The organism is Enterococcus sp. DIV1316a (assembly GCF_050536915.1).
Classification (GTDB): domain Bacteria; phylum Bacillota; class Bacilli; order Lactobacillales; family Enterococcaceae; genus Enterococcus; species Enterococcus faecalis.
The window spans coordinates 2420344-2478014 of sequence record NZ_CP172913.1 but is presented as its reverse complement, the minus strand read 5'-3'; the positions used below and the strand labels follow the sequence as shown (position 1 = coordinate 2478014).

At 38.5% G+C, this 57671-nt stretch carries 53 protein-coding genes and 1 other annotated feature (2 of these 54 only partly in view); of the genes, 42 read left to right on the top strand and 11 right to left on the bottom strand.

What is annotated here, in order from left to right; genetic code table 11:
• The 10 genes from IGL56_RS11795 to IGL56_RS11750 all read left to right on the top strand — a co-directional run.
• Positions 1–126 carry the final stretch of an iron chelate uptake ABC transporter family permease subunit gene (locus IGL56_RS11795; RefSeq protein WP_002354961.1) on the top strand. 840 nt of this gene lie to the left of the window's left edge, so only the last 126 of its 966 coding nucleotides appear in the window; its start codon lies beyond the left edge, outside the window; its stop codon occupies positions 124–126.
• Positions 123–878 carry an ABC transporter ATP-binding protein gene (locus IGL56_RS11790; RefSeq protein WP_002354962.1) on the top strand — a complete coding sequence of 252 codons (756 nt, stop codon included), beginning with the start codon at positions 123–125 and terminating at the stop codon, positions 876–878. Before IGL56_RS11795 ends, IGL56_RS11790 begins: the two co-directional genes overlap by 4 nt.
• 38 nt (positions 879–916) lie before the next feature.
• On the top strand, positions 917–1870 hold the full coding sequence (locus tag IGL56_RS11785) for a siderophore ABC transporter substrate-binding protein (protein ID WP_002354964.1): 954 nt from the start codon (positions 917–919) through the stop codon (positions 1868–1870).
• Positions 1871–2018: 148 nt separating this feature from the next.
• Positions 2019–2264 (top strand) — a binding site (T-box leader).
• Positions 2265–2313: 49 nt separating this feature from the next.
• Complete coding sequence (locus IGL56_RS11780) at positions 2314–3957, top strand: peptide ABC transporter substrate-binding protein (protein WP_002354966.1); 1644 nt, start codon at positions 2314–2316, stop codon at positions 3955–3957.
• Between the two features lie 21 nt (positions 3958–3978).
• Complete coding sequence (gene pepT / locus IGL56_RS11775; protein ID WP_002354968.1) at positions 3979–5199, top strand: peptidase T; 1221 nt, start codon at positions 3979–3981, stop codon at positions 5197–5199.
• 85 nt (positions 5200–5284) lie between these two features.
• Complete coding sequence (locus IGL56_RS11770; protein WP_002386268.1) at positions 5285–5842, top strand: GNAT family N-acetyltransferase; 558 nt, start codon at positions 5285–5287, stop codon at positions 5840–5842.
• A 34-nt stretch (positions 5843–5876) separates the two neighbouring features.
• On the top strand, positions 5877–6488 hold the full coding sequence (locus IGL56_RS11765) for a YktB family protein (RefSeq protein ID WP_002354970.1): 612 nt from the start codon (positions 5877–5879) through the stop codon (positions 6486–6488).
• A gap of 365 nt (positions 6489–6853) precedes the next feature.
• Positions 6854–7216 carry an LPXTG cell wall anchor domain-containing protein gene (locus tag IGL56_RS11760; protein WP_002354971.1) on the top strand — a complete coding sequence of 121 codons (363 nt, stop codon included), beginning with the start codon at positions 6854–6856 and terminating at the stop codon, positions 7214–7216.
• Positions 7203–12413, top strand: a complete 5211-nt coding sequence (locus tag IGL56_RS11755) for a WxL domain-containing protein (protein ID WP_010816053.1) — start codon at positions 7203–7205, stop codon at positions 12411–12413. The genes IGL56_RS11760 and IGL56_RS11755 overlap by 14 nt, the downstream gene beginning before the upstream one ends.
• 494 nt (positions 12414–12907) lie before the next feature.
• A complete protein-coding gene (locus IGL56_RS11750) occupies positions 12908–16810 on the top strand; it encodes a WxL domain-containing protein (protein ID WP_002354973.1) in 3903 nt (1300 codons plus the stop codon).
• Positions 16811–16864: 54 nt separating this feature from the next.
• Here IGL56_RS11750 and lepB read toward each other — a convergent pair whose 3' ends face one another.
• From lepB to rpsD, 3 genes are all read right to left on the bottom strand, one after another.
• Positions 16865–17401, bottom strand: coding sequence for a signal peptidase I (gene lepB, locus IGL56_RS11745; protein ID WP_002385230.1), 537 nt, complete (start codon positions 17399–17401; stop codon positions 16865–16867).
• Between the two features lie 61 nt (positions 17402–17462).
• Positions 17463–18011: a biotin transporter BioY gene (locus IGL56_RS11740; RefSeq protein WP_002354975.1), complete on the bottom strand. Its 549-nt coding sequence runs from the start codon at positions 18009–18011 to the stop codon at positions 17463–17465.
• Between the two features lie 159 nt (positions 18012–18170).
• Complete coding sequence (gene rpsD, locus IGL56_RS11735; RefSeq protein WP_002365342.1) at positions 18171–18782, bottom strand: 30S ribosomal protein S4; 612 nt, start codon at positions 18780–18782, stop codon at positions 18171–18173.
• A 323-nt stretch (positions 18783–19105) separates the two neighbouring features.
• On the opposite strand from rpsD, the gene IGL56_RS11730 reads away from it, so the two are divergent.
• The 3 genes from IGL56_RS11730 (at position 19106) to IGL56_RS11720 (ending at position 21420) form a co-directional block, all read left to right on the top strand.
• Positions 19106–19909, top strand: coding sequence for a formate/nitrite transporter family protein (locus IGL56_RS11730; RefSeq protein ID WP_002365340.1), 804 nt, complete (start codon positions 19106–19108; stop codon positions 19907–19909).
• A 71-nt stretch (positions 19910–19980) separates the two neighbouring features.
• Complete coding sequence (locus IGL56_RS11725; protein WP_002354978.1) at positions 19981–20634, top strand: DNA alkylation repair protein; 654 nt, start codon at positions 19981–19983, stop codon at positions 20632–20634.
• A gap of 9 nt (positions 20635–20643) precedes the next feature.
• Positions 20644–21420, top strand: a complete 777-nt coding sequence (locus IGL56_RS11720) for a Cof-type HAD-IIB family hydrolase (protein WP_002354979.1) — start codon at positions 20644–20646, stop codon at positions 21418–21420.
• 46 nt (positions 21421–21466) lie between these two features.
• Here IGL56_RS11720 and def read toward each other — a convergent pair whose 3' ends face one another.
• Positions 21467–22030 carry a peptide deformylase gene (def, locus tag IGL56_RS11715; protein WP_002354981.1) on the bottom strand — a complete coding sequence of 188 codons (564 nt, stop codon included), beginning with the start codon at positions 22028–22030 and terminating at the stop codon, positions 21467–21469.
• A 279-nt stretch (positions 22031–22309) separates the two neighbouring features.
• Here def and rpsO point away from each other — a divergent pair, with 279 nt between their 5' ends.
• The 8 genes from rpsO (at position 22310) to IGL56_RS11675 (ending at position 29755) form a co-directional block, all read left to right on the top strand.
• Positions 22310–22579: a 30S ribosomal protein S15 gene (rpsO, locus tag IGL56_RS11710; RefSeq protein WP_002354983.1), complete on the top strand. Its 270-nt coding sequence runs from the start codon at positions 22310–22312 to the stop codon at positions 22577–22579.
• Between the two features lie 186 nt (positions 22580–22765).
• Positions 22766–24880: a polyribonucleotide nucleotidyltransferase gene (gene pnp / locus IGL56_RS11705; RefSeq protein WP_002354984.1), complete on the top strand. Its 2115-nt coding sequence runs from the start codon at positions 22766–22768 to the stop codon at positions 24878–24880.
• Positions 24881–25061: 181 nt separating this feature from the next.
• Entirely contained in the window at positions 25062–25922 is an 861-nt protein-coding gene (gene mreC, locus IGL56_RS11700; protein ID WP_002383273.1) for a rod shape-determining protein MreC, read from the top strand.
• Complete coding sequence (gene mreD, locus IGL56_RS11695; protein ID WP_002354987.1) at positions 25919–26428, top strand: rod shape-determining protein MreD; 510 nt, start codon at positions 25919–25921, stop codon at positions 26426–26428. The genes mreC and mreD overlap by 4 nt, the downstream gene beginning before the upstream one ends.
• Before the next feature lie 331 nt (positions 26429–26759).
• Positions 26760–28178 carry a CHAP domain-containing protein gene (locus IGL56_RS11690; protein ID WP_002386276.1) on the top strand — a complete coding sequence of 473 codons (1419 nt, stop codon included), beginning with the start codon at positions 26760–26762 and terminating at the stop codon, positions 28176–28178.
• Positions 28179–28355: 177 nt separating this feature from the next.
• Positions 28356–28925, top strand: a complete 570-nt coding sequence (locus IGL56_RS11685) for a TetR/AcrR family transcriptional regulator (RefSeq protein ID WP_002354991.1) — start codon at positions 28356–28358, stop codon at positions 28923–28925.
• A 40-nt stretch (positions 28926–28965) separates the two neighbouring features.
• Complete coding sequence (locus IGL56_RS11680; protein WP_002378799.1) at positions 28966–29436, top strand: low molecular weight protein-tyrosine-phosphatase; 471 nt, start codon at positions 28966–28968, stop codon at positions 29434–29436.
• 88 nt (positions 29437–29524) lie between these two features.
• Positions 29525–29755, top strand: a complete 231-nt coding sequence (locus tag IGL56_RS11675) for a hypothetical protein (protein WP_002383277.1) — start codon at positions 29525–29527, stop codon at positions 29753–29755.
• A gap of 47 nt (positions 29756–29802) precedes the next feature.
• Here the strand turns inward: IGL56_RS11675 and IGL56_RS11670 are convergent, their stop codons facing one another.
• Complete coding sequence (locus tag IGL56_RS11670) at positions 29803–30537, bottom strand: class A sortase (RefSeq protein ID WP_002354994.1); 735 nt, start codon at positions 30535–30537, stop codon at positions 29803–29805.
• Between the two features lie 233 nt (positions 30538–30770).
• On the opposite strand from IGL56_RS11670, the gene IGL56_RS11665 reads away from it, so the two are divergent.
• From IGL56_RS11665 to thiT, 3 genes are all read left to right on the top strand, one after another.
• Entirely contained in the window at positions 30771–31556 is a 786-nt protein-coding gene (locus tag IGL56_RS11665) for a hypothetical protein (protein WP_002354996.1), read from the top strand.
• Between the two features lie 77 nt (positions 31557–31633).
• Positions 31634–32287, top strand: a complete 654-nt coding sequence (locus tag IGL56_RS11660) for a PepSY domain-containing protein (RefSeq protein ID WP_002392676.1) — start codon at positions 31634–31636, stop codon at positions 32285–32287.
• A 162-nt stretch (positions 32288–32449) separates the two neighbouring features.
• Positions 32450–33025 (top strand): energy-coupled thiamine transporter ThiT, encoded by a 576-nt coding sequence (gene thiT, locus IGL56_RS11655; RefSeq protein WP_002354998.1) that lies wholly within the window; start codon positions 32450–32452, stop codon positions 33023–33025.
• Between the two features lie 119 nt (positions 33026–33144).
• Here the strand turns inward: thiT and IGL56_RS11650 are convergent, their stop codons facing one another.
• Complete coding sequence (locus IGL56_RS11650) at positions 33145–33507, bottom strand: hypothetical protein (RefSeq protein WP_002354999.1); 363 nt, start codon at positions 33505–33507, stop codon at positions 33145–33147.
• A gap of 216 nt (positions 33508–33723) precedes the next feature.
• Here IGL56_RS11650 and IGL56_RS11645 point away from each other — a divergent pair, with 216 nt between their 5' ends.
• Both IGL56_RS11645 and IGL56_RS11640 read left to right on the top strand, forming a co-directional pair.
• Positions 33724–34500 (top strand): peptidase C39 family protein, encoded by a 777-nt coding sequence (locus IGL56_RS11645; protein ID WP_002355000.1) that lies wholly within the window; start codon positions 33724–33726, stop codon positions 34498–34500.
• Between the two features lie 76 nt (positions 34501–34576).
• Positions 34577–35128, top strand: a complete 552-nt coding sequence (locus IGL56_RS11640; RefSeq protein WP_002370077.1) for a DNA-3-methyladenine glycosylase I — start codon at positions 34577–34579, stop codon at positions 35126–35128.
• 68 nt (positions 35129–35196) lie between these two features.
• Here IGL56_RS11640 and IGL56_RS11635 read toward each other — a convergent pair whose 3' ends face one another.
• Entirely contained in the window at positions 35197–35949 is a 753-nt protein-coding gene (locus IGL56_RS11635) for a MurR/RpiR family transcriptional regulator (RefSeq protein ID WP_002365331.1), read from the bottom strand.
• Between the two features lie 144 nt (positions 35950–36093).
• On the opposite strand from IGL56_RS11635, the gene IGL56_RS11630 reads away from it, so the two are divergent.
• The 7 genes from IGL56_RS11630 to IGL56_RS11600 all read left to right on the top strand — a co-directional run bounded on the left by IGL56_RS11630 (position 36094) and on the right by IGL56_RS11600 (position 41980).
• Entirely contained in the window at positions 36094–36909 is an 816-nt protein-coding gene (locus IGL56_RS11630; RefSeq protein WP_002385244.1) for a carbohydrate deacetylase, read from the top strand.
• A gap of 86 nt (positions 36910–36995) precedes the next feature.
• On the top strand, positions 36996–38090 hold the full coding sequence (locus IGL56_RS11625) for an acyltransferase family protein (protein ID WP_002392675.1): 1095 nt from the start codon (positions 36996–36998) through the stop codon (positions 38088–38090).
• 146 nt (positions 38091–38236) lie between these two features.
• The gene (locus tag IGL56_RS11620) at positions 38237–38674 is read left to right on the top strand and encodes a PTS sugar transporter subunit IIA (protein WP_002355006.1); all 438 of its coding nucleotides are present in this window, start codon (positions 38237–38239) and stop codon (positions 38672–38674) included.
• Positions 38675–38700: 26 nt separating this feature from the next.
• Positions 38701–39177, top strand: a complete 477-nt coding sequence (gene agaV / locus IGL56_RS11615; RefSeq protein WP_002355007.1) for a PTS N-acetylgalactosamine transporter subunit IIB — start codon at positions 38701–38703, stop codon at positions 39175–39177.
• Positions 39178–39222: 45 nt separating this feature from the next.
• Positions 39223–40374 (top strand): N-acetylglucosamine-6-phosphate deacetylase, encoded by a 1152-nt coding sequence (gene nagA, locus IGL56_RS11610; protein ID WP_002403320.1) that lies wholly within the window; start codon positions 39223–39225, stop codon positions 40372–40374.
• A 24-nt stretch (positions 40375–40398) separates the two neighbouring features.
• Positions 40399–41172: a PTS N-acetylgalactosamine transporter subunit IIC gene (gene agaW, locus IGL56_RS11605; RefSeq protein WP_002355009.1), complete on the top strand. Its 774-nt coding sequence runs from the start codon at positions 40399–40401 to the stop codon at positions 41170–41172.
• Complete coding sequence (locus IGL56_RS11600; protein WP_002396861.1) at positions 41144–41980, top strand: PTS system mannose/fructose/sorbose family transporter subunit IID; 837 nt, start codon at positions 41144–41146, stop codon at positions 41978–41980. The genes agaW and IGL56_RS11600 overlap by 29 nt, the downstream gene beginning before the upstream one ends.
• Before the next feature lie 66 nt (positions 41981–42046).
• Here IGL56_RS11600 and IGL56_RS11595 read toward each other — a convergent pair whose 3' ends face one another.
• The gene (locus IGL56_RS11595; RefSeq protein WP_002355011.1) at positions 42047–43702 is read right to left on the bottom strand and encodes a peptide ABC transporter substrate-binding protein; all 1656 of its coding nucleotides are present in this window, start codon (positions 43700–43702) and stop codon (positions 42047–42049) included.
• A 318-nt stretch (positions 43703–44020) separates the two neighbouring features.
• Positions 44021–44362 (bottom strand): PepSY domain-containing protein, encoded by a 342-nt coding sequence (locus IGL56_RS11590; protein WP_002355012.1) that lies wholly within the window; start codon positions 44360–44362, stop codon positions 44021–44023.
• 306 nt (positions 44363–44668) lie between these two features.
• Here IGL56_RS11590 and pepA point away from each other — a divergent pair, with 306 nt between their 5' ends.
• The 4 genes from pepA (at position 44669) to ytpR (ending at position 47505) form a co-directional block, all read left to right on the top strand.
• Positions 44669–45745: a glutamyl aminopeptidase gene (pepA, locus tag IGL56_RS11585; RefSeq protein ID WP_002355013.1), complete on the top strand. Its 1077-nt coding sequence runs from the start codon at positions 44669–44671 to the stop codon at positions 45743–45745.
• Positions 45746–45756: 11 nt separating this feature from the next.
• Positions 45757–46071: a thioredoxin family protein gene (locus IGL56_RS11580; RefSeq protein WP_002355015.1), complete on the top strand. Its 315-nt coding sequence runs from the start codon at positions 45757–45759 to the stop codon at positions 46069–46071.
• A 147-nt stretch (positions 46072–46218) separates the two neighbouring features.
• Positions 46219–46674 carry a universal stress protein gene (locus tag IGL56_RS11575; protein WP_002385249.1) on the top strand — a complete coding sequence of 152 codons (456 nt, stop codon included), beginning with the start codon at positions 46219–46221 and terminating at the stop codon, positions 46672–46674.
• Between the two features lie 210 nt (positions 46675–46884).
• The gene (gene ytpR / locus IGL56_RS11570) at positions 46885–47505 is read left to right on the top strand and encodes a YtpR family tRNA-binding protein (protein ID WP_002355018.1); all 621 of its coding nucleotides are present in this window, start codon (positions 46885–46887) and stop codon (positions 47503–47505) included.
• Positions 47506–47551: 46 nt separating this feature from the next.
• Here ytpR and IGL56_RS11565 read toward each other — a convergent pair whose 3' ends face one another.
• Positions 47552–48850, bottom strand: a complete 1299-nt coding sequence (locus IGL56_RS11565; protein ID WP_002368406.1) for a S1C family serine protease — start codon at positions 48848–48850, stop codon at positions 47552–47554.
• Positions 48851–49250: 400 nt separating this feature from the next.
• Here IGL56_RS11565 and rlmH point away from each other — a divergent pair, with 400 nt between their 5' ends.
• Together rlmH and IGL56_RS11555 are read left to right on the top strand one after the other, a co-directional pair.
• The gene (gene rlmH / locus IGL56_RS11560; RefSeq protein ID WP_002355021.1) at positions 49251–49730 is read left to right on the top strand and encodes a 23S rRNA (pseudouridine(1915)-N(3))-methyltransferase RlmH; all 480 of its coding nucleotides are present in this window, start codon (positions 49251–49253) and stop codon (positions 49728–49730) included.
• Between the two features lie 582 nt (positions 49731–50312).
• The gene (locus IGL56_RS11555; RefSeq protein WP_080477293.1) at positions 50313–54431 is read left to right on the top strand and encodes an EF3023 family LPXTG-anchored polysaccharide lyase; all 4119 of its coding nucleotides are present in this window, start codon (positions 50313–50315) and stop codon (positions 54429–54431) included.
• Between the two features lie 70 nt (positions 54432–54501).
• On the opposite strand, the gene IGL56_RS11550 is transcribed toward IGL56_RS11555, so the two are convergent.
• On the bottom strand, positions 54502–55905 hold the full coding sequence (locus tag IGL56_RS11550) for a dicarboxylate/amino acid:cation symporter (RefSeq protein ID WP_002387350.1): 1404 nt from the start codon (positions 55903–55905) through the stop codon (positions 54502–54504).
• A 332-nt stretch (positions 55906–56237) separates the two neighbouring features.
• Between IGL56_RS11550 and gst the strand changes: the two genes are divergently transcribed.
• From gst to IGL56_RS11535, 3 genes are all read left to right on the top strand, one after another.
• Positions 56238–56747 (top strand): DinB family glutathione transferase, encoded by a 510-nt coding sequence (gst, locus tag IGL56_RS11545; RefSeq protein WP_002355026.1) that lies wholly within the window; start codon positions 56238–56240, stop codon positions 56745–56747.
• A 137-nt stretch (positions 56748–56884) separates the two neighbouring features.
• On the top strand, positions 56885–57349 hold the full coding sequence (locus IGL56_RS11540; RefSeq protein ID WP_002355030.1) for an RNA polymerase sigma factor: 465 nt from the start codon (positions 56885–56887) through the stop codon (positions 57347–57349).
• A 2-nt stretch (positions 57350–57351) separates the two neighbouring features.
• Positions 57352–57671: the 5' end (the start) of an anti-sigma factor gene (locus tag IGL56_RS11535; protein WP_231428270.1), read on the top strand. 607 nt of this gene lie beyond the right edge of the window; the window shows 320 of its 927 coding nt (coding positions 1–320); it begins with the start codon at positions 57352–57354; its stop codon lies beyond the right edge, outside the window.

Here is a 57671-nt window from a genome sequence, read left to right as displayed (position 1 = left end):
GTGTTCGGTCAATTGATGGTTGAACAGGTCTTTCATTTGAATACCCCGCTCAGTGTCGTGATTCAATTTGTTGGGGGCGTTTATTTTATATGGAAAATTATTGCAGAAAGGAAGCAACGCACATGATCCAGATGAGTGATGTATCAAAAAAATATGGCGATAAATTTGTCGTTTCAGACATTGATCTACCTATTTCTGAAGGCAAATTAACGGCCTTTATTGGACCAAATGGCGCTGGGAAAAGCACGCTGCTAGCCATGATGAGTCGCTTAATTCCCAAAGATACCGGGGAAATTTATCTGGACAAGCAAGAAGTAAAAACCTGGAAGCAATCAGCTTTTTCACAAAAAATTGCCCTTTTAAAACAAGCCAACGGTGTACAACTTAAATTAACTGTGCGAGAACTGGTCAATTTTGGTCGTTTTCCTTATTCCAAAGGTCGCTTAAAAAGCGCTGACCACGAAAAAGTAACAGAAGCACTGGAACAATTGGGCTTAACTGAAATGGCAGAAGAATACATTGATACCCTTTCTGGGGGCCAATTACAAAGGGCGTATATTGCCATGATTTTAGCCCAAGATACCGATTATATTTTATTGGATGAGCCCTTAAATAACCTCGACATGAATTATGCGGTTCAAATGATGCAGATTCTTAAACGCTTAGTGGATGAACTAGGAAAAACGATTCTGATTGTTCTACATGATATTAATTTTGCCGCAAGCTATGCAGATGAAATTGTCGCCATGAAAGGCGGAAAGCTCTATGCGCATGGCGCAACAGAAGAAGTTATTCAAACAAGTATTTTAAATGATCTTTATGAAATGAATATCCGGATTTGTGAAATTGAAGGAAAACGCTTTTGTCTTTATCACTAAATCGGGCAATTTAAAAATAACGTTTTTGGAGGAAAAGAATGAAAAAGAAATTTTTAGCAATGATGGCAGTTTCAATGATGGGACTGTTAATGTTAAGTGCTTGTCAAACAAATAAAAAAACAGCAGATTCTGCAACAAAAGAAACAACAGCTAAAACGGAAGTCACAGTCAAAGACACCAATGGTCAATTAACCGTTCCCAAAAATCCTCAGAAAGTCGTTGTTTTTGATAATGGTTCCTTGGATACAATGGACGCACTAGGTGTCGGTGACCGCGTGGTAGGTGCGCCAACCAAAAATATCCCTGCGTATTTGAAAAAATACCAAAAAGTTGAATCAGCAGGCGGCATTAAAGAACCAGATTTAGAAAAAATCAATCAACTAAAACCAGACTTAATTATTATTTCTGGTCGTCAACAAGATTATCAAGAACAATTAAAAGCCATTGCGCCAACCATTTACTTAGCTGTAGATGCCAAAAATCCTTGGGCATCAACGAAACAAAATATCGAAACGTTAGGCACTATTTTTGATAAAGAAGAGGTAGCCAAAGAAAAAATAACTGGCTTAGAAAAAGAAATTGCTGACGTGAAAAAACAAGCAGAAGCTAGCGCGAATGATGCGCTTGTTGTGTTAGTTAACGAAGGACAACTTTCCGCTTATGGAAAAGGCTCTCGTTTCGGTTTAATTCATGATACATTTGGCTTCAAAGCAGCAGACGATAAGATTGAAGCTTCCACTCATGGGCAAAGTGTTTCTTACGAATATGTTTTAGAAAAAAATCCTGGGATTCTCTTTGTGGTAGATCGCACCAAAGCAATTGGTGGCGACGATTCAAAAGATAACGTCGCTGCAAACGAATTGATTCAAAAAACCGATGCTGGTAAAAATGATAAAGTCATTATGCTTCAACCAGATGTTTGGTATCTAAGCGGTGGTGGATTAGAATCAATGCATTTGATGATAGAAGATGTTAAAAAAGGATTAGAGTAAAATTGTTTTAGAAAAGAGGAATTGAAACCTCTTTTCTTTTTTTTAATGAAAAACAAAAAAGTTTTAAATTAAAAATGTGGTTGACGGCCTCGAAAATGTTTGCTAAACTATCCGTAAATCAGTATGATTGATGAAACAAATAAAAGAACAAAATGTGATGAGAAGGAAAGTACTTTTTAAAATAGCTTGCAGAGAGCCTCGTTTGGTGAGAAGAGGTAGTGACGTTAAAGGGGAAAATGGCCTTTGAACAGGTTGGTTGAAGCCGTTTGCTTAAACCAATTCAGGTGCGCCTGTTATAGCGCTACAGTATGATTGTACTGGAAACGAGCGGATCTTTTTTAGCGAAGAGATCAACAAAGGTGGTACCGCGATTGCATAAGCATTCGTCCTTTTTAGGACGAATGCTTTTTTTATTTGTTTAAAAAATATGAGGGGGCAACAACATGAAATTGGGGAAAAAAGTAGTAGGTTTGATTGCAACAGGGTTTCTTTTAGCCGCATGTGGCGGAACCAAAGAAGCGGCAGAGAAAGTAGATTCGGGAAATTTAGCAGCTGAACAAAAAATCAGTATTAGTTCACCTGCACCAATCTCAACATTGGATACAACACAAACAACAGATAAAAATACCTTTACAATGGCACAACATTTATTTGAAGGCCTTTATCGGTTTGATGATGATAGTGCCACGGTGCCAGCTCTAGCTAAAGATGTCAAGATTAGTGACGATGGGCGCAAGTACCACTTTACCTTGCGGGAGGGGATTAAGTGGAGCAACGGTGAGCCAATTACGGCCCAAGATTTTGTTTATTCTTGGAAAAAACTGGTGACACCAGCGACGATTGGACCGAATGCCTATTTACTAGACAGTGTTAAAAATAGTTTTGAAATACGCAACGGTGAAAAGTCAGTCGATGAATTAGGGATTTCAGCCCCTAATGACAAAGAATTCATTGTTGAATTAAAACAGGCCCAACCTTCCTTCTTAGCAGTCGTTTCGATTGCTTGGTTAGCGCCACAAAATCAAAAATTTGTCGAAGCGCAAGGCAAAGATTACGCCTTGGATAGTGAACATTTAATTTATAGCGGGCCATTTACGCTAGCCAATTGGGATGCGACTTCAGATACTTGGACATTGAAAAAAAATCCAGAATACTATGATGCGGATCAAGTGAAACTGGAAGAAGTTGCGGTTAGTACAATCAAAGAAGATAATACTGGGATTAACTTATATCAAGCGAATGAACTAGACTTAGTTCGCATTAACGGACAATATGTTCAACAATATCAAGATGATCCAGGCTATGTCAGTCATCCAGATGTGGCCAACTACTTCTTAGATTTCAACAAAAAAGAAGGAACGCCATTAGCGAATGTTCATTTACGAAAAGCGATTGGCCAAGCAATTGATAAAGAAGCCTTAACACAAAGTGTCTTAAACGATGGGTCAAAACCCCTCAACGGATTGATTCCAAGTAAACTTTATGCGAATCCAGAAACAGATGAAGATTTCCGAGCATACAGTGGCGAATATTTGAAAAATGACGTCAAAAAAGCCCAAGCTGAATGGACGAAAGCCCAAGCGGATGTCGGTAAAAAAGTGAAACTTTCATTGCTGGCGGCAGATACAGATCAAGGAAAACGAATTGCTGAATATGTTCAAAGTCAGTTGCAAGAAAATCTGCCAGGTTTAGAAATTACCATTTCATCGCAACCAAGTAATAATGTGAACCAATCGCGACGTGAAAAAAATTATGAGTTGTCTCTTTCAGGATGGATTGCCGGCAGTAGTGAATTAGACTCTTACTTTAACTTATATGCAGGAGAATCAAGTTACAATTATGGCAATTATCATAATGCCAAATACGACCAACTGGTAGAAGATGCACGAACGATTAATGCCAATAATCCAGAGAAACAGTTTGCAGAATACAAAGAAGCGGAAGACATCTTGTTGAACCAAGATGCTGCCCAAGTACCGCTGTATCAAAGTGCCTCAAATTATCTAATCAATCCTAAATTGAAAGGCATTAGTTATCACTTGTATGGGGATTATTTCCACTTGCGCAATGCCTATTTAACAGAATGATTCAGGAAGAAGGAGTAAAAAATGGAAAAATTAGTCGAACGATTTTTAACTTACGTGAAAGTTAACACCCGTTCAGATGCCAACAGTCAAACCACACCGACGACGGTCGGTCAAGTGGTTTTAGCCAAAATGATTGAAACAGAACTTCATGAATTAGGCTTGGCCGATGTGCATTATAACGAACAAAACGGCTTTTTAACGGCACGGTTGCCTGGTAACCAACCTGCAGCGAAGAGTATTGGGTTGATTGCACATCTGGATACGGCGGATTTTTCAGCAGAAAATATTCGTCCCCAAGTCATCACTAATTATGATGGCCAAGATGTCCTCTTGAATCAAGAACAAGGCATCGTTTTATCGGTTGCTGAATTTCCCAATTTAAAAGAGTATCAAGGGGAAACGTTGATTACTACAGACGGAACCACACTTTTAGGAGCAGATGACAAAGCGGGAATTGTCGAGATATTAGCTGCTGTTGAGTATTTTTTGGCACATCCAGAAGTAGCGCGGGGGGATGTTTGGCTCGCCTTCGGTCCAGATGAAGAGATTGGACGCGGGGCCGATCAATTTGATGCGCCGAACTTCCCAGTCGCTTTTGCGTATACGATTGACAGTGGCCGCGTGGGGCATTTCGAGTATGAAACGTTTAACGCTGCTCAAGCTGTGATAACAATTGAGGGAACCAGTGTCCATCCGGGAACGGCCTATGGTTCGTTAGTAAATGCCATTAAATTAGGCGAACAACTTGATCAATCACTACCGCAAAAGGAAGTGCCAGAACAAACACGTGGAAATGAAGGATTTTATTTACTCAATAAATTTACAGGAAGTATTGAAAAAGCAGAACTTGTCTATATCATTCGGGATCATGATCAAGAAAACTTTCAAGCGAGAAAGCAATTTTTGGAAAAACAAGTCCAACGTTTAAATGCGCTGGCGGATAAACCCAGACTAACAATTACTTTCCAAGACCAATACTATAATATGAAGGAAATCATCGAAAAAGATTGGACTCCTGTAGAATTGGCCGTCCAAGCAATGGAAAGTTGTGACATTGAACCAATCATCACACCATTTCGTGGCGGGACAGATGGTTCTAAGATTTCTTTCATGGGCATTCCCACGCCTAATCTATTTACAGGTGGCGAGAATTTTCATGGGCAATATGAATTCATTACCGTTGAATCAATGGCCAAAGCTGTTCAGACGATCATTGCCATCATTCGCTTAAACGCTAATTAAAGAAACACGCAAGGGAAATGCCGATTTTCCTTGCGTGTTTCGCTGTTTTTCGGTAAAGTATGTAGAAAAGTAGGGAGTTTTGCTCATGAATTATCCATTGATTTTTGCAGAAAACCAACGAATCGAAACCGAACGCTTGATTTTAAGGCCCGTCACATTAGCCGATGCAGAGGATATGTACGAATATGCTTCAGATGAGGAAACGGTCCGCTATGTGTTTTTGAAAAATCAAACAATCGCTGAAACAAGACAAAACATTGCTAAATTTTTTATGGGGGAACCTTTAGGAAAATATGGGATTGAAGTGAAAGAAACGGGCAAAATGATTGGCACGATTGATTTGCGGGTCAATGAAACCAATAATATTGGAGAATTAGGCTATGTCTTGAACCGTGCCTTTTGGGGCAATGGCTACATGCCTGAAGCCGCGACGGCGTTAGTTGAACTGGGTTTTGCAAAAATGAAACTCATGAGAATCTTTGCTTTACATGATCAAGACAATCCAGCTTCTGGTCGTGTCATGGAGAAAATTGGTTTTACCTACGAAGGAACACTACCCAATGCTCGAATTAGTAAAGGGAAAATTGTCACAGATGTTTATCGTGGGATGACACTGGAAACATGGCAAAATCGACAAAAATAGAAGCGGAAGACAAGTTAAGAGAGGAATTAGAGAAATGTTGATGTTTACAGAAAAAGAATTCGCAGCCTTTGAAGTTGCTGGATTAGATGAACGAATGGCGGTTATCCGTGCGCAAATTCAACCTATTTTTCAAGAATTAGACACGTATTTTGCCGAACAACTAGCGCCTGAACTAGGAACGGAGTTGTTTGTCCATATTGCGCAACATCGCCGTCGCACCGTGTATCCACCAGAAAATACTTGGTCAGCACTTAGTCCGAATAAGCGCGGGTATAAAATGCAGCCGCATTTTCAATTAGGCATTTGGGGCGACTATGTGTTTATGTGGTTGTCATTCATTGATAATCCTAAAAATGAAAAGCAGATTGCGCAAGCCTTTTTAGAGAATCAGCAATTATTCCAAGCATTACCAGAAGATACGTATGTTTCCTTGGATCATACGGTTCCTCAAATTACTCCGCTGATGGAAACGGATTTAGAAAAAGCCTTAACTCGTTTTAGAGATGTAAAAAAAGGTGAGTTTGAAATTGGGCGCATCATTCCCAAAGATAGTGACTTGTGGCAAAACCCTGAAAAAGCACGCGCTTATATGTTGGCAACCTATCAACAACTCCTGCCATTGTATCAATTAGCTGTTGCCCAATAAGAGAAACAGACAGTTATTTTTTGTTTTAGTGTTATTTTATCGAATTATCCAATCGTCAAAAATGAGAAAAGCTCACAATGTTAGTTTTAATTACTAACATTGTGAGCTTTTCTTTAGTTTTTTTGAAAAAAATTAAGGGATGACTGGCTGATTTCTATGGAAAAGTACGTTTTGATAGCCTTTTTTGCTTAAATAACAAGAGTAGCAACCCTTGCTTAATAAGGGATTTTCGCGAATAGATGTTGTCAAATGAAAAAAAATGATGTTTTGAACAAAGAGTTCTTTGCTATTATAAAGGTATGATAAAGGTTGTTTACGCATTCTTTGTATAGAAGAATGTGAATGAGTTAAAAGGAGGTTTTTAAATGAAAAAAAAGCGTTATTTAATAATTGCGTGTTTACTATTTTCCCCTAGTTTTTTTATAAATGTTGAAGCATCTGAGGGTGGTTCTAGTTCGGTGGGGATTGAATTTTACCAAAATCCGAGAACACCCGCTCCTAAAGATGCCCCACCGAAAACAGATGCGCCAGCTGCTGATCCCAAGGAACCAGATGGTCCTCCGCAAGGAGATCAACGAAGTGGTGGTTCGACACAGACCACCACAACTGGCTCGCAGCTCCCTCGTACAGGGAGCAAGAGTCAGGCAAATCTTAGCATTCTTGGTCTTGTCTTGATTGGTCTTGTCGGAATGGTCCAGAGAAAGAAGGGACGACATGAAGCAAACTAAGTGGCAACGATTAGCAACCATTGGCTTGTGTAGTTCTTTAGTGATTAACGCTTTTTCTGGCGTGACCGCAGTTGCGGAAACCATCACGATTGAAAGTAGTCCGACAGTAGCAAGTAGCGCTAAGGAAGCAACATCAGCAAGTAGCGCAACGCCAGAAAGTACGGAAAGCAGTCAAGAAACGACTGAAACGAGTCGGGAAGAAGTGACACAGGAAACAGTGGAACAAGAAGATACAACGGAAATAGCTCAAGAAGAAAATCTGCTGGAACCATCTGGTATTCAAGCGAAAATTATGCCTAGAGCATTTGTCTGGGCAGCTACAGGAACCACGAATAGAACCACGGTTCGTCTTAACGATGTAGTTGATTATCGAATGAAACTGGAAAATATTACAACAGATGATACAAATTCAGATATTGTTGGTCCGATTCGAATTGAATCAAAATTGGCAGCTGGAATGACTAGACCAACGTCAGTTATTATCAAAGTTGGCCCCGAGGAACAAAATGTAGTTATAGGAGAAGGCTCTCATAATGCCAATAGTGGTGGCGAATATTTTGTTTGGACAGAGTCGACTAGGACGGTCACTGCATTTATCAATCGTCTACACGGGCGAACTTCTGGAAATACTGGGTATATCAAAACATTGTATTTTCAGACAAGAATTACTTCGGGTACACACAACGAAAAAAAATATATCGATTCCACGATTCGATTTAATGGATTTGGCGCAGTGAATAGACGAAATGAAATGACGTATGTGGATAGATTTTCTGGTAACTTAGGTTTGAAAGGGAATTTAAAATTTTACGATGAGGATGGAGTGGCTAGTAAGGAACAAATGAGTCTTTCCATAAACCCAGTATTATTTAAATCAACCAATTCGAGAGTAGAAGGGACGCTGTTAAGATATCCTTTAACTATGACAAATGCTGGTAGTGGGCTTTATAGGTTTGATACAGGACTAAAAAATATAGGTACTAGTAACGGGGGTTCGTGGTTTTTCTTTAGTAACGATATTGTGATTAATTTTGCTACAGCTACCACCAATAGAATTGATAAAATTGTGTTAGCACCACCTAAAGCAACACTTCCAGACAGCCGAACAGGTGTGATGACTTCCAGAGCGTACACATCAACAACTTATACGAGAAGTAACTATGATATTTCAACATATAACTTTACTAAAGCGACTGGTAAGACATGGCGTATAACGAATCGTAGTTCTAATAGCGGAGTAAGCACCAATATTATGTTTAGTGACAATCTTGTAGGAACAACAGGACAGTTCAATAAAGGGAATTCTGGTGCTACTATTAATTATTATATTTATTACAAAAAGCTTTATGAGAATTTTGTTAATAGTAACGGACAAAAAATTACACCACCATCAGGATTCACACAAGGAAAGCGAACGGTTATTAATAGTGAAGCGTACACTTTTAAACAAAGTGGCACCTTGCCAGATACCTATCAAGCAGACGGCAAAACCTATAAGTTCAAAGGCTGGTACAAAGGCAAAACCAAGCCAAACACCTTGACCGCGACTAAAGCACCAAGCTATGCGGTGACTTATGATGATAATGATGATTTGAATGTGGTGTATGAGGAAGTCGTTCCACGAGATACATGGGTTTATCCAGGTTTCTATGCTGAATTTGTCGATGAACAAGGGAAAGCTTTTACTAATCCTTTGACATTTTCAGGAAATTATACACAGTTTTTAAGAAAAAAAACTGTCAATATATTTGAAACAACAGGAAATCTGTATCCGATGATTGGTTCAAAAGATCCTAGTCAATCCAATAAATATAAGATTGAAACACAGTCACGTATTCCAATTTCGGCTACTTATGACGGAAATGTAACAGGGGATGTCTACGATAAGCGTGAATACGGGTTACATGATTTAACAATCACCAATGAGTTGAAATATGTAGATAAGATTGAAGTGATGAATACGTCATTGCAAGCTGCTGATTATCTAGTCGGATATGTTGGTATAGACCCAATCTTGATTGATTTCCCTAATATTTTACATCCTTTAGAAAGAGCTTTTATCAAAAATACTAATCAGAGATTTTCTATTAATGCTATTTTTGGAGCTAATGGATCTGCTTCCACAATACCGCGTTTGTTAAGAATAGGTGGGAAAGATCAGCCTAATCAAAGAAATGTAACTTTGATGGGCTTTGATGGGACTACTAATTACAAACATACGATGAACTACAAAGTCACCCGTAAACAAGTCACCGAAAACTTCGTGGACACCAACGGCACTAAAATCACGCCGCCAACAGGTTTCACGCAAAACAAAAAAACACCAATGACTAGCAATAACTATACGTTCAAACAAGCTGGTACCTTACCTGACACCTACACAACAGGTGGCAAAACCTACAAATTCAAAGGTTGGTACAAAGGCAAAACCAAGCCAAACACCTTGACCACGACTAAAGCACCAAGCTATGCGGTGACGTATGATGATAATGACGATTTGAACGTTGTGTACGAAGAAGAGACAGTCACAACGTTGTATCCATCAATTAATATGAACTTTGTGAATGAAAAAGGCGGTACTTTCACACCAGCGTTAACCTTTAGTGGTAAGTACTATGCGCAAAGTACGAGTGCATCCTTAAGAACCGATTTATATGACGTGACCTCAAAAAATAATGGTAGTGGACAATATACGGTAAGTATTAACAATGGTAGTATGCCATTGTCCCAAGATTTATTGAAAAAATATAATAATGGACAACCAATCAGTGCTACCAACAGATTACGATTTAATGTTGATAAATTGACCATCAACCAACAACTAAAATATGTTGATACCATTCAAGTAGATACAGCTCAAAGTAGCTCGTTGAACTATTATGGTCATAAGTACACTAGCGGTAGTTCCACGATTTTTGATCCAAATATCGCACCAACAGAGTATAATATGACTACAGAACAGATTAACTCGCTCAATTTTAGCTCAGACGGAACCTATTTTTCTAATGCAAATAATCGATTTTTCAACATGCACTTAGGCTATAGTTCTTCAGGAGGTAGCTCACTTTTAATGATGGCACTGTTTAATGAAAATCCTGTGAATCAGACGAAACTTGTCTACAAAGTCACTCGTAAACAAGTCACCGAAACCTTCGTGAACACCAACGGCACTAAAATCACGCCACCAACAGGCTTCACGCAGGGCAACAAAATACCGATGACTAGCAACACCTTCAAGTACACAGCCGCAAAAGCCTTGCCAGCAACTTATACCGCAGGTGGCAAGACCTATACTTTCCAAGGCTGGTACAAAGGTAAAACGAAGCCTAATGCTTTAACAACAAGCACTACGCCAACATACAATACAACCTTTGATGGCAATGACGACATGACGGCGATGTATAAGGAAGTAACAGCTGTTTATCCAGGATTCTATGCGCAATTTGTTGATGAACAAGGCAAAGCTTTTACTAATCCGCTAACTCTTTCTGGAAATTATACTGAGTTTCTCAGAAAGACAGGCACTACTGTTTTTGAAACGAAGGGCGCCTTTTACCCAATGGTAGGTAAGCGCGATACAACAGTGACAAATAAGTATAAGATTGAAACAACGAGTAGTGTTGCAGTACCAAATAATTATTGGACAGCCATGCCTGCTGACATTGCTAATAGAGGGTACGCATTAAATAACTTGGATATTACCAATCAAATGAAATATGTTGACAAGATAGAAACTACTGACACGCACACTACAATGTACGATTATACTGGAGTTTCGGACATTGAGGGCAAACCAAACAATACTTCTCAGACAGAATTAAATCCTATTGATAAAACATTTGTTAAGCAAACAGATAACACTTTTGCGATAAAATCAATTTGGGGAAATGGAACGTTTTCGCATATAGTTCCCAAAATGTTATTGTTAGCAGAAAGTGGCAGTTTTTCAAGATTATTCGGGTTTGATGGTACTCCAGACTACAAGCAAACCGTAAACTACAAAGTCACTCGTAAACAAGTCACCGAAACCTTCGTGAACACCAACGGCACTAAAATCACGCCGCCAACAGGCTTCACGCAGGGCAACAAAATACCGATGACTAGCAACACCTTCAAGTACACAGCCGCAAAAGCCTTGCCAGCAACTTATACCGCAGGTGGCAAGACCTATACTTTCCAAGGCTGGTACAAAGGTAAAACGAAGCCTAATACTTTAACAACAAGCACTACGCCAACATACAATACAACTTTTGATGGCAATGACGACATGACGGCGATGTATAAGGAAGAAGTGCCGAAAGCAAGTGTCGCTTTAACTCGCACTACCGCTGAAACCGTGACTAGCGGCGGTAATGTCACCTGGCGTGCCACAATTACCAATACAAGCCAAGCACCACTAACCACGGCGACCATCAAGAAATCAACCGCTTGGACAACCGGCTTAGCAGCACCAACCGCCATGATTGTCACGCCAGCTGGCGGAACCGCGAAAACAGTTCCCGTCACAGCGACTACGTGGACCAATGGTGTTAGCTTAGGCACTGACATTCCCGTAGGAAAATCTGCCACGGTTCAGTTCACTACGAAAGCGACGGGGACAGCGGGGCAAGTCTTGCGCGCTGGGATTACCACCAGTGGGAATTACAGTGGTGTCTCTGCTTCGGCCACCGTGCGTGTGAAAGACAATGATCAAGCAATTGTGACACCAACGGCTGAAGGCTTCATCAGTGTTCCAACCTTCAATTTTGGTCAAGTTGGGGTAGCGGGAAGCACGCAACAGCATGGCCTGAAAAAAGCCGCTGATTACTATGGCAACGGCACACGCAATCCCTATCTGCGGATCAAGAAAACCCAACCGAATTGGAGCTTAACGGCGCAACTGTCGCAACCAAAATCAGCGACAGACAGCTTGCCGACAGCGACCCGCTTATTGTTAGGGGCGGCTCCTGTTTCGAGTTTCTCAAATTACAACCAACCTACCGAGTTGAAAAATGCGGTCGGTACTACGAGTACCATTAGTTTGAATGCCAACAACACGGCCACTAGGATTATTGCCAACCAGCAATTCACTGGGAGTAATATTTATCAGTTGGACTTCACCTTCAACAATGTCAAACTTGAAGTGCCAGCCAACCAAGGGGTCAAGGGGCAACAATACCAAGCCGCAATTACGTGGAACCTAGTTACAGGTCCTTAAAATAGTTAAGTTATCATGAGGAAAGCTCAAAATGTTAGTATCAAACACTAACATTTTGAGCTTTTGTTTATGGAAATTAAGGAATTTGGCTGAAAATCAGAAGCAAAATGGCAGATTCTCTTAATTTTCGAGTGTTTTTCTAGTGAAAAAGGACTCTTCTACCTTGGTATAATAGGAATCGTCGGAAAAGTAGCTTAGCTGTAGCAAAATTTAAAATTTCAGGGCTACCTTTTTTTTGATAGAATAATGGAGAAAATTAAAAGCTGTACATATACCAATGAACAATAAATCAATACATAAAAAGGAGAATAGCATGAATCAAAAATGGCAAAAGTTACTTCCAACAAGGAACTCACCTAAGAGGTGGTTCAGCACAAGCTATCACGACTGACCCTTGCGCCCTGTACGAAGGGACAAGGGGCAAGCAAATTTTAGCATTCCCAGCTTAGCCTTCATCGGCTTGGCGGGAATGGTACATAGAAAGAAGGGACGACATGAAGAGAATTAACTGGCAACGCTTAGCAACCATTGGCTTGTGTAGTTCTTTAGTGATTAACGCCTTTTCTGGCGTAACAGCCATTGCGGAAACAGTTATGAGTGAAAGTAGCCCGACAGTGGCAAATAGTATTAAGGAAGCAACACCAGCAAGTAGCGCAAGGCAAGAAAGTACGGAAAGCAGTCAAAAAACGACTGAAACGAGTCAGGAAGAAGTAACACAGGAAACAGCGAAACAAGCAGAGACAAAAGCGCCACTGGAAACACCAGAGATAAAAACAAACACAACAGCACAACCTGCAGAAAATAGTAGTGAAAATGACCGACAAACGAGTATTTCGCCACGTTGGGTGCCGAATAATCAAGTGATTTATCCGAGAATAACCTTGGCTTTCACTAATGAATCAGGGCAAGTTTTTACTGATGAAAACTTAACGTTATCAGGGACGTATACTAAATTTGGATATGAAAACGCAACTAGTTTATGGCGATCGTATGCGGTTAATTATCCAATTACTTCTTCTAATGCAGAAGGCGGTCAATATCGAGTAGCTGTCAATGCAACGGTTCCTTTACCATACGATTTTTTTACAGATTTACCAGCAAATTATAGGATGAATATATACGCGGTTGAACAATTAAAGATTGATAACACGCTAAAGTATGTCGACAGTATTGTTGCTGTGCCCAATTCTACACTGAGGATGACCAGATATAGTGCACAACAAACAACTGAGTTACCGCAGTTTGGAAATCATATGACTCCTTTTGTATTACGCACAAGAGATAGCGTGTTTTCTAAAAGCAGTGAAAATGTTTTCTCTCTAAACACGGATGGTAATGAATTTTTAAGAATCCTGAGTGTCGCCCCCATTGGCACTCCAGTAGAACCAGTATTATACGGATTTGATGGCACTGCAACGTACCGAGAAACACTTAATTACGTAGTCACTCGGAAACAAGTCACCGAGAAGTTCGTAGATGCTAACGGCGTAGCTATCACGCCGCCAACAGGTTTTACCCAAAACAAGAAAACACCAATGACCAGCAATGACTTCACCTTCAAACAAGCTAGTACTTTGCCGGACACCTATCAAGCAGACGGCAAAACCTACAAATTCAAAGGCTGGTACAAAGGCAAAACCAAGCCAAATACCTTGACCACGACCAAAGCGCCAAGCTATGCGGTGACCTATGATGGGAATGACGATTTGACGGTGGTGTATGAGGCGATTCAAAATCCTGTGACTTTTCAAGAAGGAAAAGGAATGTCATCTGTTCAGGTGATGAATAAGGCGATTCAGAATCCAGTGACTTTGCCTGATCGCATGTATCGTGTCCTATTTATCAATGAAACAGGGGGGCTGACATTTGCTGATCGTTATGGCTTTACTGGAGAATTAGTTGAAGTTGCGGATGGCAAAGTGACGCCAATTGGCCCAGTCCCGACTAACAATAATAGCGCAGTAAAAGAAATCACTATACCAGGTCGAGTTTTCGATACAGAAAGACCTACGCCGTTGCAATATGGAGTTCGCAATGCAACCTTTACGTTGCCCAAAATGTATAAAACCGTAACGTATCAACCTGGCCCAAATTATACAGGTACAGCCTACTCTATTCCAGAAACGTATCGTCTTAGTTTAAGAAGTGGTGTCAAAAGTGACATCGATACAACTGGATGGCGAATTGGTCTTGACCCGACAACAGATCCACAAAAGTTTACGATGAGCGGTATATACTGGTCATCAATGCCTACAAATGTTAGACTTGCAACACTATTAAGTGCGACTATTACTGGTAAAGGAGTAGAACCGAGTGTCTATACACTAGATGAAAATGCACGTATGTATCTTTACCTAGAAAATCGTCGTGTTACGGAAAACTTCGTAGATACCAATGGTACTAAAATCACCGCACCGTCAGGTTTCGCCCAAGGGAAAAAAACAGTAATTACTAGTGATTCGTACACCTTTAAGCAAAGCGGAGATTTGCCAGATACCTATAAAGTCGGCACGAAAACCTATCAGTTCAAAGGCTGGTACAAAGGTAAAAACAAACCAGACACCTTGACGACGACCAAAGCTCCCAGTTATCCAGTCACTTATAATGATGATGATGATTTGACGGTAGTCTATGAAGAAGTCGTGATGAAAACGTATAATTTACCAGCCAAAGATGTTTACTTTGGTTATGTTGATGAGGCAGGTAACCTATTGAATACAGCAGGCTTTTCTGTAGAAGCCGAATTAGGTGAAAGTGACGAAACTGAATCAACAGTATTAGGGAAAATTCAAGGAACTGATGAAGTGATGAGTAAATTAAAAAAATTATCGATTCCTGGCAAGTCATATGATTTCCCGATAGATAAGCTTAAGACATACGGTGCAAGGTCTGTTAATCATACAATTCCTAAACAATATAAGACAATGTCGATTACACCGCTAGCTACTTATACGGGAGATAAAACAAAGTATCCTATGACCAAAGAGATCCGGAAAAATATAGAAGCGCCATATACGGTTGTTTCTCAAGCTGACGGAGTAGAAGCCTTCAAATTAACTAACGCTGGAACTTTTTTTAGAACCAGACGAGCTTTTTGGACATGGGACCCGAATAACACGTTGTATGCTATGGGAATTTATTCAGGGACAGTCGGAAAAAACTATAACTTAGCTTCTCCAGAGGGAACAATCTACTATTATTTAGAAAACCGTCGTGTCACTGAAAACTTTGTGGATCCAAGCGGCGCTAAAATTACACCGCCAACAGGCTTCACGCAAGGAAAACAAACGGTGATTGACAGTGATAATTTCACTTATGCTAGTACGAAAGCCTTACCAGACACTTATACAACAGGAGATAAATCCTATAAGTTCAAAGGCTGGTACAAAGGTAAAACCAAACCAGGCACCTTGACAACGACTAAAACACCAAGTTACGCCGTTACTTACGACGATAAAGATGACATGACAGCGGTCTATGAGGAAGTCCAACCAACAGCAGAAATGACGGTTAGTCGGTTACTAGAAGTGATCCCAAATGAAGCTTCTATGATGTGGATAGTTAAACTAAAAAATACCAGTGAAGTTCCATTGACCAACGTTAAACTAGCTCCAACGGCCAAATGGGCGGCAGGTATTTCACCACCAACACAATTAGCTGTTCGCATTGGTAATACACCAAATAAAATTATTCCAGTGACGGCAGAACAATGGCAAGCAGGAGTTAACTTAGATATAGAGATTCCTGTGAACGGCGAAGCCTTAGTGACAGTGAACACAGCGAAAATTACGGGAGAACCAAGACAACTTTTAACCGCAGAAATGACAGCTAGTGGAAACTTTTCTGCAGTGACAGCTAGTAACTTTGTACGTATTCAAGGAGAAGATCAAACGATTACGCCAACACCAGTAGAAGAAGGTTTCATTAGTACACCAACGTTTGATTTTGGGAAAATTACGATTAACAGTAGCACTAAGCAGTACGGACTGAAAAAAGCAGCTGATTACTATGGCAACGGCACACGTAATCCATATCTACGAATAAAGACAAGCCAACCTAATTGGCAGTTAACAGCACAATTGTCACAGTTAACAGCATCAGCTGATAGTTTGCCAACTAGTACGCGTTTATTATTAGGAAGTGCGGATGTTATAGCAATCGAAAACTATAATCAAGTCACAGAGTTAACAAATAAAGTTGGGGTTACGAAAGCCTTAACTTTGACGAGTGACGGCACATCTACACCAGTAATTCTTAATAACCAATTTACAGGTAATGATGTCTATCAATTAGATTTTGATTTTGCCAATGTGAAATTAGAAGTCCCTGCCAATCAAGGGAAAATAAATGAGAAATATCAAGGAACGGTGACGTGGAACTTAGTCACTGGACCTTAAAAAAATAGTAAACCGCCCCCAAAAAGTTAGACTTTTTGAGGGCGGTTTACTATTTTATGGAAAGCCAATTTTATCTAATGGATAATAACGAAAAGTCAAAACACCTTCCACACTCGCTTGTTTAACAAAGCCAAAGTAACGACTGTCATCTGAGCGCGGGCGATTATCCCCCAAGACAAAATACATGCCTTCTGGAACGGTCAGGGATTGGGTGGCTTCTAAGGTCTCTAGCGTAAAATCTTGGGTATAATTTTCATTTTTAGAGACATTTCGTTTAGCACTTGCTAAGTAATCTTCACTGAGTGATACACCATTAATATAAAGGGTATCATCGCGATACTCGACTGTTTCGCCAGGTAAACCAATTAAACGTTTGGCTACTCGTTGGCCGTTGCGAGGACTAGGGAAAGCGATAATATCAAAGCGCTGAGGCTTTTTAATCGAGGTCACCCATAAACGGTCGTTGTTATGAAGTGTTGGTTCCATTGAAGAGCCGTTCACCGCAGCAGGGGAGAAAACATAGTGTCGAATCAGCAAGACAGCGACGACTAACAAAACCAACTGAACCAATCGTTTTAATAATGAGGACATGGACTTCACTCCTTTGTCCTTTTAGTGTACTACAGACAAGGAAAAGAAAAAAGTTTTCCCCTTAAGAAAGGTGTGCTAAAAAACGTTTCATAAAGCGTTGGCGAATTAAAATACCAACATAAGCAGCTGCGACAGCCTTGATGATACCAGGAATAATAAACGGAGCAAACCCGCCAGCGAAAGCGTTTGGCCACGGCAGATTTGCGGAATATTTCAACCAAATCATACCGAAAACTAAGGTAACTAAGGCGCCAGCAATATTTGCGATAATGGCCCAAGTATAGTTAAAGGTTGTTTTTTCTAAAATATAACCAGTTAATAAGCCGTTAAAGATAAAGCCGATTAAATAGCCGCCAGTTGGTCCAAAGAGTACACCGAACCCACTAGACATCCCAGCGTAAACGGGTAAACCAATTAATCCTAATAAGAAGTAAATTAAAATAGCGTAGGTCCCCGTTCGCTTGCCCAAAACGGTAGCGGTTAAGCCGATGGCAAATGTTTGTCCAGTTAAGGGGACAATCCCCAATGGAATTGTAAATTGTGAAAGTACAGCAATAATCACAGCGAATTCTGCTGCTAAAATTAAAGAGCGTAACGATGCTTTATTCATAAGAAGCCTCACTTTCTATTGTTAACCAATTATTTTTATTTGGTTAACAATAGTTTAGCGGAAGTAAACAATTTTGTAAAGAGGGCAAAGAAAAAAACCTTGCCAAGAAAGGCAAGGTTTTGAAAGAAGGTAAGAACCGTAGTTCGACCTTTTGAAATCTTAAAGTTTTTGGTTGTAGTATTCAACGACAAGTGCTTCGTCGATTTCTGGGTAAAGTTCATCACGTTCTGGTAAACGAGTGAAGCTACCTTCTAATTTTTCAGTGTCAAAGCTTACGAATGCTGGACGTCCAACAGTTGCTTCAACCGCTTCTTTAATTGTTGAGATGTTTTGAGATTTTTCACGAACACCGATCACTTGACCAACTTCAACGTGGTATGATGGAATATCAACACGTTTGCCGTCTACAGTGATGTGGCCATGGTTAACTAATTGACGTGCTTGACGACGAGTAGTTGCAAGACCTAAACGGTAAACAACGTTATCTAAGCGTTGTTCTAGTAAAACCATGAAGTTAACACCGTGTTTACCTTCTTTGATTTTGCTTGCTTTAATGAACAACGTACGGAATTGACGTTCGTTCATGCCATACATATGACGTAATTTTTGTTTTTCAGTTAATTGCATTCCGTATTCAGAAACTTTACCACGGCTGTTAGGTCCGTGTTGTCCTGGTTTGTAAGGGCGACGAGCTAGTTCTTTACCAGTACCTGATAAAGAGATACCTAGACGACGAGATACTTTCCATGATGGTCCAGTATAACGAGACATTAAAAATTCCTCCAATAAATAAATGTTTTTTTGGAGTAAAATAATTAGATGAAAAATTCATATTCGTTCAGTTCATTCTTCAACCTTCGCCTTTGCAGCCGCGGTTACGCAGTTGAACCAAGTTTGGCAATGAACTGTTGACGAGTTATTATTCTTCTGCTGCAATTATTTTACACAAAGTCTAGTATACTTAATAGGATAGGAAACGTCAAGGTTTTAAAGTGAAATCTGAAAAAAAGGTAGACAAAAACACTTTTCCTCATTAGAATAAGGGGAGATGTTTTGAAAATATAAGTTGAAAACGGAATGAAAGGGAGTTTACAATGAAGTCTGGTTCACCATTGTTTGAACAAATTGATAAATCCATCGACAAGAAAGTGAATTTATTCTCAAACAGCTTTTCCCGCTACGCTGTTCGTGCAATGCTTGCTTGTCTATTTTTAACGTTGGGAACAGCCGTTGCTTTTGCAATCGCAATTAAAGGAGAAGGAATTTCTCATGGTTTAGGGAAAATGCTTTACGCCTTCATGTTCAGTTGGTCACTTGTAATGATTTTATATATGAATGCCGAACTTGGTACCTCGAATATGTTGTACATGACTGTTGGGGTCTATCGTAAAAAAGTCAACTTTTCCTTAGCTGCAAAAATTTTATTTACCTGTATCTTATTCAATTTAATTGGTGGCGTCTTGTTTGGTTTCTTGGTATCACTTACGGTGCCGTTCCAAGATTTGCCAAAAGATAGTTTCTTCTTTACATCGATTGCTGGAAAATTAGAAAAAACCACCCTACAGATTTTAGTTGAAGCTATGTTCGCCAATATTGTAGTTAATACAGCCGTATTAGTGAGTATGCGAATGAAAGATGACGCCGGCAAAGTCGCGGCCATTATTTTCATTATCTTTATCTTTGCGTTCCTTGGTTTTGAACACGTGATTGCCAACTTCCCAGCCTTCAGTTTAGCTTACTTTGCTTCGAACGGCGCAATTGAAGCTTTCACAGCTGGTAATGTTGTTCATAATCTGTTCTGGGCCTTTATCGGTAACTTTATCGGTGGTGGCTTAATTATGGGTCTCGGCTATGCCTGGTTAGATAAAGACAACAAAAACTTAACGTATTTTGATTAATTGACCAACCAACTATACTAAAACATGGTACACTGTTTTAGTATAGTTTTTTTATTATAAGGAGCGAAGGAATGGACACACTTCAATTTCAGAAGAACCCAGAAACAGCAGCAAAAATGTCTGCTTATATGAAACATCAATTTGTTTTTGCAGGCATCCCCGCCCCAGAACGTCAAGCGTTAAGTAAACAACTTTTAAAAGAAAGTCATACGTGGCCAAAGGAAAAATTATGCCAAGAGATTGAGGCTTATTATCAAAAAACAGAACGAGAATATCAGTATGTCGCTATTGATTTAGCCCTTCAAAATGTTCGGAGATTTTCATTAGAAGAGGTCGTAGCGTTTAAAGCCTATGTTCCACAAAAAGCGTGGTGGGACAGTGTGGATGCTTGGCGAAAATTTTTTGGGTCGTGGGTGGCGTTGCATCTGACTGAATTGCCAACGATTTTTGCCCTTTTTTATGGCGCTGAAAATTTCTGGAATCGGCGTGTTGCGCTGAATTTACAGTTGATGTTGAAAGAAAAGACCAATCAGGACCTGTTGAAAAAGGCGATTATTTATGATAGAACTACAGAGGAGTTCTTCATTCAAAAAGCGATTGGGTGGTCATTACGCCAATATAGTAAAACGAATCCGCAATGGGTCGAGGAATTGATGAAAGAATTAGTGTTGAGTCCTTTAGCACAACGAGAAGGCAGTAAATATTTAGCGAAAGCGAGCGAATAAGGAGAAATGATGGAAAGAAAACTTTTTGCATTTGATATTGATGGGACGTTGTTAAATTCGGAGAAGAAAGCATTGGATAGCACGAGAGAAGCGCTAGCAAAATTGCGGGAGCAAGGACACTTAGTTACGCTGGCAACTGGCAGAAGTCGTTATATGGCGCAAGAGGTGATTTGGGATTTAGATTTTACCAATTACGTATTATGTAATGGCGCCGCGGCTTTTGTGGATCATGAGCAATATTATCAAAATTTGTTGCACGCTGAAGCGTTGGAACGTTTGGCACAAGACAGTGATCAACGCGGCTTAGGATTTGCTTGTGTGGGCTTAGATGATATTAAGAAGAGCAACCAGCACCGTGCTGAAAAAATGGAAATTGCGATGAACTCTTTTCATTTTCATTCACCTGCTTATGATGAACACTTTTATCGTCAAAATGATATTTACCAAGCGCTGGCTTTTTATGACGCAGAAGATCAGTGTACGTTTGAAGAAGAATACCCAGAATTTCGCTTTATTCGCTGGCATCAACATAGCGTAGATGTTGTGCCTAAAGATGGCTCAAAATCAGCTACGTTAACGTATTTAGCTAAACGTGTGGGTATTGATGCAAAAAATATCATTGCCTTTGGGGATGGCGAAAATGACCGAGAAATGTTAAGTCATGCAGGAATTGGCGTTGCAATGGGCAATGCGAGTCCTTCCATTCAAAAAGCGGCTACGATGGTCACAGATACAAATGATAATGATGGGATTTGGAAAGCCTTAAAAGAAATGAAGGCCATTTAAAAAAACTGGGCCGTTTGTCTGAAAACAAACGGCCCAGTTTTTTTCTTTATTCGATGACTAAAACGCCCTCTTTTAAAGCAAATGGATTTTCTTTGTTAATATGATCGTAGAACATGATGCCATTAATATGATCAATTTCATGTTGAACCACAATCGCTTCGTAGTTTTTTAAACGAACTTTGTGTTTTTCGCCAGCCATGTCAAAATAACTGACGGTAATTTTGTTATGGCGAACGACATACCCAGGCACATCCCGATCGACAGATAAACAGCCTTCCCCTTCACCTAAACATACATCTTGCACAGAATGGCTCAAAATTTTAGGGTTGTACATCACCGTACTTAATGAAGGCGTTTCGTTTTCTGGGTCGTTACTAGGAACATGGACAGCAATAATTCGTTTAGAAATATCTAATTGTGGTGCAGCTAAACCAACGCCACCACGTAATTGTAATTCTTCGGCTTTGACTGGATCTTGACTATTTTTTAAGAAAGTCAACATGTCTTCGCCTAATTGTCGGTCTTCCTCAGTGATAGGGACAGGCACTTCTTCTGCCACAGCACGAAGTGTGGGATTCCCTTCACGAATAATATCTTTCATTGTAATCATTCAATGGTTCCTCCTTTGAAACATAAAAAAATTCTTCTTTTATTTATTCATGCGCTGAAATAATCAGTTGTTTACCACCATTTAGTGTATCACAAAATCACCAAAAAAGGGGCTAGATTGTTTAAAAAAACTATCGAATAATAGAGATTAAGCTTGCATTTTAGCGGTGTTTCCTGTAAAGTAAGCTTGTGTGGAAACACACCATCTATCACTTGGTTTAGCGAGTCACCAACGCTTCACTCAGTGATCAGACGAATAATAGAGAAAGAGGTGGAACAAATGGCAATTTCACAAGAAAGAAAAAACGAAATCATTAAAGAATACGCACGTCATGAAGGAGATACTGGTTCTCCAGAAGTACAAATTGCTGTCTTAACTGAAGACATTAACCAATTGAACGAACATGCGCGTACACACAAAAAAGATCACCATTCTTACCGTGGTTTAATGAAAAAAATCGGTCACCGTCGTAACTTGTTAGCTTACTTACGTAAAACTGACATCCAACGTTACCGCGAATTGATCCAACGTTTAGGATTACGTCGTTAATCATTACGTATAAAGCGAGGTTCAATCAGAATCTCGCTTTTTATCTTATTGTCACTATTGAAGGTCCTCTTTGGAAAGTTTTTAGGAACTACTAACCAAATGAAAGAGCAGCAACGACTTGTTACTTTTTCATTTGTTTAGTAGCCGTCTGACTTTTCCAAAGAGCAAGAGTAAAGGAGAAGAATCATGACAGAAAAACAAGTCTTTAAAACAACTTGGGGCGGCCGCCCACTAGAAGTAGAAATCGGCCAATTAGCCAAACAAGCCAATGGAGCTGTCTTAGTACGTTACGGCGATACGGTCGTTTTAAGTGCTGCTGTTGCCTCTAAAGAAGCAAAAGATGTAGACTTTTTCCCATTAACTGTAAACTATGAAGAAAAAATGTATGCGGTAGGAAAAATTCCTGGCGGCTTCATTAAACGTGAAGGTCGTCCAAGTGAACGTGCGACATTAACCGCTCGTTTAATCGACCGTCCTATTCGTCCAATGTTCTCAGAAGGCTTCCGTAACGAAGTTCAAATTACGAACATCGTTATGAGTGTGGAGCAAGACTGTACACCAGAAATGGCTGCAATGTTTGGGTCTTCCTTAGCGTTAGCAATTTCAGATATTCCGTTTGATGGACCAATTGCTGGTGTTGACGTTGGCCGTATTAATGGCGAATATGTTTTAAATCCAACGGTAGAACAAGCGGAACAAACAGATATTGAATTAACTGTTGCTGGAACAAAAGAAGCCATCAACATGGTTGAAAGTGGTGCCAAAGAAGTATCAGAAGAAGATATGTTAGGTGCCTTACTTTTCGGTTTTGATGCCATTAAAGAACTAGTGGCGTTCCAAGAAGAAATCGTTGCCGCTGTAGGTAAACCAAAAATGGACGTGGACTTATTACAAGTGGACGCTGATCTTAAAAAAGAAATTTTTGATGCGTACTACAATACAATGAAAACAGCCGTAATGACGGAAGAAAAATTAGCACGTGAAGTTGAAATTGACAAAGTAAAAGATACAGTCAAAGAAGTTTACGCTGAAAAATTTGCGGAACACGAAGAAGAAGCGCAATTACTAAAAGAAGTGAAACAAATTGCGGAAGATCTTGAAAAAGATGTCGTACGTGAGTTAATCACGATCGATAAGATTCGCCCGGATGGCCGTAAATTAGACGAAATTCGTCATTTATCATCAGAAGTAAGTATTTTACCACGTGTGCATGGTTCTGGCTTATTTACTCGGGGTCAAACACAAGCTTTATCCGTTTGTACATTAGCGCCTTTAGGGGAACATCAAATTATCGATGGGTTGGGTGTCCAAGATAGCAAACGTTTCATCCATCATTATAACTTCCCACAATTCTCTGTTGGTTCAACAGGACGCGCGGGCTCACCAGGTCGTCGTGAAATCGGTCACGGTGCGTTAGGTGAACGTGCCTTAGCACAAATTATTCCATCAGAAGAAGACTTCCCTTACACAATCCGCTTAGTAGCAGAAGTGTTAGAATCAAATGGTTCTTCTTCACAAGCAAGTATTTGCGCGGGAACATTAGCATTAATGGATGCGGGTGTGCCAATTAAAGCGCCAGTTGCAGGTATTGCAATGGGTCTTGTTAGTGATGGCGAAAACTATACAATCTTAACAGATATTCAAGGTTTAGAAGACCACCTTGGCGATATGGACTTTAAAGTAGCGGGAACGAAAGACGGAATCACTGCTTTACAAATGGACATCAAAATCCAAGGAATTACAGAACAAATTTTAACGGAAGCATTAGACCAAGCGAAGAAAGCACGGATGGAAATTCTAGAAGAATTAACAACAACGATTGCTGCTCCTCGTGAAGAATTAAGTCAATATGCACCGAAAATTGAAATGATTCAAATTAAACCAGCGAAAATTAAAGATGTCATTGGTAAAGGTGGCGAAACAATCAACAGCATTATTGATGAAACCGGCGTTAAGATTGATATCGATCAAGACGGTAACGTAAGTATTGCTTCATCAGATGCTGAAATGATTAAAAAAGCCATCAAGATTATTGAAGAATTAACCAAAGAAGTTGAAGTCGGTCAAGTTTACTTAGCAAAAGTTGTCCGCATTGAAAAATTTGGTGCGTTTGTTAACCTAATTAAAGGCAAAGATGGCTTGATCCATATTTCTCAATTAGCAAACGAACGTGTGAACAACGTTGAAGATGTCGTGAAATTAGGCGACGAAGTCCTTGTCAAAGTAACTGAAATTGACAAACAAGGCCGTGTCAACGTGTCAAGAAAAGCATTATTAAACGAAGAAAACAAAGAAAAATAATTTCTTTTTAAACCAACGAAAACCAAGGAAGCTTCCTTTCTTTTCGTTGGTTTTTTCGTTGAAAACAAGCCCTAAAAAAGAAATGATAAAAAAAGCTAAAGACGATCGCCAACTCTTTTGTTTATAGTCTATTAGTGGTAAAATTAATACTATCAGTCTGAAGAATATCTGGGGTGTCTTTGTGAAAAAATTTAATCCAAATAAAAATATAATCATTACCTTAATTTTAGTCATTATTTTAGTAACCATTATTAGTTTAACTGCTGCGCAACGTTCTGAAAAAGGCAAAACCAATGTCGTTCAAGGTGGCGTCAATAATAGCGTTAGTATGGTGGACCGTGTGATTTCTTTTCCAGCTCGTGTGGTGGAAAATGGCTTGTCTTCAATGGGCAATTTAATTAACACGTTTAAAGAAAACGAACGTCTAAAAGAAAAAATTGATAGCTATAATGAATTAGCTGTCCAAAACAATAACTATAAACGTGAAATTGATAGTTTAAAACAAGAATTGAATCTGAACGAAACGTTAGCCAACTATGAAAAAGTAACTGCGAATGTCATTACGCGTTCGCCGGATACTTGGCAAGACTTATTAATTATCGATAAAGGAACCAATGACGGCATTGAAGCGGGCATGGCGGTCATGGCGCAAAAAGGGTTAGTGGGGCGTGTTATTGAAGTCAATGCAACGACTGCAAAAGTGGAACTACTAACGTCTAAAAATGTTAACTCGAACCATTTCCCTGTGCGAGTAACTTCCGCAAATGGCGAATCATTTGGTTTACTTAAAAATTACGACAATAAGACGAATGCATTAATTGTGTCACAATTAACTGGCGATGCCACTCTGAAAGAAGGCGATGTCGTTCAGACTTCTGGCTTAGGTGGTAATTCCCCAGCCGATTTAGCGGTAGGGACAGTTATTAAAGTGAAACCAGATAGTTTTGGTTTAGATCGTGAAGTGTATGTGAAACCTTATGCGGATGTCTATGGTATCTCCGTTGTGACGGTCGTGAAAAGATCGGCAGGGGAAAGCGAATGATTCGGAAAGAGTATTTAAAATACGTCACACCTATTCTCTTGTTTTTCTTAATGTTAATTGATGCACATTTAACAAAGTCTTTTGAAACGTGGACAAGTAATGTTTACTTCGCCAGTTCTCATCTGTTATTACTTGCGTTTATGTTTGCCGTTCCTAATTTTTCTAAACGTTATTTATTAATTACTTCGTTAATTTTAGGCTTCATTTGCGATAGCTACTACATTGGCATTATCGGGATTTATACAGTTGCGCTGACGCTTTCGGTTATGTTGATGTATACATTTAAAGAAGTAATTCAAACAAATTTATTAACTGGTTTTTTTGGGATCGTCATTTTTACCACGTTGTATGAACTGATTGCGGTACTGATTCAAGTGGCCTTTCATTTAGCGGATGTCAGCCCAATTTTATTTATTACACGTGTGTTGGGCCCTACATTGCTATTGAACATGGTGTGGTATGTTATTTTATCTTATCCACTGAAAAAACTGTTTTCCGTAAAATAAAAATTGGAAATTTTGTTCGTTTGCGAAAAATGCTTATTTGTTAGCATTTTTCGCTTTTTTTATTTTTTTTAAATAACAAAACGATGAGAAGCTTACCCTGGAGCCTTGAAGAAAGTTGTGAAAAAAGTGAAGCTTTTTTTTGTCATTTACAAGAAGAAAATTGAAATATTACTGTAACATCCATATTATCTCAGTGACATACAGCTATGCTACAATTGCTCTATCGTTGAAAAAGAGAAATTTATTCAAATTTTAATAAATAATAAAAAAGCTTAACAAAAAAGGATTTTCGGAGGACAACAGATTGAAGAAAAGTGTATTATCGGCTCTAATGGTATGTTCTATTACCTTAACAAGCGTAGCGCTGCCATCCGCAGCATTTGCAGATGAATACGATACAAAGATTCAACAACAAGATCAAAAAATTAATGCGTTAACTAGCCAAATGTCAGATGCAGAAGCAAAAGTTGCCGCGATTGAAAATGATATGGTTGAAACGGCCAAACAAATCGATACATTAACAGCTAAAAAGAACAAGCTATCATCAGAAGTATCTAAATTATATAGTGAAATTTCTGATTTGAATGTCCGTATTCAAAAACGTGAAGTACAAATGACAAAACAAGCACGCGATGTCCAAGTGAATGGTCAAAGTGATTCAATTATTGATGCTGTCTTAGATGCAGATTCAGTAGCAGATGCAATTGGTCGCGTTCAAGCGGTCTCAACAATGATGAGCGCCAACAATGAATTACTAGAACAACAAAAAGAAGACAAAGCGACTGTTGAAAAGAAAACAAAGAATGTTGAAAAACAAATTGCTGAATTAGAAGCAGCAACAAAAGAATTAAATGACAAAACAGAATCATTAAAAACATTGAAGATTCAACAAGAAGTGGCTAAAAATGATTTAGAAGCGCAACGTTCTGAAGAACAAGGGAAAAAAGACGGCTTCATTAAACAGAAAAAAGAAGCGGAAAAACGTTTAGCAGAAGAACAAGCACGCCAACGTGCAGCTGCTAAAAAAGCAGAAGAACAAGCGGCAGCGCAAGCACAAGCCGCAGCACAAAAAGCGGCAGCAGAGCAAGCGCAAGCAACAAAAGCAGCCAATGAGGCAGCAGCATCAGCCGCTGAAGAAAAAGCCGCAACACCAGTAGTAGAATCATCAACAACTACTGAAAGTACCACAACGCAAGAAACAACAACTTCAAGTACTGAAACAGAAAGTGTTGTAACAACACCTGCAGCAGCACCTGAAAAAGAAAAAGAAGTTCCTGTAACTAACCCAACGACTCCTGAAAAAGGTAATGAAGCAAAACCAGGGAATGGTGGCGTGACTTCAGGAAAACAAGCCGCAATTAATGCAGCTTTAGCAGATGTTGGTAATTCTTATGCAACAGGTTGGAATCAACCAGGTGAATGTTTAGTATCTGTTCGTCGCTGGTTAGCGGCAGGCGGTATTAACTTCGGTTATGGTGGTCCAAACAGTGGCTATGTTGCTTCTGGCGCAACACAAGTTAGCTGGAGTAACGTGCAACCAGGCGATGTTGTTCAATATGAAAGTGCCTATAGTCCAGATAGCTGGATTGGTGGCGTGCATACTGTCTTAGTTACAGGTGTAAGTGGTGGAAGTGTCCAAATCGTTGAAGCAAACAACCCAGGAGGATCTGGTTATGTTTCTTCTAACTCTAACTGGTCACCAGCACCACCAGCTGGATTCCGCGCTGTTGTATGGCGTTTTCCAGGCTAAATAGTCATCTATTAATAATTGATAACAAGGAGTGGTAACTAACAAAAATCGTTAGTTGCCGCTTTTTTTATTCATTTAATTTTAAATATATGCATAAAATGTATCTGAAAATATTGTAATCTGGCCGTTTTTTTGCAATTATAGAGGTATATACATATTAGGAGCGGAGGAATCAGCATGAGCGGAACGCACGATACAAAACAAGCAATCGCTTCAGCTTTAATAGAATTATGTGAACAAAAGGATTTTCGTAAAATAAGTGTCCAAGATATTACCAAAAAAGTGGGCTTGAATCGTCAAACATTTTATTATCACTTTACAGATAAATATGATTTATTACGTTGGATTTATCGTCACGATGCATTGATTTACTTAGAAACAGATATTTGTTTGGAAAACTGGGAGGAACAAGCCCTGAAGTTATTAAAAGCGATTAAAGAGAAGAGCCATTTCTACTATACAACGGTGACCTCAGATTCAGAAGTTCTTCTTAATGTTTTTTCCGCTTCGACCAATCGCTTATTTATTTCATTATTTGAACAAGTCGATGTTGAGAACCATTTAACAGATAAAGACAAACAATTTTATGCGAATTTCTTTTCCTATGGATGTAGCGGCGTCTTAACGAAATGGATTCTTGAGGAATATCCTCAGACTCCTTTGGAAATGGCGACGCAATTATTCCGTTTAGCGAAAGATACAGAATTTATGGCTTATCATTTGTATGAACAAGAAGCCAATGAGTAATGTGTGAAGGATAAAAAGTTTTATGAAGGAGTGAAACGTTGTGGTAACTGTGTTATTTGTTTGTTTAGGCAATATTTGTCGCTCGCCAATGGCAGAAGCGATTTTTCGTCAGAAAGTCCAACAAGCCGGTTTAGAATCGACTATTCAAGTATTTTCAGCAGCTACTAGTCACTGGGAAGTTGGCAGCCAGCCACATAAGGGAACCAGAAAAATTTTGGAGCAACAAGGAATTTCCTATCAAGGAATGCGGGCAACACAAATCCAGCCAAGTGATTTTAAAAAATATGATTATATCATTGGGATGGATGCGAATAATGTGGCAGATTTAAAAGCATTAGCTCCTCAAGAAGAGCAACGGAGGATTCATTTATTTATGGAAGTTGTGGCTGGTAAAGAAACCATGGACGTACCTGATCCTTATTATACTGGTGATTTTGAGGAAACTTACCGCTTAGTGGAAGCAGGTACCTCAGAATGGTTGAAAAAAATAAAAGCACAGCTGAAAGATTAGGACTATAGTCCGATAGTACTTTCTGTTTCCCCTTGGTACAATAGTGTTAACAAATTGTTCAGGGAAAAAGAGACAGGAGGGAAGTAAGATGAACAGTAGTTATTTATCCTATGTTTTTGAATTGAGTTTGTATTATTTATTGTTGATAATGAGTCTGCCGCTAGTGTATGCTGTCACGTATCATTTATCTTTTAGTAGTATGTATACAAGTGAATGGTTAATGATCTCTGTTTTCTTATCTCCGTTAGTTTTATTATTTGCAGGTATTCGTTATGGTTTTGCTCGTTTGAAACAGCAAGAACGTCAAGCGATGAAATAAAGCAAAAAATCCTTGAAAAGTGTCAAAACTTTTCAAGGATTTTTTTATTAAGCCACCCAATCGGCTAAGGTTTTTTGCTCCAATTGGAAAGCCTTTAACATATCGTCGTTGGCGTCTTTAATAGGCGTCGTTGCTGCTAATGTTCCTTGAACAGCAATTCGCGTCGTTGCTTGTAAATCGCCACAGGTAATTAAGGTAATCATATTTTGACCAGGAACGTCATCAATTAACTCAACACGGGTTGGTTCGATTTTTTCTACAGAAGTTATTTTGTATGTATAAACAGTAGATAAATCAGTGATATAAATGAGTTCGTCTTTTTTGGTTCTTTCTAAAGGTGAAAATAAGGAAACGCCATCTTCCGTTCGATGACTAGCCAAGGCATAATTGTTTTTCCCCATGACTTGATCTTCTTTCATGGTCCCGGCACCAGTTAATAAAGCGACATTTGACAATCCTTTAAAAATGGGCAAATTAATTTCGACACTTGGTATCGCAATGGCACCAATCACAGGTAAGTTTTTGTTTTCAAATTGGGCTTTCATCACCGCTTCTGTGCTCAAGGACTCAACTGAATCAAAGTCAAACGTTGTTTCACGAGCCATATTTTTCTTCACATCGGCTGGTTTCAACTTGCTAACGGCGTACGAGCGGCTATTTTGTTGAACCACCCAACTGCGTATCTGATTGTTAAAAATTAAGGCCAAGCCAATGATAAATAGTAAAACTAATAAGCTGTTGATTAACCAATTTTTTCCTCTTTTTTTCTCTTTTGGGCGCATATTCTCCCTCCTTTTAATGTATCAAGTTTACCACAATTTATTTGAAAAACCTATTTATTTTCTTTGGGGAATAGGTAAGCTGGCCGGACCTTGATTTAATAAAAAACAACTGAATCGATTGATTTTTCAAAAAAATCCTCATTTTGTAATGGAATTTTAAAGTAAAAGAAACAAGCTTTTCTTTTGAAAATATTGTAAAATGGTAAGGAGGCTAGTAGAGGGGAGATGGGAATTTGCTTGATTTAATTTATGTACATATAGATGTAACCAGCAACGCGGTTTTATCTAAAGGAATTACCCATTCCGATTTTGTTCGTTCAATTGTGCATCATCCACAGAACTTACTATTATTAGATCCTTCTGCCGAAGCTGGCGAATACGATATGCATTCAGGCTTGAAAATTATTCGCGGAGAAGAAAGCGTCAATCGCTATTTTCAATCGCTACAACGTCGTTGGATGACTGAAGAAATTAAATGGATTGACTTTTCCGATGTGACGATGCTAAAAGAGCTAACGCCATTAGAAATTTCGGAACTTCTTTATTTTGGACACATGAAGAATAGTTTGCATTCGCCTTTCTTTTATAAGCTACAAAATGATTTTGTCTTTTTTGAATTTGCAGATCAGATGACGCGTGTCTATTATCGTTATATTGATGAATTTTATCGAATCTTTGCTGATAAAATTACACGTGTTGTTTTAGAGAAAGTCAACCAGAAAAAGGCCTTCTTTAAACGAAATACGCCTGTCGAAAAATTAAGTCCTGAATTACTTAAAAATATGAAAGGTATCTTGCAAGAAGGTGTTATTTTTTGCTTCCAACAAACGGAAGTGGATAAAGAAGAATATCGGATTCCTATTTACTTGGTGGAAGATTCACTTAGCAAGATGAAAAATACCTCTTACCAAAAAGAAGAAATTTTGGCAACGCTTGTCTATAATAGTGAAAAACGCATTTGGCACATTGAACAAGAGAATGATTTCGGTGAAATTTTTATGTTGGCCCATGAAGGCTGAGAGAGCTCTAACTTTATCAACTAAAGTAGGGCTTTTTTTTGTAGCTATGATTTGGATGAGAAATCAAGTATAATAAAATGATAAAAAGGAAAGAAGGTTGTTTAATGAAAAAAATACTCTATGGCTCTATGACTGGCTTGGCACTCTTTTTGGTAGCTGGCTGTACATCCAAAACACCCACAGCTGTTTCATCAACAAATGAACAAAAAGAAACAGTAATATCAACTATTGAAACAAGTTCATCCGTACAACAAGAAGCAACGACGACATCAGAGAAGACAAGTGCGGTAGCTGTCTCTTTAGAAAAAGTAACGACAGCATTTGAGAAAAAATATCCAGAAGCTAAAATAACAAGTCTGCAGTTAGATACAGATTTTGGACGTTATTTTTATGAAATAGAAGGCGTGGATCAGCAAAAAGAATATCAAGTTGAAGTGAACGCAGAAACAGGCGAATTCACAAAAGAAAAAGTCGAAACCTTGGATGCCGATGAACAAAATGGCGTTAAAATGCAAGAAGAGGCACTTGATTTAACAAATATCATTTCCAGAGAACAAGCCACAACCTTGGCTGAAAAAGAAGCGAAAGTCGGCCAGGCAACAGATTGGAAGTTAGAGAAAGAATTAGGAATCACCTATTGGGAAGTGAAAGTGAAAGAGGGCCAACAAAAAATAGAGGTAAAAATCGATGCTCATTCTGGTAAAATTTTGACAACTGAGCGGGACGATTAATGGATAAAAAGTAGCTGGCATGCGTTTGAGTAGGAGTTGATTCCCTTAAATGCTGATCAGCTATTTTTTTGCTTGTTCGACAAACGTGTTTTTCTAAAGTCCCTATGGTAAAATAACGATGTATTAGTGGTTGAGAGCGTCAGAACATAGGAGGAAATTTGTTTGGCTAGAAAAATGGATTTACGTATTTGGGTAGAAGGAACAGTCGTCGCAGCAATGGCAATGGCCCTCTCTTTTTTACCGATTGAATTTGCCAATAGTGGCTTGGACCTATCGTTGGGAATGGTCCCATTAGTTCTTTATTCGTTTCGTCGTGGGTTGCTTCCTGGAGTTGCAGCAGGCTTTGTTTGGGGCATGTTAAATATTATTCTCGGTACAGCCATGAAAAATTTCTTGTCCGTTCCGCAGATTATTTTTGAATATCCCTTTGCTTTTGCGTTTGGAGGAATGGGTGGCGTATTCGCTAGAAAAATTCAACTGTATTTTCAAGCGAATCGTTTAAAATCAGCCATTCGTACGATTATTTTAGGAAGTGTTGTCGCAGTCTTCGCCCGCTGGTTTTGGCATTTTTGGGCGGGTGTATTGGTTTGGGGCATGTATGCACCAGAAGGAATGAGCCCATATCTCTATTCCTTTGTTCTAAACGGTACAAGTACCGTCGTCAATTGTTTATATGTAAGTCTAGTTCTAGGCTTATTGGCAAAAGTAGCACCGCAATTATTTGTTCCTAAGAAATAAGTTGAGTCCTAAGTCAGAAGTTTCATGGGATTTTGACTAAAGTCATAAATAAAAGAAACCACCAACCTGCAATCGCCAGGGTTGGTGGTTTCCATTTATTTTATAAAGACTTCAATATTCTAGTGAATTTGACGTTGGTGACGATTGGCTAACGTGCTGACTTTCATGACAGAAGCAACAGGAATCATGCGCAACTGTTGTTCATCCGTTTGTAAACGAACAACGATATTGTCCGAAATATTTTTTGAGACAATCCAGCCGATCACCGTTTCGAATTTATGCGCTGTAGGGACTTCTTTCAATTGTAAGACCACTAAGGATTTTTGGGCGGCAGCAACTTGGAGCTCTTGTAAAAGCGCACTGCGTTCCTTTTCTTTATTCTTTTGATCTTGAGAATCTTCTAAAAATGCCGAAAAGAAATGTTGGGAAGAGAGCGTAATCAGTTTAGAAATGCTCTTGATGGTAGCTTTATGTTGATCCATTCTTCTGCCTCCTTTACGAATAAAATAGAATAAAACTCAAATGACTAATTACCTGTATTTTACCTAATTTTGTGATAAAATTCAAGAAAATATGTTCGCCTTCAATAATTATGAGAATTTACCAACGTTTCTGTTTTTCGAAAAAGAAAGTAGTATAATGTGTGAGCATATAAGAAATACATAAGATTATCGGATGTAGTCAATAGATAGAAAAGGATGAATAGTATGTCAAAAAAACCATCAGGTTACCAAAAAAAAGTTCTCACGGTGTTGTTGGTATCGTTTGGCTTTGGCGGGTTGTTAGCGCAGTTTTCGCCGATGAAATCAGGTGGGTTTTCAAGTTGGTTTGATGATTCATATGTCAAAGCTAGTGCTGAATCAAGTAAAACAAAAGAACCAGCACCAGTTAAAATTGAGAAAAAAGTCAAACCTTTAAGCTATGGACAACAGGTCAATCAAGAAATTGAAAAGAAGCAATATAATGGACATCTGGATTTGCCGTTAGAATTGCAGACAGATGCTAAATGGAAAGACACCGCATACGGATTTGGCAATGTGGATAAGCCGAATACAATCGAAATTAATGGCTGTGCGATTGTGTCGCTTGCAATGGTTGGTTCATACATGGATCACCAAGAAGTTACCCCGCTAGATGTATTAGCTTGGGCAAAAAATGACTTCTTTATGGAAGGACAAGGGACGGCGTGGTCTATTTTTAGTGCATATGCTGAAATGAAAGGCTATAACTGTCAAGAAATTGGGGATATTGAAACAGTGGCAGCTTTCTTGAAGGAGGGTCATCCAGTCATTATTTCTGTAAAACCGGGCTATTTCACTACAACTGGTCACATTATGGTGATGAGTGGTGTGGATGAAAAAGGCGATTTCTGGATTAATGATCCAAACGATTCAGAAGAAAAGGGCCATTCAAAACGGACATTTACAGCCGAAGAAGTGATGAATGAAGCGTTAAACTTCTGGGCATTTTATTAGGAATAAGAAAAGGTGTGGAACAACAGGCAGTACCCTTTGTTCGCATCTTTTTTAGCAAATAAAAGGAGGCAGGACAATGGAGCGATGTACTTGGGCAACGAATACAACTGAAGAGATGCAAGCCTATCATGATGATGAATGGGGACGTCCAGTTCATGAAGAGCAACAGTTATTTGAGTTATTGACCTTGGAAAGTATGCAAGCAGGCTTAAGCTGGGCGATTATTTTGAATAAACGAGAAACGCTTAGAGCAGCTTATGATGCGTTTGATTATCGGAAAATTGCGCAATATGATGAGAAAAAAATTTTAGCTTTACTAGCAAATCCTGGTGTGATTCGTCATCGTTTAAAAATTCAAGCGACCATTACGAATGCGCAAGTTTTTCAAGAAGTTCAGGCAGAATTTGGCTCCTTTGATCGCTATCTCTGGAACTTTGTTGATCAGCAACCAATCGTTAATCACTGGCAGCACCCAGAAGAGGTTCCAGCCTCCACGGAATTATCGCAACAGATTAGTCGAGCGTTAAAAAAACGAGGATTTAAATTTTTAGGTGCCACGACAGTCTATTCCTTTTTACAGGCGGCGGGATTGGTGAATGATCATTTAGAAACGTGTCAGTATAAATAAGTATAGAAGAATTAAAAAGGAAGGAACTAGCAAAACGAATGGCTAGTTCCTTCCTTTTTTTGCAGTGATTATGGACACTCATTTAACATCGTTGAAACAGTTTTCGCCAACTTTTCTATTAAGAATAGTGCAGGTAGTTGGGACGTCACGTCTGCAATGGAACTTTTCTCGGTTGTTATATAGTAGGGGATTGTGACTGTTGAAAGTTGAGCAATCGTGCTTTTTTCACTATTTGTAATGGCAATTACATCAATCCCCATTTCGATAAAATAATCAATATTTTGCCGAACTTTTTGTGTTTCACCCGAAACTGATAAGGCGATAACGCCCACTTTTTTAGCCGTTTCTTCGGATAATTTGCTAACGGGATGGGAAAAAAGGTGGGATACAGAAGCAGATAAATTATAGATACTGGAAAAATAAATTTCACCAAATTCAGCTAGGACTTTGGACGTTCCTTCGCCAATAAAAAGAACAAATTCTTTTTTTGCCAGCAATTCCGCAGCTTGAACAATCCGTCCTTCTAATAATTCTTCTGATGAGCGTTGTAAAAAATGAATCAGCATTGTTTCATCTAAAGATTTTGGTTGGGCTGTTTTTTTTCGTTCGCTTAGATAATTCTTCAATTTAAATTTAAAATCTGTATAGCCTTCACACTCGAATTTTTGACAAAAACGCCAGATTGCCGTTTTACTGAAATGAATTTCATCTGCTAATTCTCGAATTGTCATATAAGGAACTTTTTCAATATTGTGGCTAATATACTTGTAAATCTCTAATTCTGTTGGATTTAATTGTGGATCATAGGTTAAAAACAGCATGCTGATCCCTCCTGTCATTTGTGAACGTAATGTCCTTTTTTAGGGACATGGTCTTATTTGTAGATTATAGCACTCAATCAGAAAACTAGCTATAAAAAAAGGCGCTACTTAGCTACAATCAATTAGAGAAACAACTAAAAATTCATGAAACAGAAGAGAGAGTGGGGAAAAATGAGCAATAAAAAATTAATTATCAACGCTGATGATTTTGGTTACACGCCAGCGGTAACGCAAGGAATCATTGAAGCACACAAACGTGGCGTGGTTACTTCAACAACCGCATTACCAACTTCTCCTTATTTTTTAGAGGCCATGGAGAGTGCTCGAATCAGTGCACCGACTTTAGCTATCGGTGTCCATTTAACATTGACATTGAACCAAGCAAAACCTATTTTACCTCGAGAAATGGTTCCTTCCTTAGTAGATGAAGCTGGTTATTTTTGGCATCAATCGATTTTTGAAGAAAAAGTCAATTTAGAAGAGGTTTATAACGAATGGGATGCTCAAATTATTTCATTTATGAAAAGTGGTAGACGCCCTGATCATATTGATTCTCATCATAACGTTCATGGAAAAAATGAAAAGTTATTAGGTGTGGCTTTGGCACTTGCTCGCAAATATCAATTACCTTTACGTAACGCTTCAAGAAGTATTGAAACAAAAGACTATTTAGAGTTATATCAGGATGTTCGCACGCCAGATGAAATGTTGTACCAATTTTATGACAAGGCGATTTCAACTGAAACCATCTTGCAATTGCTTGATATGGTTGTTTGTAGTGAAGGAGAGGTCTTTGAAATCAATTGTCATCCTGCGTTTATCGATACTATTTTACAAAATCAATCAGGGTATTGTATGCCTCGCATTCGTGAAGTGGAAATATTAACGTCCCAAGAAGTCAAAGAAGCGATTGAAGAACGCGGCATCTTGTTAGCCAATTATGAATCGCTAGCAATGTAAATCAAAGAAGCGTGAATAGCGTGTGAGTAAGTTCTTAATCCGAGCGCTTACTTACACGCTAAATTATTGAAAGAAAGAGGACGTACATGAGTAAAGAACAACCAATAAATCTGAATATCAGCGATTTTTTAAAAGTTTTCGCTGTAGCATCAGTTATTTTACAAACGGTTTTATCATATGTGTTGACACATTCTCCGCAAACGGAAGCAATGAATTCAATCGGTAGTTTTTACCGAATGTCTAAATATTCGGCACCCATGTTTATTTTTGCAATTATTTACAACATGGTGTTAAAGAGTCAAGCTGAATCGTATCTTGAATTTTTAAAGGAAAAATTTTATGAATTGGTGCTTCCTTATGTGGTCTGGTCCAGTCTCTATCTATACGCTTTTCCTAGTTTACAACAACGAATGCCCTATGAAACGCCCCTAGGATTTCTAGGAAAAGTTCTCAGTGGTGATGGCGCGGCACATCTATGGTATGCCGTAATGATGTTGCAATTCCAATTATTTATGCCGTATTTTATTTGGTTGGCAACCAGAATTACAAAAAACAAAAAAGTGATTTTACCAATTGTCTTTTTTACAATCGGTGCGCATATCCTTTGGTGCTTCTGGTACCAGAAAATGATTTTTCCATATGCAGAAACTTCTCTTTGGTACTTAATAGATCGTTCAGGGCTTAGTTATCTCATTTATGGTATTTTCGGGGTCATCGCAGCGAAGTATCAGGGGGGAATTTTTACTTTCTTGAAAAAGACGAGAGTGGTGCTATTTCTGTTGTTTCTTTTTATTTTTTGGCAGGCAGTCCAAGGGAATTTATTTGATGGAACACAGATGACACCGAACGATCTACCTTATTTGGATCCTCTTCAAAGTGCCTATAGTTTACTGATTATCGGGTTGGTTTTTTATTTGGGAACACAAGGAATAGCCAAAAAGATTCGTCTTTTACCAATGGTTAAATGGATAGCCACTTATGCGTATCGTAGTTATTTAGCGAATGTTTTTGTTTTTCAATTGGTCTTGAAACTGGTCCATCCGTTTTTAACCAATCAACCAGTCAGCTTGGTTATTCTTGTGTTGTATATGGGTACATTTGTTGGCTCGTTTGGGTTAACGGTTGTAATCGAGCATTTTTTCAAAAGCATATTTAAGTTGGGACGCCTTGTATCTGTATAGGGACATGTTCTTAAATAGAAATCATCGTCCAAAATCATGGGAAAGCATACTCAATTGTTACAAGAATTGTTACACTCTTTGAGGAATAAGTTCTGCTTATCCAATTAAATAGTAAGCTCAGTAAATAGTTAGGGGAGAAAGAATAAATGATAGGTCTTATTTTAACGGGACATGGGGTATTTTCAACTGGAATGCATCAATCAGTTAGTATGATTGCAGGAGAACAACCAAATATTCAGGCGGTCCCTTTTTTCAATGATACAGGGCTTGATGTATTAGAGTCAAACATCCGTAAAGCCGTTGACTCTATGCTGGAGACGTGTCCAGCAGTGGTCATTTTAACTGACCTTTTAGGTGGCACACCATTTAGAATTTCAATGACTGTCGCAAGTAATTATCCAAATGTCGAAGTGTTAGCAGGAACAAATTTACCGATGGTTCTTGAAGGGCTTGCCTTACGCACAATCAGCACGAACGTAGAAGATTTTGTTTCAATGGTCACAGATTCAGCCAGAGATGGGATTGTTCATAAAAAACTAGAACAACCACAAGCAAATACTCAAGAAGAAGCAGACGGAATCTAACCAATTAGAAAAGAGGAGGAAGCACTATGCCGAATATTTTATTAACAAGAATTGATAATCGCTTGATTCATGGTCAAGTCGCAACACAATGGAACGGTTCTTTAGGCGCCAACTTAATTTTAGTCGCAAATGATGCAATTTCTGAGGATACAATGCGCCAACAATTGTTAAACATGGCGGCCCCTGCAGAAGTACAAACCCGTTTTTTTTCCATTAAGAAAACGATTGAGGTCATTCATAAAGCCTCAGAAAGACAAAAGATTTTTCTGTTAGTTGATAATCCTGTTGATGCATTGCGCTTGGTAGAAGGTGGTGTGCCAATTGAAAAATTAAACATTGGTAATATGCATATGGAAGAAGGCAAAAAACAAGTAGCTACCGCTGTTGCCGTTAATAAAACAGATGTAGACGCCTTTAAAAAGCTACAAGAATTAGGTGTTAAACTTTCGATTCAACGTGTACCGTCAACGCCAGAAGAAAGTTTAGATGCATTATTTTCATAAAAAAGTAATGTTGGACAATAATTTTGAAGAGAAGAAGTGGGAAGAATGATTATTCAAAGTAAAAACGTATGGATTAACGAACAATTTCAACCAGCTCAAGTTGAAGTGTCAGAACAACGAATTGTTGCAATTCTACCGTACAATGAAAAAGCTGTCGACAAAGAATACGGAGCAAAGCGCATTCTTCCAGGATTTATTGATATTCATGATCATGGTTGGCATGGTGGGGATGCCAATCATGCCAATCATGAATTTATCAAAGAGTGGCAAGCTTACCTTCCAGAAGAAGGGATTACAGCTTTTTTACCAACAACGTCAACAACATTTCCAAAAGACTTGGAACATTCATTTGAAGTGATTGGTTCATTTATTGAGGAAGACCAAGGAACCAACGGAGCACAAATCTTAGGGATTCATGCGGAAGGACCAATGATTTCTGAAGAATTTCGTGGCTCTCATAATCCAGAGTTATTAGTAAAACCATCCGTTGAGACATTTAAAAAATGGCAAGAGTTAGCAAAAGGGCACATAAAATTAATGACGTTGGCACCAGAAAATGATGTAGAGAATGACTTGACTACATATTGTCATGAACATGATGTAGTCATTTCAATTGGCCATACGGCTGCAACCTATGAACAAGCAATGGCAGCTGTCGAAGCAGGTGCAAAAAGTTTTACCCATACGTTTAATGGAATGGAAGATATCAGTCACCGGAAACCAACCGCAGTAGTTGCTGCTTTGGATAGTGAGGAAACGTTTGCTGAAATTATTGCTGATGGGGTACATGTTGATTATTCATTAGTACGTGTGTTAGCCAAACTAAAAGGCAAGGACTATTTAATTGCTGTGACAGATTCTATCTGGGCCAAAGGGTGTCAACCAGGCGTTTATCCAAAACCAGAAAAAGGGATTGAAATGGTTATTGATGAACAAAATGTGGTCCGTTTAGCGAATGGCAAGTTAGCTGGAAGTACGAACCATTTAAATAATATGGTTCGCAACCTTGTTGAAAAAGCATTACTTCCAGAAGTGATTGCTATTAATTCAGTCACGAAAAATCCAGCTCGTTTGTTGAATGTGAACGAATCTATGGGAGAAATCAAACTAGGGCTTTTAGGTAATTTTACAATTATTGATGAGAAATACGAAGTACTAGAAACCTTAGTAAATGGTGAAACAGTTTATAAAAAGTAGACGAAGTCTAATAGGAGGAAAAAAATGTTAGTACAGGCAATTTTGGTAGGAATTTGGGCTGGGATAGCAGGGGTTGATAAGCTTGTCTTACAGACACATATTCATCGTCCGATTGTTACAGGGCTGATTGTTGGTTTAATATTGGGAGATGTCAACACAGGGTTAATCACTGGAGCAACGCTAGAGTTAGTTTGGATTGGTGCAGTAGCAATCGGCGGTGCGCAACCACCCAACGTAGTAATTGGGGGAGTTATTGGAACAGCGTTAGCAATTATCACAAAATCTGATCCACAAGTGACCGTAGGGTTGGCTGTTCCTTTCGCAGTTGCAGCGCAAGCGTTAATTACCTTGTTATATACAGCGATGTCACCAATTATGCATAAATTTGATGCTTATGCAAAAAAAGCAGATACAAGAGGCATCGAAAGATTGTCTAGTTTTGTCCCAATCGTTTTATTCATTTGTTATTTTTTTGTAGTGTTTTTATGTATTTTCTTTGGTGCTGATAAAGCATCTAGTTTCATTTCTATTCTACCCGAATGGAGTATTCATGGCTTGAGCGTTGCAGGTGGGATGATGCCAGCAGTAGGTTTTGCCATGTTATTAAAAACGATGTGGGAAACATCCTACGTACCGTTCTTTATTTTTGGGTTTGTTATGGCTGCCTATTTAGGGTTAGATACATTAGCGGTTGCAGGTTTAGCTGTCGCAATTGCTTTATATGAATTTTACGCACAAAGAAATAATACAGTCACTGCATCAAATAATAATGGAGGGTTTGAAGAAGATGGCATCTGAAGAAACATATAATGATACGATATCCGAAAAAGTAATAACAAAAAAAGAGTTAAAAAAAATAATGTTCCGTTCGTATCTGCTACAATCTTCATTTAATTATGAAAGAATGCAAGCAGGCGGCTGGACCTACTCATTAATTCCAGGATTGAAAAAGATTCATCGTGATAAAGAAGACTTAGCTCTTTCTTTGGAAAATCATTTACAATTTATGAACACGAATCCACAATTAGTGACGTTCATGCATGGTGTGATTATTGCAATGGAAGAGTCAAAAGAATCACCAAAATCCATTCAAGCGATTAAAACAGCGTTGATGGGCCCGTTAGGCGGAATTGGGGATGCGCTATTTTATTTAACCGTTTTACCGATTGCAGCAGCGATTGGTTCACAATTATCATTAGAAGGCAATATCTTAGGACCAATTGTTTTCTTGTTGTTATTTAATATTCCGTATATGGCTGCCAAAATTGGGTTAATTAATCTAGGTTATAAAATGGGCGTCAAAGCAATTTCAGTTTTAAGCGAAAGTACTAAAAAATTATCTCGTTCAGCAACAATTGTAGGAATTTCCGTGGTGGGCGCGTTGATTCCGAAGAGTGTACAATTAACGACAACTTTTGTTTTTCGCTTGAAAGATACTAAGTTAGACCTTCAAACACAATTGTTTGATACAATCATGCCCAATTTATTACCGTTAGTGTTTACGCTGTTTTGTTTTATTATGTTGAAAAAAGGACGCACGCCGATTGCTTTAATTATTTTTACTGTGATTTTTGGGTTGTTAGGTTCTTTAATCGGGATTATATAAAAAAGATTTGGAACAATAGCCAAAATCGCTATTGTTCCAAATCTTTTTCTAAATTTAATCGAGTGATTATTCTTTATACGCCCACTTGAAGTCGTATTTAGCACCTGTTGGATGATAAATAATTTCTTTCACGTTTGGTGCACGTAAGTGTGATTCTGCTTTTTGGTAAATTGGCACAACACCCATATCAGCAATTACTGTTTTTTCAGCGTTGATTAGATCTTCCCAGCGTTTTTCAGGATCGTTAACATCTGTGGTTTTGGACGCAGCAATGAATTTATCGTATTCAGGATTGCTGTAACGTCCACGGTTATTAGAAGTTGAGCTTTCTAATAAATCTAAGAAGTTAATTGGGTCTGAATAGTCGGCACTCCAACCACGAACAGCGATTTGGAAATCCCCTTTTAAGGTACGATCTAAGCGAACAGCCATAGGGACAGGTGTCACAGTTACTTTTAAGCCTTCCAAAGTATCAGATAGTGATCCTTGAAGATATTCGCCCATTTTTTTAGCGCCTTCAGAGTCGTCTACCATTAAATCAACCGTTAAGTTGGAAACACCAAGTTCTTGTTTCGCTTTGTTCCAGTATTCCACAGCTTTTTTCTTGTCGTATTTGACTAATTTGTCGCTACCAGCTTCTTTAACAAAGTCTTCACCCGTTTTTGGTGATTTCGCGACATCCACAGGGACGAAGCCTTGTGAAGGAAGAGAGCCATTGGCTAAAATGTTTTTAGCTAATGAATCGCGATCGATGGCATAAGACATAGCACGACGTAAGTTTGCGTTGGTCAATGGTGATTTTTCATCTGCTTGATTCATTTCTAAATAGAAAGAAGAAGCGGCTTTTAATTGGACCAAGTCAGGCGAGTTTTGCATTTGTTGGGCCAGTTCGCCAGATAAATACGTATCATCCACTTCGCCAGTTTCATAAAGATTTAAGGCAGTTGGGGCTTCTTTCACCACGTTGATAGCGACTTTATCTAACTTGACAGTCTCTTTGTCCCAATATTCTTCATTTTTAGTTAGAGACCATTTAGTATCTGTTCCGGGACCATCAAACTCAGTTAGCGTAAACGGACCATTGTAGACTGCTTTATCGCTACTCTTTGTATAATCTTTACCAAAACGTTCAACGATATCTTGACGTTGCGGCAAGAAAGAAGGGAAAGCCAATAAATCGTCAAAATATGGTGTTGCTGTTTCTAAGGTGATTTCTAATTCATGATCATTGATTGCTTTAATGCCCAATTCTTCTTTAGGTAGTTCCCCTTTAGAAATTTTTTCAGCATTTTTTACTGGTTCAAACATGTAGGCATATTCTGAAGCAGTGGCAGGATCCACTGTTCGTTGCCAACCATAAACGTAATCTGCAGCAGTAACTGGTTTGCCATCAGACCATTTTGATTCTTCACGTAATTTAACTTTGTAAACTAAACCGTCTTCTGAAACAGTCGCTTTTTCGGCTGCACCAGCAGGCGCGGGTTTGTTGTCTTTATCTAAACGATAGATTCCTTCGTAGACATTATTTAAAGTGGTAAAACTCACTTCATCTGTCGCAAGGGACGGATCGGCACTAGGCATTTCTTGGGATTCAACCATTGTGTATACTTGGTTGTCGCTGCCGCCGTTGCTAGCTCCTTTATCGTCACTGCCACCGCCGCAGGCCGCTAAAGCTAAGCTTGATAATACAAGTAATGAAGTAAATAAAACAGATTTCTTCATTTGACACGCTCCTTTTCATTTTTAGCAATACTCTCAGTATAATGTAAAAATGAAAAGGAGAAATTAAAAAATCGTTAGAAATGATTATTCTTTTATCAATTTTTAAAAAATGTCTAATCTTTTTTATGAAAAAAGTGGACAAACGTTGATAAGTAAAGATTTGAGGTGATTTCCATGCAGAAAACATTCGATTTTTGAGTATTTATTCATCATTGATTTGATTTTTTTGACATAAAATAAACATCCCTTTTACAAAAAACAAATGAGAAGAAAAAAAGATTGTTACAAAAGCAAATAAGTGCTTTTGTAACAATCTTTTTAATCTTTTAATCGTTGGATGTCAATGACAGTTCCTGTGTAGGCATCTGCAGTGAATTCGTATTGAACAATGCCGTCGTCTTCAATGCGGCAAATTCCTCCAGTATACGTTTTGGAGTGGATGGCGAATTTCCGCAAGGGCTTTTTCTCAAACTCAATCCACGAACCTTCAATCGGTCCTTCTTTTAAAAAAGCAGCTTTTACATTTTCTAAGACGAGATCAGCGGAGATTGTTTTTTTCTTATGGTAGAACAAGGTTGAGGCAATGCCGCCTACTAAACCAAGACCAACGCCTAGCGCTAAGCCGCCTTTAAAGTATGTCAACTCATTTTCTTCGTTCATTTGTATGACCTCCCTTGGTCGGTTTCTGCTTACTATTACTTTTGTCAGTATCACTCTTATTTTACCATAGAGAAGGGGCCGCTGAGAAATAAAAAAAGTTTTTCAATCATTCTTTTAGGGCATTCTCATTGTCACGTTTAAAAAGAGAAAGCGATGTGCATTTTCTAGTATTTGCGTTATAATAAGAGTGAAATCATATGAAAGGAGTACCTATTTTTATCGACAGGATAAAGTGACTTTTTAGAGAAAAAGTGACGCTTGGTTGGCGTAATTTCCAACAAATCAAAAGCAATAGGACATACATCTATGGAAGAAAAAACATTTCAACGAATCAAGGAATTAACTGAATTACAAGGAACCAGCGGATTTGAAGACGACATTCGCGCGTACATGAAAGAACATATCACCCCATTAGTGGACGATGTCCAATATGATGGTTTAGGTGGTATTTTTGGGATTAAACGTTCAAAAGTGGAAGCAGCGCCACGCGTAATGGTAGCAGCTCACATGGACGAAGTTGGCTTCATGTTAACTCAAATTAACGATAATGGTTTATTCCAAGTGGTTCCTTTAGGTGGCTGGAATCCCTATGTTGTTTCAGCACAACGTTTTACGTTAAAAACAAGTAAAGGGAACTATCCATGTATTTCTTCATCTATTCCGCCACACTTGTTGCGTGGTACGAGTGGTCAAAAACAATTAGAAGTCTCTGATGTGTTATTTGATGCAGGATTCTCTTCAAAAGAAGAAGCTGAAAGCTTTGGCGTTCGTCCAGGGGATTCCATTGTTCCACAAACAGAAACGATTAAAACAGCTAATGGCAAAAATATTATCAGTAAATCATGGGATAACCGCTATGGTTGTACGTTGGTATTAGATGCATTGGAAACGTTACAAAATGAAGAATTAGGCCACACATTAATTGCTGGAGCAAACGTACAAGAAGAAGTTGGTTTACGTGGTTCTAAACCATCTGTTCATAAATTTAATCCAGATATCTTCTTTGCGGTGGATTGTTCAGCGGCAGATGATATTCACACGAAAAAAGGGACATATGGTCATTTAGGTGAAGGAACGTTATTACGGATTTTCGACCCAGGTTTGATCACATTGCCTCGCTTACGTGAATATTTATTGGATACAGCAGCGACACACAATATTCCGTATCAATATTTTGTTTCTAAAGGCGGAACGGATGCTGGGGCAGCGCACACAACTAATAATGGTGTACCAAGTACAGTCATCGGCGTTTGTGGTCGTTACATCCATACGCATCAAACAATGTTTAGTATTGCGGATTATGAAGCAGCGCGGGAAATGTTGTTACAAGCATTACGTGGCTTGGATAAATCAACAGTTAATACAATTGTTTACGGAAAGTAGAGGATGTTTAAATGATTTATCCCAATTCATTAGAAGAACTAGCAACTTATGTTGAAAAAGGTAAAAATGTTTTCTTCTTTACGGCTGATTGGTGCGGAGACTGTCGTTTCATTAAACCAGTCATGCCTGAAATTGAAGAAGCATTTCCAGCGTTTCAATTTATCGAAGTCGACCGTGATCAGTTTATTGACGTGGCTGCCGAGTGGAATATTTTTGGTATTCCGAGTTTTGTCGTAATTGAAAACGGTCAAGAGTTAGGACGCTTAGTAAACAAAGACCGAAAAACAAAAGAAGAAATCAGTGCATTTTTAACTAGCTTAGGCTAATTTTCATGAACCAGAGGAACCATTAAATTAAGAGAGAATCAGCTGGACAAAAGGGCGTTCTGCGCAAGGGTCCTAAATTCATTTTTGACTCTAGATTCTTAGTCAAAGAAGCCTTTTAGATCAGCCTCCATCGGGAAGGTGACGAAAATGGAAGAACAAATGTATAAAAATATTCTTGTCGGCGTAGACGGTAGTGATCAAGCCAATTTAGCTTATGAACGTGCAATTGAGGTTGCTCGTCGAAACGGAAGCCGAGTCATTGTTGCAAATATTTTAGAAAATCAAGTGTATACAATGATGGGGTATTCGACGTTAAATGATCAATTAATTGATCAAGAAACAGCCGCTGCGGAAGAATTAATGGCCGATTGTAAAAAGTATGCTGAAAGCGTTGATTTTCATAATGTTGAAACAGTTACCATGTTTGGTTCACCCAAAGAAGTCATGAGTCATGAATTACCTGAAAAATACAATGTTGATTTAATTATGGTGGGACAATCAGGATTAAACGCAGTCGAACGTGTGGTCATGGGAAGCGTCAGTAGCTACATTATTCGTCAAGCCCCTTGCGATGTCTTAATTGTTCACTCTGAAGAAAAATAAGCAAAAAAAGTTATTGATTGAATAGAGAGTTGACCCTACGTTTCTTTTGTTTTTTCAAAGGATCAGCGGCTTGTCACTCAAAATTGAGGACTTGGAGAATAAGTCGTAGCGACATATTTTCCAAGTCTTTTAGTTTTTCGACAAAAAAGTATGCACAAGGGGTCAATTTTTGATAAGATAAGACAGGAAAACGACAGAGGAGGAACAGAAATGATTTTTGCATATAACAAAGAACACGTTGGCGATGTCTTACTTGTCATCGTTGCGGACGATCAAGGTGCGGAAAACCAAGTAAAACGTGTCGGCGATGTGGCACGTGTAAGTTTAGTTGAGGCGCCAGAAACAGTGGTAGCTTGGAATATTTTCAATGCTTCAGCGCTTCTAGGTGACATTAATGGCACCGGCCAAGTGACTTTAACAGACGAACAAATCGAAAAAGTCAATACAGCGATTAAAGATGCGGGATTTTCAGAAATCCTTGAAAAAGACGACACCCCTAAAATTGTGGTTGGCTTTGTCAAATCATGTAAAAAACACCCAGATTCAGATCATTTATCTATCACACAAACAGAAGTAGACAACGGCGAAATCTTACAAATTGTTTGTGGCGCACCGAACATCAAAGCAGGACAAAAAGTAGTTGTGGCCAAACCAGGCGCAATGATGCCTGATGGTTTAATGATTTGGCCAGGGGTTTTACGTGGGGAAGAAAGTTTTGGAATGATTTGTTCAGCAAAAGAATTACGTTTACCAAATGCACCTGCTAAAAAAGGAATCTTAGAATTGCCTTTTGATGCAGAAGTTGGTTCTGCATTTGCGGTAGGAGAATAAAAGAAAGAAACGACCTGTTGTTTGAACAACAGGTCGTTTCTTTCTTTTATTGATTGCTGCGATTATTTTGTTGTGTTAAAGCTGATTTATCAATGGTTAAATCGATGGTTGCTTTCATTTCTTTAGAACCACGATAATAAGTCACTTCCATTTTGTCGCCAACTTTTTTCTTGTAAAGCGCGCTTTGTAAATCTGTAGTAGAGCTTACGTCTTGGCCGTCAACTTTCGTGATAACATCGTATTTTTCCAATCCAGCCTTTTCAGCAGGGGTCGCTGCTTCAACGCCACGAACCACTACGCCAGTTTTTACAGAAGCTGGAATTTTTAAAATTTGTTCTTGTTGTTGTGAAGAGATACCTGTTAAATCAGACATCGTAATCCCGAGAGCTGGCCGCGTCACTTTACCATCTTTTTCTAATTGGTTGATAATGTTGACTACGTCATTACTTGGAATGGCAAAGCCCATCCCTTCAACGCTCACTTGACTAGTTGATTGCACAATTTTTACTGAGTTAATTCCAATGACTTGTCCTTCAATATTGATTAGTGGACCACCGGAGTTTCCTGGATTGATGGCAGCATCGGTTTGAATGGCATTAATATTGATGGTTTCACCAGACTCGTTTTTATTGGTAATATTTCTATTCACAGAAGAGATGATTCCTTGTGTGACAGAGTTAGCATAATCAGAACCTAGAGGGGAACCAATCGCAATAGCAGGCTCACCGACTGTGATTTTACTAGAATTCCCAAACTCAGCGACTTGATCAACTTTGTCGGAAGAAATTTTAATCACGGCTAAATCCGTGTAAGCATCGGTTCCGACTAATTCGCCTTTCACTTTGGTACCATCAGATAAAACAACTTCCAATCCTTGCGCTTTATCTACGACGTGGTTATTTGTCACGACATAAGCCGTTTTACCATCTTTCTTATAAATAACCCCACTACCTTCACTGGCTGCTTCTAAATCGTTACCATTGTTGCCGGAAGAGTCTTGAGTACCTTCATTCCCACCGAACAATCCCCCAAAAGGATCATCTGCCGAAGAATTGTTGCTAGCACTTTGCATATTAATGACAGAAACCACAGAATTTTGAACTTTTTTCACGGCTTTTGTGACATCGCTAGACACATTGTAACTCACATTGCTGACTTTTGTGTCGCCGTGATTAGTGGACGTCGTCGTCGCCGCATTATTTCCGCCGTTGGGTGTGGGAATAATCCCAGAATAAGCGCCTCCTAGAATAAGGGCGCCACCAAGTAAGCCGCCAGCTAAACCAATCCCAAATTTTTGCAATAAACTTTTTTTATCTGAATTAGGTGTAACATCTTTTCGTTGCATAAAATAACCTCCCAATAAGTGCATCTGAATTTTCTATATTAAGTATATCTGTTTCCTACTCCTTTAGTCTATCGAATAGCTTTGAATTTTTTATGAACAACTTAGGGAAAAATTACAGAAAAAATACGAATGAAAAAGTTATACACAGAAAAATGTGAACAAATCGGGAATAACTCTGTGTATAGTTTTTAAGAAAGTTATCCACAGAATGTGGATAATGTGGACAAATCAGTGGCGAATATGTGTTTGTATTGAAAAAGCTGTTAAATAAAGTAATTTTTTAGTTTGTTCTGTGGATAACTCTGTGTATATGTGTATAAGTATGTGGAAACGTTGTGGAAAGTAGCCAAACTTCGTGCTAAAATAAGAAAGAAGAGAAAACGAGAAAGTAGTGGAATAGGTGAAAATTAAACTAGTAACAGTCGGAAAACTGAAAGAAAAATACCTGATTCAAGGCATTAATGAATATCTGAAACGTTTAAATAGCTATGCCAAGATGGAAATCATTGAAGTACCAGATGAAAAAGCCCCAGAAAAACTCAGTGACGCTGAAATGCTTCAAGTCAAAGAAAAAGAAGGCCAACGTATTTTGGGGAAAATTAATGACAACGAATACGTCTTTGTTTTAGCCATTAATGGCAAACAATTATCTAGTGAAGAATTTTCAAAAGAAATTGAACAATTAGGGATTAGTGGCAAAAGTAATCTAACCTTTGTCATTGGTGGCTCCTTAGGTCTCAGTGATTCAGTCCTTCAGCGAAGTAACCAACAAATTTCTTTTGGCCGCTTAACTTATCCACATCAGTTAATGCGTTTGGTATTAGTTGAACAAATTTATCGCGGTTTTCGGATTATGAAAGGGGAACCGTATCATAAATAGGAAATAGGCTGGTTGCTCAGTAAGTTCTATGAATCAAGTCATTGCTTGAAAAATATATGAAGTAAAATATCTTTAGTCTGTTTGTCTGATAGAAAATAAAAAAATTCAATCAAACTGGATTGAGAGAAATGTTACCGTTCAAACAATAAATAAAAATGAGAGGAATGGCAAAAAACAATGGTCATTCCTCTCGTTTTTTCAAAAAAATTGTCCGATTGTTGTGCCTCAGAAACAGGTTCAGCACCCATGATTATTATTTTAAAATGAGAAAAAATTAAGGGATTATCATAAAAATCAATATTTTTAACGAGAAAAGTTGAATAAGCTCTTGAATGAAGAAAACGCTATTGACAGTAACCAAAAATTACCTTAAAGTGAAAGCGTAAACATGTATAATATTTCATGTGACTAGGGAAAACTAGGCATGAAAAGTCTGTCTGAAGTAATTACTTTAGGTTGTCTTTTCATGCCTAATTTTTATATAGAATACTTAGTAGAGGAGGAAGTTGATTAAATTATCAGAAAAAAGTGTTTGGAAAAGTCGGATTGGTTGCTTAAAAATAGAAAGATATGGGGAAAAATATGATTAAAAAAATAATAGTCGTTGTTGCTTTCATGCTTACAGGCTTCTCGCTAACTGCGATGAGTGCCTCTGCAGAAGAAATAACTGATTTATTTTTACAAAAAGAAGTGACATATTCTGGTGTGGAAGGAGGAAAAATTGGAGAGAATTGGAAATACCCTCAATTTGTTGGCGAAAAAGCTGTCGATGGCGATGAAACAACACGCTGGTCCGCTGATAAGCAAGATGAACAATGGTTAATTGTTGATTTGGGTGAAGTAAAAAACATTGGCGAACTCGTTTTACAGTTGCATGCAGAAAGTCCTGTGTATGAAATCTTAGTTTCAACAGATGGTGAAAGCTATCAATCTATCTTTAAAGAAGAGAATGGGCAAGGTGGCCAACCTACTAAAAAATATATTGATGGCAATAATGTACAAGCACGTTTTGTAAAATATCAGCAGATGAAAATGTGGCAACACACAAATAAGCAATTTTACAGTTCAAGTATTATTTCGTTTGAAGCATATGAAAAAAAACGACTGCCAGAAGCGATTAAACTTTTAACAGAGAACCTGACTATTAGTGAAAAAAGAAAGCAACAGCTAGCCTTTGAAGTGTCACCAGCTGGAGTAGATATTACAGAAGATCAGATTGAGTGGTCAAGTAGTGATCCTACTATTGTGACGGTTGACCAAACGGGTAATTTAACAGCAGTTAAGAGTGGTGAAGCGAAGGTAACAGTCAAAATTAAAGGAACAGAAATTAGTGATACAATTCCTGTGACTGTTGTAGCAGAAAATAAACAATATGCGGAAATGCGAGCAAAATGGAAAATGCGATTGTTAGGTACAACGCAGTATGATAACGATGCAGATGTGCAACAGTATCGTGCCCAGATTGCTACGGAGAGTTTAGCATTGTGGCAAACGCTTAATCAAGCAGTAGATCGTGGGTATCTGTGGGAACGAAAACCATCGGATACAGTGTCTGCTGATTACACGACTCAATTTACCAATATTAAAAAATTAGCGTTAGGCTACTATGAACCATCAAGTGAGCTTTTTGAAAAATCGGAAGTTTATGATGCGATTGTTAAAGGCATTGAATTTATGATTGATACAAAAAAATACAATGGAACGTATTACACAGGTAATTGGTGGGATTGGCAAATTGGTTCCGCGCAGCCGCTAACAGATACATTGATTTTATTACATGATGACCTATTGAATACAGATGCAGAAAAATTAAATAAATTTACTGCTCCGCTGATGCTGTATGCAAAAGATCCAAACATACAATGGCCAATTTATCGTGCAACAGGGGCTAACTTAACAGATATTTCAATCACCGTTTTAGGTACTGGACTTTTGTTAGAAGATAATCAACGCCTAGTACAAGTACAAGAAGCTGTTCCGTCCGTTTTAAAAAGTGTTTCCTCTGGTGATGGCTTATATCCTGATGGTTCCTTGATTCAACATGGTTATTTTCCGTACAACGGCAGTTACGGGAATGAGTTGCTAAAAGGGTTTGGACGAATTCAGACTATTTTACAAGGTTCCGACTGGGAGATGAATGACCCTAACATTAGTAATTTATTTAATGTTGTTGATAAAGGTTACTTACAATTGATGGTAAATGGAAAAATGCCATCGATGGTTTCTGGTAGAAGTATTTCCAGAGCGCCAGAAACGAATCCTTTTACTACAGAGTTTGAATCGGGTAAAGAAACAATAGCTAATTTAACCTTAATTGCAAAATTTGCACCAGAAAATTTAAGAAATGACATTTATACATCTATCCAAACATGGCTTCAACAAAGTGGGTCATACTATCATTTCTTTAAAAAACCAAGAGATTTTGAAGCGTTAATTGACTTGAAAAATGTGGTGAATAGTGCGTCACCTGCCCAAGCGACACCAATGCAATCTTTAAATGTATATGGTTCGATGGATCGAGTCCTACAGAAAAATAACGAATATGCGGTGGGGATCAGTATGTATTCACAACGTGTCGGAAACTATGAATTTGGGAATACGGAAAATAAAAAAGGCTGGCATACAGCAGACGGCATGCTTTATTTATACAATCAAGACTTTGCTCAGTTTGATGAAGGATACTGGGCAACGATCGATCCATATCGATTACCAGGAACGACAGTTGACACAAGAGAATTGGCAAATGGTGCTTATACAGGGAAACGCAGTCCCCAGTCATGGGTAGGTGGCTCAAATAATGGACAGGTTGCCTCTATAGGAATGTTTTTAGATAAAAGTAATGAAGGAATGAACTTAGTTGCTAAAAAATCTTGGTTCTTATTAGATGGTCAAATCATTAATTTGGGAAGTGGCATTACTGGTACGACAGATGCTTCGATTGAAACAATCCTCGATAATCGGATGATTCATCCACAGGAAGTGAAGCTTAACCAAGGTTCAGACAAAGATAATTCTTGGATTAGTTTAAGCGCAGCGAATCCATTGAATAACATTGGCTATGTTTTTCCTAATTCAATGAATACGCTTGATGTTCAAATAGAAGAACGCTCTGGTCGCTACGGAGATATTAACGAATACTTTGTTAATGATAAAACCTATACAAATACATTTGCTAAAATTAGTAAAAATTATGGCAAGACTGTTGAAAATGGTACTTACGAATATTTAACAGTGGTTGGGAAAACGAATGAAGAAATCGCAGCTCTTTCTAAAAACAAAGGCTATACTGTTCTAGAAAATACAGCAAACTTACAAGCCATTGAAGCAGGTAATTATGTCATGATGAATACATGGAATAATGACCAAGAAATTGCAGGACTGTATGCGTATGATCCAATGTCGGTTATTTCAGAAAAAATTGATAACGGTGTTTATCGCTTAACTCTTGCGAATCCTTTACAAAATAATGCATCCGTTTCTATTGAATTTGATAAGGGCATTCTTGAAGTAGTCGCAGCGGACCCAGAAATTTCTGTTGACCAAAATATTATCACTTTAAATAGTGCGGGGTTAAATGGCAGCTCGCGTTCAATCACAGTTAAAACAACTCCTGAAGTAACGAAAGAAGCGTTAGAAAAATTAATTCAGGAACAAAAAGAACACCAAGAAAAAGACTACACCGCAAGTAGCTGGAAAGTCTACAGCGAAGCATTGAAACAAGCACAAACTGTGGTAGATCAAGCAACAGCAACGCAAGCAGAAGTAGACCAAGCAGAAGCAAAACTACGCTCGGCAGTGAAGCAATTGGTAAAAGTACCAACCAAAGAAGTAGATAAAACCAACTTGTTGAAAATCATCAAAGAAAACGAGAAAAACCAAGAAAAAGACTACACCGCAAGTAGCTGGAAAGCCTACAGCGAAGCACTGAAACAAGCGCAAACTGTGGCAGATCAAACAACAGCGACACAAGCAGAAGTAGACCAAGCAGAAGCAAAACTACGCTCGGCAGTGAAGCAATTGGCAAAAGTGCCAACTAAAGAAGTAGATAAAACCAACTTGTTGAAAATCATCAAAGAAAACGAGAAAAACCAAGAAAAAGACTACACCGCAAGCAGCTGGAAAGTCTACAGCGAAGCATTGAAACAAGCACAAACTGTGGTAGATCAAGCAACAGCAACGCAAGCAGAAGTAGACCAAGCAGAAGCAAAACTACGCTCGGCAGTGAAGCAATTGGTAAAAGTGCCAACTAAAGAAGTAGATAAAACCAACTTGTTGAAAATCATCAAAGAAAACGAGAAACACCAAGAAAAAGACTACACCGCAAGCAGCTGGAAAGTCTACAGCGAAGCATTGAAACAAGCACAAACTGTGGCAGATCAAACAACAGCAACGCAAGCAGAAGTAGACCAAGCAGAAGCAGAGCTACGCTTGGCAGTGAAGCAATTAACATTGAAAAATAGTGGGGAAAATAAAAAGGAACAAAAAAATGGGGGGAATAATGGACACTTAAATACTAGTACAGGAGTTGATCAAACTGGTACGAAACAAGTTAAGCCATCAAGCCAAGGTGGTTTCAGAAAAGCTAGCCAATTTTTACCGAGCACAGGAGAAAAGAAATCGATCGCGCTTGTGATTATTGGTCTTCTAGCTATCGCCAGTGGGTGTCTTTTAGTTTTTCGTAAAAGTAAATCGAAGAAGTAAAAAATTACGGATTCACTAAAAACATAATAAAAAAGCAGACTTCCATACAAGAAGTCTGCTTTTTCATTAATTACTCCGCTTCCGCATTTTGCAAGTCAGCGACATCAGTCAGATAAGTGGCTTCATCCAACAAATCTTCCGAATGTGCGACATAAATCGCAGTGGCGCTATCACCAACCACGTTTAGGCTAGTAACGAGCATTTCGATTGGACGATTAATGGCTAAAATCAATGAATACGTCGCAATCGCAATCTCATTGTTATAGTTTAAACCAGTTAAAATAGTGAAAAGGATAATTCCGCCAGCGCCAGGTGCCGCCGGTGTACCAATAGATGACATTAAAGCTAAAATGGCAATCAAGGCAATATTAGCTGGTGTCACTTCATAACCAGCTACGCCCGCCACAAAAATAGCCGCAATTACTTGCATAATCGCTGTGCCGTTCATATTAATAGTCATTCCTAACGGCAAGACAAAGGCGGCAACATCGCTGTCGACACCTAACTCTTCAACCGTTGTTTTTGTATTTAACGGTAAAGTGGCTGCCGAAGAAGAAGTAGAAAATCCAAAGACCACAACTTTCATAATCTTTTTAATAAAAGGAACAGGATTTAATTTTGTCGCAAATAAGATAAATAATGGGTAACCGATCATCAAAAAGGCTAAGAGCGTCGCTGTCGTTGTTACGACGTAGACTAACGCTGGTTTTAAATAATCAATCCCATAAGAAGCAAACGTCCGAACTAACAACATAAAGACGGCGATAGGAGCAAATTTAGTAATTACAAAGGTTAAAAATAACGTGACCATCGCATTGACTTCTTCAATTAATTTTTTGAAAACACGAATTTTATCCCCTAATGCATTAATACATAAACCAGTAATCACTGCCAACACAACAACAGCTAAAATCGCACCATTGTCGCTAAATGCAGAACCGATATTTTTCGTGACAGCATTGACAATCACCATTAATGGGTTGCCGCTCGTACTTACTTCGACAGGAGCTAGCGTTTCAGATAACGACACATTAAAAGCGCCAGTTAAATATACGCTATAGCCCACAATTCCTGCCGTTAATAGAGCAATCAGTGACATCGATAAAAAGCCAAAAATTGTTTTATAAGAAATTCGTCCTAATTTTTGCGTATCGGTAATATGACAAATGGCTAAAGTAATTGAAGTAAAGACCATCGGAACAATCACTAATTGTAGGCCGTTGATAAATAGTTGACCAATAATATAGAAAAGCCCAATCGCAGATTGTCCTTTTTCAGGATCTGAAATATCTTGGAAAAGAATCTGATTGATTGTCTGCCACACAGCGCCTTGATTGCTGCGAATAAGGTGCTCTCTTAAAAATAAAAAGCCGAGCCCAACGATTAATCCTCCCACCAATGAAATCACCATTTTTTTGGTAAATGAGATACCTTTCACTTCACGTTTTTTCTTTTCCACTTTGTTGCCTCCCAAATAAATTGATTAAGCACCGCGCAAAAAAAGCCTTGCACACAAAAAAAGGGCAAGACATCTCGTATCATTCACTATACAAAAATACAGAATTTTACAGAACTTTGCCTTGTTAGCCTCTCGGACTATCTTAAAGGTACTTTTCCACATACTAAGGGAAACTACGAGAATTGTCAATTCTTTTTTACTTAGGGGGGTGTTATTTTTGAAGAAAGAAAGTGATCTTTACCATTTCCGCAGATACCGCAGCCAAAAAAGAACTACAACGGATTCTTTTGCAGTATAATAGAAAATAGAAACGAAAGAACAGGCACCAACACAAAGGAGGTATTTTTATGAAAGCCACTCAACTTTCTAGTGAAACCCTTGACCGAGCGCATGAACGTTTTGAAGAAACACTTGCGCAAATGACCGTTGCCGAAGCAAACACGATGCCCGCTCCATTAATCAAGTCTGTTACTTGGCTGATGTGGCACACAGCCAGAGAATTAGACCTACAAATTTCCGCACTTAATCATAGTGAGCCGTTATGGCTTAGCCAACACTGGACAGAAAAATTTGCCTTGGATTTGCCAGATGAGACAGAAGACTGGCATCACACACCAGAAGAAGCGGCGAAAGTCGTGGTGGCAGAAAAGCAATTGCTTAGTGACTATTTGGCTGCTAGTGTGGCACTTACCAAAAGCTATTTAGACCAAATCAAAGAAGAACAATTGTCAGACGTGATTGATAAAAATTGGACCCCGCCGGTGACTAGACAAGTCCGTTTAGTTTCAGCGATTGATGATGCAGTGATGCATTCTGGGCAAGCCGTTTATACACGAAGATTAGTCATTGGAAAATGATAAATAAGCAAAAACAAAAATGCTTCTGCTTAAGCAGGAGCATTTTTTATTGAGAGAAAAATACATAAAAATAATGAACGAAGAACTGTCCACTTTTTCCCTAGTTGAAACGTTGTATAAGTGAAAGGAGAAATTAGATGAAAAAGGAGGCAAATTTTGACGAAGTACTATTTTCTTTGGGGCAAGAAGTCATCCAAGTCTTGATTCGCCGAGGAGCAAGTCTTGAGGATGCACAAGATGCAGTGTCGCAAACGTATACAACGATTTTTTCAATATTACCTGAAATTACATCAGAAAATCTACGCCCGTGGTTTTTCCGAGTAACATTTAATTACTACATTACGATGTATCGAAAAAAGAAACGAGAACGCACTTTTGTGGCAAACAGCCATCCTGTGCAATCAATAGAAAAAATGGAAGGGCAAGAGTTATTATTATTGATCGATTCCTTAAAAGATGAGGAACAAGAACTAGTACTTTTGAAATATTATTATCAATTATCGTATGCCGAGATTGCGTTGATTTTAGAATTATCTGTTGAAAATGTTCGCAAAAAATTGTATCGCACACGTCAAAAATTAAAAAAAGAACTGGAGGAATAGAAGTGGATTTAAAAAAAAGTATTCGTAAAGCGAAAAGAAAACAATTTATCGTGATTGGTGCCATAACCGTTGTTAGTTTTGCCGTATTGTTTGTCGGTTTTTTTGTGGGAATGGATAAATTTTCGACGAAAAACTATCATACCCTACTAGAAGTAATTAATGATCAAGAAATGATTGCTTCACCAAACACTCAATTAGATTCCCAAGTAATTGCTAATAGTTCGCCTTTTGGGGGCGAAGTTGTAACTAATCGTTCAAAAAATATTGATGGTTACACGGTGGAGTGGAGTAATTTACGTAGCAGATATAGCTTTTTCAGAAA

What these genes read in the sequence shown, in the direction of transcription:
- IGL56_RS11790 (WP_002354962.1), top strand. Translation starts at nt 123, where the DNA reads ATGATCCAGATGAGTGATGTATCAAAAAAATATGGCGATAAATTTGTC.
- IGL56_RS11785 (WP_002354964.1), top strand. Translation starts at nt 917, where the DNA reads ATGAAAAAGAAATTTTTAGCAATGATGGCAGTTTCAATGATGGGACTG.
- IGL56_RS11780 (WP_002354966.1), top strand. Translation starts at nt 2,314, where the DNA reads ATGAAATTGGGGAAAAAAGTAGTAGGTTTGATTGCAACAGGGTTTCTT.
- pepT (WP_002354968.1), top strand. Translation starts at nt 3,979, where the DNA reads ATGGAAAAATTAGTCGAACGATTTTTAACTTACGTGAAAGTTAACACC.
- IGL56_RS11770 (WP_002386268.1), top strand. Translation starts at nt 5,285, where the DNA reads ATGAATTATCCATTGATTTTTGCAGAAAACCAACGAATCGAAACCGAA.
- IGL56_RS11765 (WP_002354970.1), top strand. Translation starts at nt 5,877, where the DNA reads ATGTTGATGTTTACAGAAAAAGAATTCGCAGCCTTTGAAGTTGCTGGA.
- IGL56_RS11760 (WP_002354971.1), top strand. Translation starts at nt 6,854, where the DNA reads ATGAAAAAAAAGCGTTATTTAATAATTGCGTGTTTACTATTTTCCCCT.
- IGL56_RS11755 (WP_010816053.1), top strand. Translation starts at nt 7,203, where the DNA reads ATGAAGCAAACTAAGTGGCAACGATTAGCAACCATTGGCTTGTGTAGT.
- IGL56_RS11750 (WP_002354973.1), top strand. Translation starts at nt 12,908, where the DNA reads ATGAAGAGAATTAACTGGCAACGCTTAGCAACCATTGGCTTGTGTAGT.
- lepB (WP_002385230.1), bottom strand. Translation starts at nt 17,401, where the DNA reads ATGTCCTCATTATTAAAACGATTGGTTCAGTTGGTTTTGTTAGTCGTC.
- IGL56_RS11740 (WP_002354975.1), bottom strand. Translation starts at nt 18,011, where the DNA reads ATGAATAAAGCATCGTTACGCTCTTTAATTTTAGCAGCAGAATTCGCT.
- rpsD (WP_002365342.1), bottom strand. Translation starts at nt 18,782, where the DNA reads ATGTCTCGTTATACTGGACCATCATGGAAAGTATCTCGTCGTCTAGGT.
- IGL56_RS11730 (WP_002365340.1), top strand. Translation starts at nt 19,106, where the DNA reads ATGAAGTCTGGTTCACCATTGTTTGAACAAATTGATAAATCCATCGAC.
- IGL56_RS11725 (WP_002354978.1), top strand. Translation starts at nt 19,981, where the DNA reads ATGGACACACTTCAATTTCAGAAGAACCCAGAAACAGCAGCAAAAATG.
- IGL56_RS11720 (WP_002354979.1), top strand. Translation starts at nt 20,644, where the DNA reads ATGGAAAGAAAACTTTTTGCATTTGATATTGATGGGACGTTGTTAAAT.
- def (WP_002354981.1), bottom strand. Translation starts at nt 22,030, where the DNA reads ATGATTACAATGAAAGATATTATTCGTGAAGGGAATCCCACACTTCGT.
- rpsO (WP_002354983.1), top strand. Translation starts at nt 22,310, where the DNA reads ATGGCAATTTCACAAGAAAGAAAAAACGAAATCATTAAAGAATACGCA.
- pnp (WP_002354984.1), top strand. Translation starts at nt 22,766, where the DNA reads ATGACAGAAAAACAAGTCTTTAAAACAACTTGGGGCGGCCGCCCACTA.
- mreD (WP_002354987.1), top strand. Translation starts at nt 25,919, where the DNA reads ATGATTCGGAAAGAGTATTTAAAATACGTCACACCTATTCTCTTGTTT.
- IGL56_RS11690 (WP_002386276.1), top strand. Translation starts at nt 26,760, where the DNA reads ATGGTATGTTCTATTACCTTAACAAGCGTAGCGCTGCCATCCGCAGCA.
- IGL56_RS11685 (WP_002354991.1), top strand. Translation starts at nt 28,356, where the DNA reads ATGAGCGGAACGCACGATACAAAACAAGCAATCGCTTCAGCTTTAATA.
- IGL56_RS11675 (WP_002383277.1), top strand. Translation starts at nt 29,525, where the DNA reads ATGAACAGTAGTTATTTATCCTATGTTTTTGAATTGAGTTTGTATTAT.
- IGL56_RS11670 (WP_002354994.1), bottom strand. Translation starts at nt 30,537, where the DNA reads ATGCGCCCAAAAGAGAAAAAAAGAGGAAAAAATTGGTTAATCAACAGC.
- IGL56_RS11660 (WP_002392676.1), top strand. Translation starts at nt 31,634, where the DNA reads ATGATAAAAAGGAAAGAAGGTTGTTTAATGAAAAAAATACTCTATGGC.
- IGL56_RS11650 (WP_002354999.1), bottom strand. Translation starts at nt 33,507, where the DNA reads ATGGATCAACATAAAGCTACCATCAAGAGCATTTCTAAACTGATTACG.
- IGL56_RS11645 (WP_002355000.1), top strand. Translation starts at nt 33,724, where the DNA reads ATGAATAGTATGTCAAAAAAACCATCAGGTTACCAAAAAAAAGTTCTC.
- IGL56_RS11640 (WP_002370077.1), top strand. Translation starts at nt 34,577, where the DNA reads ATGGAGCGATGTACTTGGGCAACGAATACAACTGAAGAGATGCAAGCC.
- IGL56_RS11635 (WP_002365331.1), bottom strand. Translation starts at nt 35,949, where the DNA reads ATGCTGTTTTTAACCTATGATCCACAATTAAATCCAACAGAATTAGAG.
- IGL56_RS11630 (WP_002385244.1), top strand. Translation starts at nt 36,094, where the DNA reads ATGAAACAGAAGAGAGAGTGGGGAAAAATGAGCAATAAAAAATTAATT.
- IGL56_RS11625 (WP_002392675.1), top strand. Translation starts at nt 36,996, where the DNA reads ATGAGTAAAGAACAACCAATAAATCTGAATATCAGCGATTTTTTAAAA.
- IGL56_RS11620 (WP_002355006.1), top strand. Translation starts at nt 38,237, where the DNA reads ATGATAGGTCTTATTTTAACGGGACATGGGGTATTTTCAACTGGAATG.
- agaV (WP_002355007.1), top strand. Translation starts at nt 38,701, where the DNA reads ATGCCGAATATTTTATTAACAAGAATTGATAATCGCTTGATTCATGGT.
- nagA (WP_002403320.1), top strand. Translation starts at nt 39,223, where the DNA reads ATGATTATTCAAAGTAAAAACGTATGGATTAACGAACAATTTCAACCA.
- agaW (WP_002355009.1), top strand. Translation starts at nt 40,399, where the DNA reads ATGTTAGTACAGGCAATTTTGGTAGGAATTTGGGCTGGGATAGCAGGG.
- IGL56_RS11600 (WP_002396861.1), top strand. Translation starts at nt 41,144, where the DNA reads ATGGAGGGTTTGAAGAAGATGGCATCTGAAGAAACATATAATGATACG.
- IGL56_RS11595 (WP_002355011.1), bottom strand. Translation starts at nt 43,702, where the DNA reads ATGAAGAAATCTGTTTTATTTACTTCATTACTTGTATTATCAAGCTTA.
- IGL56_RS11590 (WP_002355012.1), bottom strand. Translation starts at nt 44,362, where the DNA reads ATGAACGAAGAAAATGAGTTGACATACTTTAAAGGCGGCTTAGCGCTA.
- pepA (WP_002355013.1), top strand. Translation starts at nt 44,669, where the DNA reads ATGGAAGAAAAAACATTTCAACGAATCAAGGAATTAACTGAATTACAA.
- IGL56_RS11580 (WP_002355015.1), top strand. Translation starts at nt 45,757, where the DNA reads ATGATTTATCCCAATTCATTAGAAGAACTAGCAACTTATGTTGAAAAA.
- IGL56_RS11575 (WP_002385249.1), top strand. Translation starts at nt 46,219, where the DNA reads ATGGAAGAACAAATGTATAAAAATATTCTTGTCGGCGTAGACGGTAGT.
- ytpR (WP_002355018.1), top strand. Translation starts at nt 46,885, where the DNA reads ATGATTTTTGCATATAACAAAGAACACGTTGGCGATGTCTTACTTGTC.
- IGL56_RS11565 (WP_002368406.1), bottom strand. Translation starts at nt 48,850, where the DNA reads ATGCAACGAAAAGATGTTACACCTAATTCAGATAAAAAAAGTTTATTG.
- IGL56_RS11555 (WP_080477293.1), top strand. Translation starts at nt 50,313, where the DNA reads ATGATTAAAAAAATAATAGTCGTTGTTGCTTTCATGCTTACAGGCTTC.
- gst (WP_002355026.1), top strand. Translation starts at nt 56,238, where the DNA reads ATGAAAGCCACTCAACTTTCTAGTGAAACCCTTGACCGAGCGCATGAA.
- IGL56_RS11540 (WP_002355030.1), top strand. Translation starts at nt 56,885, where the DNA reads ATGAAAAAGGAGGCAAATTTTGACGAAGTACTATTTTCTTTGGGGCAA.